Source organism: Pseudomonas fluorescens (genome assembly GCF_902497995.1).
GTDB classification, from domain to species: domain Bacteria; phylum Pseudomonadota; class Gammaproteobacteria; order Pseudomonadales; family Pseudomonadaceae; genus Aquipseudomonas; species Aquipseudomonas fluorescens_BK.
Genome location: NZ_CABVII010000005.1, coordinates 1 through 53191 on the forward strand (window position 1 = coordinate 1; position 53191 = coordinate 53191).

65 protein-coding genes and 5 pseudogenes (1 of these 70 cut by a window edge) are annotated in these 53191 nt (G+C 56.5%); 26 read left to right on the plus strand and 44 right to left on the minus strand.

The genetic code is table 11. From position 1 onward, the window contains the following. Nucleotides 1-238: 238 nt before the first annotated feature. Nucleotides 239-988, minus strand: coding sequence for a sulfite exporter TauE/SafE family protein (locus F8N80_RS07170; RefSeq protein WP_150783581.1), 750 nt, complete (start codon nt 986-988; stop codon nt 239-241). A 123-nt stretch (nt 989-1111) separates the two neighbouring features. Next, complete coding sequence (locus F8N80_RS07175; protein ID WP_150783582.1) at nt 1112-1807, minus strand: RraA family protein; 696 nt, start codon at nt 1805-1807, stop codon at nt 1112-1114. A 359-nt stretch (nt 1808-2166) separates the two neighbouring features. On the opposite strand from F8N80_RS07175, the pseudogene F8N80_RS31460 reads away from it, so the two are divergent. Then, nucleotides 2167-2271 (plus strand): annotated as a pseudogene (locus F8N80_RS31460) (transcriptional regulator); the annotation flags it as partial. A gap of 92 nt (nt 2272-2363) precedes the next feature. Here the strand turns inward: F8N80_RS31460 and F8N80_RS07185 are convergent. Continuing rightward, nucleotides 2364-3692 carry an SDR family oxidoreductase gene (locus F8N80_RS07185; protein ID WP_150783583.1) on the minus strand — a complete coding sequence of 443 codons (1329 nt, stop codon included), beginning with the start codon at nt 3690-3692 and terminating at the stop codon, nt 2364-2366. Between the two features lie 187 nt (nt 3693-3879). Here F8N80_RS07185 and F8N80_RS07190 point away from each other — a divergent pair, with 187 nt between their 5' ends. Then, the gene (locus tag F8N80_RS07190) at nt 3880-4104 is read left to right on the plus strand and encodes a DUF2188 domain-containing protein (RefSeq protein ID WP_150783584.1); all 225 of its coding nucleotides are present in this window, start codon (nt 3880-3882) and stop codon (nt 4102-4104) included. Between the two features lie 17 nt (nt 4105-4121). Here F8N80_RS07190 and F8N80_RS07195 read toward each other — a convergent pair whose 3' ends face one another. The 4 genes from F8N80_RS07195 to F8N80_RS07210 form a co-directional block, all read right to left on the minus strand. Next, nucleotides 4122-4898 carry an OBAP family protein gene (locus F8N80_RS07195; RefSeq protein WP_150783585.1) on the minus strand — a complete coding sequence of 259 codons (777 nt, stop codon included), beginning with the start codon at nt 4896-4898 and terminating at the stop codon, nt 4122-4124. A gap of 147 nt (nt 4899-5045) precedes the next feature. Next, nucleotides 5046-5441, minus strand: a complete 396-nt coding sequence (locus tag F8N80_RS07200) for a low affinity iron permease family protein (protein ID WP_150783586.1) — start codon at nt 5439-5441, stop codon at nt 5046-5048. Nucleotides 5442-5574: 133 nt separating this feature from the next. Further along, nucleotides 5575-5982 carry a GFA family protein gene (locus F8N80_RS07205; RefSeq protein WP_150783587.1) on the minus strand — a complete coding sequence of 136 codons (408 nt, stop codon included), beginning with the start codon at nt 5980-5982 and terminating at the stop codon, nt 5575-5577. Nucleotides 5983-5990: 8 nt separating this feature from the next. Then, nucleotides 5991-6242 (minus strand): DUF6555 family protein, encoded by a 252-nt coding sequence (locus tag F8N80_RS07210; RefSeq protein ID WP_150783588.1) that lies wholly within the window; start codon nt 6240-6242, stop codon nt 5991-5993. 814 nt (nt 6243-7056) lie between these two features. On the opposite strand from F8N80_RS07210, the gene F8N80_RS07215 reads away from it, so the two are divergent. Beyond that, nucleotides 7057-7323: a DUF1652 domain-containing protein gene (locus F8N80_RS07215; RefSeq protein ID WP_150783589.1), complete on the plus strand. Its 267-nt coding sequence runs from the start codon at nt 7057-7059 to the stop codon at nt 7321-7323. A 146-nt stretch (nt 7324-7469) separates the two neighbouring features. Here the strand turns inward: F8N80_RS07215 and F8N80_RS07220 are convergent, their stop codons facing one another. After that, complete coding sequence (locus F8N80_RS07220) at nt 7470-8576, minus strand: oxidoreductase (protein WP_150783590.1); 1107 nt, start codon at nt 8574-8576, stop codon at nt 7470-7472. Between the two features lie 122 nt (nt 8577-8698). Here F8N80_RS07220 and F8N80_RS07225 point away from each other — a divergent pair, with 122 nt between their 5' ends. Next, the gene (locus tag F8N80_RS07225) at nt 8699-9589 is read left to right on the plus strand and encodes a LysR family transcriptional regulator (protein WP_150783591.1); all 891 of its coding nucleotides are present in this window, start codon (nt 8699-8701) and stop codon (nt 9587-9589) included. A 214-nt stretch (nt 9590-9803) separates the two neighbouring features. On the opposite strand, the gene F8N80_RS07230 is transcribed toward F8N80_RS07225, so the two are convergent. After that, nucleotides 9804-10013 (minus strand): hypothetical protein, encoded by a 210-nt coding sequence (locus tag F8N80_RS07230; RefSeq protein ID WP_150783592.1) that lies wholly within the window; start codon nt 10011-10013, stop codon nt 9804-9806. A gap of 174 nt (nt 10014-10187) precedes the next feature. Here F8N80_RS07230 and F8N80_RS07235 point away from each other — a divergent pair, with 174 nt between their 5' ends. Beyond that, entirely contained in the window at nt 10188-10496 is a 309-nt protein-coding gene (locus F8N80_RS07235) for a DUF1652 domain-containing protein (protein ID WP_150744223.1), read from the plus strand. On the opposite strand, the gene F8N80_RS07240 is transcribed toward F8N80_RS07235, so the two are convergent. Continuing rightward, nucleotides 10483-10776 carry a response regulator gene (locus F8N80_RS07240; RefSeq protein WP_191632877.1) on the minus strand — a complete coding sequence of 98 codons (294 nt, stop codon included), beginning with the start codon at nt 10774-10776 and terminating at the stop codon, nt 10483-10485. The genes F8N80_RS07235 and F8N80_RS07240 overlap by 14 nt on opposite strands. A gap of 432 nt (nt 10777-11208) precedes the next feature. Then, nucleotides 11209-11403, minus strand: coding sequence for a hypothetical protein (locus tag F8N80_RS07245; protein WP_150783593.1), 195 nt, complete (start codon nt 11401-11403; stop codon nt 11209-11211). Nucleotides 11404-11731: 328 nt separating this feature from the next. On the opposite strand from F8N80_RS07245, the gene F8N80_RS32035 reads away from it, so the two are divergent. The 3 genes from F8N80_RS32035 (at nt 11732) to F8N80_RS07270 (ending at nt 13590) form a co-directional block, all read left to right on the plus strand. After that, entirely contained in the window at nt 11732-11974 is a 243-nt protein-coding gene (locus F8N80_RS32035; RefSeq protein WP_150783594.1) for a transposase, read from the plus strand. Between the two features lie 317 nt (nt 11975-12291). Continuing rightward, entirely contained in the window at nt 12292-12807 is a 516-nt protein-coding gene (locus F8N80_RS07260) for a histidine phosphatase family protein (protein ID WP_191632878.1), read from the plus strand. Between the two features lie 504 nt (nt 12808-13311). Then, nucleotides 13312-13590 carry a hypothetical protein gene (locus F8N80_RS07270; RefSeq protein ID WP_318185852.1) on the plus strand — a complete coding sequence of 93 codons (279 nt, stop codon included), beginning with the start codon at nt 13312-13314 and terminating at the stop codon, nt 13588-13590. Here the strand turns inward: F8N80_RS07270 and F8N80_RS07275 are convergent. Next, on the minus strand, nt 13538-13840 hold the full coding sequence (locus F8N80_RS07275) for a response regulator (protein WP_224790657.1): 303 nt from the start codon (nt 13838-13840) through the stop codon (nt 13538-13540). The two genes, F8N80_RS07270 and F8N80_RS07275, sit on opposite strands and share 53 nt — an antisense overlap. A 79-nt stretch (nt 13841-13919) precedes the next feature. Between F8N80_RS07275 and F8N80_RS07280 the strand changes: the two genes are divergently transcribed. Beyond that, complete coding sequence (locus F8N80_RS07280; RefSeq protein WP_150783596.1) at nt 13920-14171, plus strand: transposase; 252 nt, start codon at nt 13920-13922, stop codon at nt 14169-14171. Here F8N80_RS07280 and istB read toward each other — a convergent pair. Further along, on the minus strand, nt 14168-14923 hold the full coding sequence (gene istB / locus F8N80_RS07285; protein ID WP_033040947.1) for an IS21-like element ISPsy14 family helper ATPase IstB: 756 nt from the start codon (nt 14921-14923) through the stop codon (nt 14168-14170). The genes F8N80_RS07280 and istB overlap by 4 nt on opposite strands. Before the next feature lie 20 nt (nt 14924-14943). After that, a complete protein-coding gene (gene istA / locus F8N80_RS07290; protein ID WP_150744852.1) occupies nt 14944-16458 on the minus strand; it encodes an IS21 family transposase in 1515 nt (504 codons plus the stop codon). A gap of 386 nt (nt 16459-16844) precedes the next feature. On the opposite strand from istA, the gene tnpB reads away from it, so the two are divergent. Both tnpB and tnpC read left to right on the plus strand, forming a co-directional pair. Further along, nucleotides 16845-17180 carry an IS66 family insertion sequence element accessory protein TnpB gene (gene tnpB, locus F8N80_RS07295; protein WP_150783597.1) on the plus strand — a complete coding sequence of 112 codons (336 nt, stop codon included), beginning with the start codon at nt 16845-16847 and terminating at the stop codon, nt 17178-17180. Between the two features lie 61 nt (nt 17181-17241). Continuing rightward, nucleotides 17242-18777, plus strand: coding sequence for an IS66 family transposase (tnpC, locus tag F8N80_RS07300; RefSeq protein ID WP_150783598.1), 1536 nt, complete (start codon nt 17242-17244; stop codon nt 18775-18777). A 26-nt stretch (nt 18778-18803) separates the two neighbouring features. Here the strand turns inward: tnpC and F8N80_RS07305 are convergent, their stop codons facing one another. From F8N80_RS07305 to F8N80_RS07320, 4 genes are all read right to left on the minus strand, one after another. Next, nucleotides 18804-18944: a hypothetical protein gene (locus F8N80_RS07305; protein WP_191632879.1), complete on the minus strand. Its 141-nt coding sequence runs from the start codon at nt 18942-18944 to the stop codon at nt 18804-18806. Nucleotides 18945-19303: 359 nt separating this feature from the next. Then, entirely contained in the window at nt 19304-19507 is a 204-nt protein-coding gene (locus tag F8N80_RS31120) for a DUF2934 domain-containing protein (protein WP_191632880.1), read from the minus strand. A 481-nt stretch (nt 19508-19988) separates the two neighbouring features. Then, nucleotides 19989-21068: an AraC family transcriptional regulator gene (locus F8N80_RS07315; RefSeq protein ID WP_150783600.1), complete on the minus strand. Its 1080-nt coding sequence runs from the start codon at nt 21066-21068 to the stop codon at nt 19989-19991. 41 nt (nt 21069-21109) lie between these two features. After that, nucleotides 21110-21397: a hypothetical protein gene (locus F8N80_RS07320; RefSeq protein ID WP_150783601.1), complete on the minus strand. Its 288-nt coding sequence runs from the start codon at nt 21395-21397 to the stop codon at nt 21110-21112. A 566-nt stretch (nt 21398-21963) separates the two neighbouring features. Between F8N80_RS07320 and F8N80_RS07325 the strand changes: the two genes are divergently transcribed. After that, the gene (locus F8N80_RS07325; RefSeq protein ID WP_150783602.1) at nt 21964-22215 is read left to right on the plus strand and encodes a hypothetical protein; all 252 of its coding nucleotides are present in this window, start codon (nt 21964-21966) and stop codon (nt 22213-22215) included. Nucleotides 22216-22793: 578 nt separating this feature from the next. On the opposite strand, the gene F8N80_RS07335 is transcribed toward F8N80_RS07325, so the two are convergent. After that, on the minus strand, nt 22794-23063 hold the full coding sequence (locus tag F8N80_RS07335; RefSeq protein WP_150783603.1) for a hypothetical protein: 270 nt from the start codon (nt 23061-23063) through the stop codon (nt 22794-22796). A 424-nt stretch (nt 23064-23487) separates the two neighbouring features. Here F8N80_RS07335 and F8N80_RS07340 point away from each other — a divergent pair, with 424 nt between their 5' ends. Beyond that, complete coding sequence (locus F8N80_RS07340; RefSeq protein WP_191632881.1) at nt 23488-23823, plus strand: hypothetical protein; 336 nt, start codon at nt 23488-23490, stop codon at nt 23821-23823. A gap of 999 nt (nt 23824-24822) precedes the next feature. Here F8N80_RS07340 and F8N80_RS07350 read toward each other — a convergent pair. Beyond that, nucleotides 24823-24952, minus strand: a pseudogene (locus F8N80_RS07350) (hydroxymethylglutaryl-CoA lyase); the annotation flags it as partial. Between the two features lie 59 nt (nt 24953-25011). After that, nucleotides 25012-25119 (minus strand): annotated as a pseudogene (locus F8N80_RS32135) (DUF7693 family protein); the annotation flags it as partial. Nucleotides 25120-25582: 463 nt separating this feature from the next. Here F8N80_RS32135 and F8N80_RS31465 point away from each other — a divergent pair. Further along, nucleotides 25583-25789 carry a DUF2513 domain-containing protein gene (locus F8N80_RS31465; RefSeq protein ID WP_224790658.1) on the plus strand — a complete coding sequence of 69 codons (207 nt, stop codon included), beginning with the start codon at nt 25583-25585 and terminating at the stop codon, nt 25787-25789. A 236-nt stretch (nt 25790-26025) separates the two neighbouring features. Next, nucleotides 26026-26682: a hypothetical protein gene (locus tag F8N80_RS07365; RefSeq protein ID WP_150783605.1), complete on the plus strand. Its 657-nt coding sequence runs from the start codon at nt 26026-26028 to the stop codon at nt 26680-26682. 404 nt (nt 26683-27086) lie between these two features. Here the strand turns inward: F8N80_RS07365 and F8N80_RS07370 are convergent, their stop codons facing one another. The 3 genes and pseudogenes from F8N80_RS07370 to F8N80_RS31980 all read right to left on the minus strand — a co-directional run. Next, nucleotides 27087-27296, minus strand: a complete 210-nt coding sequence (locus F8N80_RS07370) for a hypothetical protein (protein ID WP_150783606.1) — start codon at nt 27294-27296, stop codon at nt 27087-27089. Between the two features lie 351 nt (nt 27297-27647). After that, nucleotides 27648-27924 (minus strand): annotated as a pseudogene (locus F8N80_RS31975) (LysR family transcriptional regulator); the annotation flags it as partial. Between the two features lie 288 nt (nt 27925-28212). Further along, nucleotides 28213-28330, minus strand: a pseudogene (locus F8N80_RS31980) (integrase); the annotation flags it as partial. Nucleotides 28331-28391: 61 nt separating this feature from the next. Here F8N80_RS31980 and F8N80_RS07385 point away from each other — a divergent pair. Together F8N80_RS07385 and F8N80_RS07390 are read left to right on the plus strand one after the other, a co-directional pair. Next, a complete protein-coding gene (locus F8N80_RS07385; protein ID WP_150744232.1) occupies nt 28392-28640 on the plus strand; it encodes a type II toxin-antitoxin system HicA family toxin in 249 nt (82 codons plus the stop codon). After that, complete coding sequence (locus F8N80_RS07390; protein WP_150744233.1) at nt 28640-28981, plus strand: type II toxin-antitoxin system HicB family antitoxin; 342 nt, start codon at nt 28640-28642, stop codon at nt 28979-28981. The genes F8N80_RS07385 and F8N80_RS07390 overlap by 1 nt, the downstream gene beginning before the upstream one ends. A 182-nt stretch (nt 28982-29163) precedes the next feature. Here F8N80_RS07390 and F8N80_RS07395 read toward each other — a convergent pair whose 3' ends face one another. The 14 genes from F8N80_RS07395 to F8N80_RS07455 all read right to left on the minus strand — a co-directional run bounded on the left by F8N80_RS07395 (nt 29164) and on the right by F8N80_RS07455 (nt 39327). Next, nucleotides 29164-29592, minus strand: coding sequence for a hypothetical protein (locus F8N80_RS07395; RefSeq protein ID WP_150744261.1), 429 nt, complete (start codon nt 29590-29592; stop codon nt 29164-29166). A 113-nt stretch (nt 29593-29705) separates the two neighbouring features. Next, entirely contained in the window at nt 29706-29915 is a 210-nt protein-coding gene (locus F8N80_RS07400) for a hypothetical protein (protein ID WP_150744234.1), read from the minus strand. A 291-nt stretch (nt 29916-30206) separates the two neighbouring features. After that, complete coding sequence (locus F8N80_RS07405; protein WP_150744235.1) at nt 30207-30632, minus strand: hypothetical protein; 426 nt, start codon at nt 30630-30632, stop codon at nt 30207-30209. Between the two features lie 157 nt (nt 30633-30789). Further along, complete coding sequence (locus F8N80_RS07410) at nt 30790-31074, minus strand: hypothetical protein (RefSeq protein ID WP_150744236.1); 285 nt, start codon at nt 31072-31074, stop codon at nt 30790-30792. Nucleotides 31075-31386: 312 nt separating this feature from the next. Next, nucleotides 31387-31617, minus strand: coding sequence for a hypothetical protein (locus F8N80_RS07415; protein WP_150744237.1), 231 nt, complete (start codon nt 31615-31617; stop codon nt 31387-31389). A gap of 232 nt (nt 31618-31849) precedes the next feature. After that, on the minus strand, nt 31850-32887 hold the full coding sequence (locus tag F8N80_RS07420; RefSeq protein WP_150744238.1) for a DNA topoisomerase IB: 1038 nt from the start codon (nt 32885-32887) through the stop codon (nt 31850-31852). A gap of 88 nt (nt 32888-32975) precedes the next feature. Beyond that, nucleotides 32976-34055, minus strand: a complete 1080-nt coding sequence (gene modC / locus F8N80_RS07425; RefSeq protein ID WP_150744239.1) for a molybdenum ABC transporter ATP-binding protein — start codon at nt 34053-34055, stop codon at nt 32976-32978. Nucleotides 34056-34058: 3 nt separating this feature from the next. Beyond that, a complete protein-coding gene (gene modB / locus F8N80_RS07430; RefSeq protein ID WP_150744240.1) occupies nt 34059-34739 on the minus strand; it encodes a molybdate ABC transporter permease subunit in 681 nt (226 codons plus the stop codon). Then, complete coding sequence (modA, locus tag F8N80_RS07435) at nt 34740-35507, minus strand: molybdate ABC transporter substrate-binding protein (protein ID WP_150744241.1); 768 nt, start codon at nt 35505-35507, stop codon at nt 34740-34742. A gap of 303 nt (nt 35508-35810) precedes the next feature. After that, entirely contained in the window at nt 35811-36875 is a 1065-nt protein-coding gene (locus F8N80_RS07440) for an NAD(P)H-dependent flavin oxidoreductase (RefSeq protein ID WP_150783607.1), read from the minus strand. 110 nt (nt 36876-36985) lie between these two features. After that, nucleotides 36986-38050: a bifunctional DNA-binding transcriptional regulator/O6-methylguanine-DNA methyltransferase Ada gene (ada, locus tag F8N80_RS07445; protein ID WP_150744243.1), complete on the minus strand. Its 1065-nt coding sequence runs from the start codon at nt 38048-38050 to the stop codon at nt 36986-36988. A gap of 87 nt (nt 38051-38137) precedes the next feature. Further along, complete coding sequence (alkB, locus tag F8N80_RS07450; RefSeq protein ID WP_150783608.1) at nt 38138-38803, minus strand: DNA oxidative demethylase AlkB; 666 nt, start codon at nt 38801-38803, stop codon at nt 38138-38140. Between the two features lie 15 nt (nt 38804-38818). Next, nucleotides 38819-38995 (minus strand): hypothetical protein, encoded by a 177-nt coding sequence (locus F8N80_RS31125; RefSeq protein WP_191632882.1) that lies wholly within the window; start codon nt 38993-38995, stop codon nt 38819-38821. 29 nt (nt 38996-39024) lie between these two features. After that, nucleotides 39025-39327 (minus strand): DUF1883 domain-containing protein, encoded by a 303-nt coding sequence (locus F8N80_RS07455; protein WP_008065357.1) that lies wholly within the window; start codon nt 39325-39327, stop codon nt 39025-39027. Between the two features lie 211 nt (nt 39328-39538). Between F8N80_RS07455 and F8N80_RS07460 the strand changes: the two genes are divergently transcribed. Together F8N80_RS07460 and F8N80_RS07465 are read left to right on the plus strand one after the other, a co-directional pair. Then, nucleotides 39539-39895, plus strand: coding sequence for a hypothetical protein (locus tag F8N80_RS07460; RefSeq protein WP_150783609.1), 357 nt, complete (start codon nt 39539-39541; stop codon nt 39893-39895). A gap of 61 nt (nt 39896-39956) precedes the next feature. Then, entirely contained in the window at nt 39957-40187 is a 231-nt protein-coding gene (locus F8N80_RS07465) for a hypothetical protein (protein WP_150744246.1), read from the plus strand. Between the two features lie 12 nt (nt 40188-40199). Here the strand turns inward: F8N80_RS07465 and F8N80_RS07470 are convergent, their stop codons facing one another. Together F8N80_RS07470 and F8N80_RS07475 are read right to left on the minus strand one after the other, a co-directional pair. Further along, on the minus strand, nt 40200-40481 hold the full coding sequence (locus tag F8N80_RS07470; protein WP_150744247.1) for a hypothetical protein: 282 nt from the start codon (nt 40479-40481) through the stop codon (nt 40200-40202). A gap of 139 nt (nt 40482-40620) precedes the next feature. Next, nucleotides 40621-40809 carry a hypothetical protein gene (locus F8N80_RS07475; protein ID WP_150744248.1) on the minus strand — a complete coding sequence of 63 codons (189 nt, stop codon included), beginning with the start codon at nt 40807-40809 and terminating at the stop codon, nt 40621-40623. A gap of 291 nt (nt 40810-41100) precedes the next feature. On the opposite strand from F8N80_RS07475, the gene galU reads away from it, so the two are divergent. Beyond that, complete coding sequence (galU, locus tag F8N80_RS07480) at nt 41101-41940, plus strand: UTP--glucose-1-phosphate uridylyltransferase GalU (RefSeq protein WP_064678069.1); 840 nt, start codon at nt 41101-41103, stop codon at nt 41938-41940. Between the two features lie 127 nt (nt 41941-42067). Further along, nucleotides 42068-43426: a glutathione-disulfide reductase gene (gorA, locus tag F8N80_RS07485; RefSeq protein WP_150783610.1), complete on the plus strand. Its 1359-nt coding sequence runs from the start codon at nt 42068-42070 to the stop codon at nt 43424-43426. On the opposite strand, the gene F8N80_RS07490 is transcribed toward gorA, so the two are convergent. Further along, nucleotides 43423-44439 carry a DNA-binding protein gene (locus tag F8N80_RS07490; protein WP_150783611.1) on the minus strand — a complete coding sequence of 339 codons (1017 nt, stop codon included), beginning with the start codon at nt 44437-44439 and terminating at the stop codon, nt 43423-43425. The two genes, gorA and F8N80_RS07490, sit on opposite strands and share 4 nt — an antisense overlap. A 391-nt stretch (nt 44440-44830) precedes the next feature. Here F8N80_RS07490 and F8N80_RS07495 point away from each other — a divergent pair, with 391 nt between their 5' ends. From F8N80_RS07495 to ahpF, 3 genes are all read left to right on the plus strand, one after another. Then, complete coding sequence (locus F8N80_RS07495) at nt 44831-45769, plus strand: site-specific integrase (protein WP_150747675.1); 939 nt, start codon at nt 44831-44833, stop codon at nt 45767-45769. 138 nt (nt 45770-45907) lie between these two features. Further along, complete coding sequence (ahpC, locus tag F8N80_RS07500; protein WP_007975937.1) at nt 45908-46471, plus strand: alkyl hydroperoxide reductase subunit C; 564 nt, start codon at nt 45908-45910, stop codon at nt 46469-46471. Nucleotides 46472-46611: 140 nt separating this feature from the next. Next, nucleotides 46612-48174 carry an alkyl hydroperoxide reductase subunit F gene (gene ahpF, locus F8N80_RS07505; protein ID WP_150747676.1) on the plus strand — a complete coding sequence of 521 codons (1563 nt, stop codon included), beginning with the start codon at nt 46612-46614 and terminating at the stop codon, nt 48172-48174. A gap of 273 nt (nt 48175-48447) precedes the next feature. Here the strand turns inward: ahpF and gloA are convergent, their stop codons facing one another. Continuing rightward, on the minus strand, nt 48448-48969 hold the full coding sequence (gene gloA / locus F8N80_RS07510) for a lactoylglutathione lyase (RefSeq protein WP_138967037.1): 522 nt from the start codon (nt 48967-48969) through the stop codon (nt 48448-48450). A 138-nt stretch (nt 48970-49107) separates the two neighbouring features. On the opposite strand from gloA, the gene F8N80_RS07515 reads away from it, so the two are divergent. After that, nucleotides 49108-49632 carry a DUF4946 domain-containing protein gene (locus F8N80_RS07515; RefSeq protein WP_150747677.1) on the plus strand — a complete coding sequence of 175 codons (525 nt, stop codon included), beginning with the start codon at nt 49108-49110 and terminating at the stop codon, nt 49630-49632. Between the two features lie 172 nt (nt 49633-49804). On the opposite strand, the gene F8N80_RS07520 is transcribed toward F8N80_RS07515, so the two are convergent. Both F8N80_RS07520 and F8N80_RS07525 read right to left on the minus strand, forming a co-directional pair. Further along, nucleotides 49805-50170 (minus strand): histone-like nucleoid-structuring protein, MvaT/MvaU family, encoded by a 366-nt coding sequence (locus F8N80_RS07520; RefSeq protein WP_150747678.1) that lies wholly within the window; start codon nt 50168-50170, stop codon nt 49805-49807. Between the two features lie 183 nt (nt 50171-50353). Then, complete coding sequence (locus F8N80_RS07525; RefSeq protein ID WP_150783612.1) at nt 50354-51940, minus strand: EAL domain-containing protein; 1587 nt, start codon at nt 51938-51940, stop codon at nt 50354-50356. Between the two features lie 548 nt (nt 51941-52488). Here F8N80_RS07525 and hppD point away from each other — a divergent pair. After that, a protein-coding gene (gene hppD / locus F8N80_RS07530; protein WP_150747680.1) for a 4-hydroxyphenylpyruvate dioxygenase crosses the window boundary here: on the plus strand, nt 52489-53191 show its 5' portion. 374 nt of this gene lie beyond the right edge of the window; only the first 703 of its 1077 coding nucleotides appear in the window; its start codon is at nt 52489-52491; the stop codon falls past the right edge of the window.

The window sequence follows — 53191 nt, forward strand, 5'->3', positions numbered from 1 at the left end:
AAGCACGTGGCCCTGGTCATCCAGAGAGCAAACGGTGTGGCTATCGATGTGTTTCTGGTAGAGCGTTCGAGGCGTATTCATGGCTGATTCTTTCTCTGTCTTATTCGAGATCACGGGTACAACATGCCTACAGCATATTGATCCCTGGTCACGCATCAAGAGCGTGAAAGTGAACGCGTTCAGCACGAATTGTGAATAATCGAATTGGCCCGTTCTCAGTATGATTGCTATATTCGTCTCAAGCTTTAGAGATCATCAAGGCAGCACACACCATAAGAAACAGACAAAACCAAGTGCGCAGTAACCTTTCGGGTAAAGCGTGGGCGAGCTTCACTCCCCAGCTGACACTTAGCAGGCCACCTACCGCCATGGGCACGCCAAGATGCCATAGGACATGGTCGTGGAGCGCATAGGTCAGCAGTGTTACACCCGTACTCGGAACGGCCAGTGCCAGCGATAACCCCTGAGCGACTACTTGGGTTGTACCGAAGACGGTGGATAAAACGGGGGTGGCCAATACCGATGATCCCAACCCGAAAATCCCGCCCAAGATCCCGGAACCCGATCCCAAGACCATTAACCATGGCCATGGATGTCGCAGCTCTTTGCTTGGCGGCGGTTTGGGTAAGTACATCTGTAAGTAGCTGTAGGCCGAAAGCAGCATCATAAAGACCGCAAAACCTATGCGCATGGCATCGGGATCCAGGCCTACAGCAATGATCGATCCTATCCAGGCGAAGACAAACCCTGCTGCCGCTAATGGCGCCGCATGACGCAGTAAAATTCGTGTTCTTTGGTGGTACCGCCACAGCGCGAGCATCACGTTGGGCACGACCATAACGAGCATTGTCCCCTGAGCCAGCTGTTGATCCATCCCGAACATCAACACCAAAGCCGGGATTGCAATGAGTCCACCACCGATCCCGAATATCCCTCCGAGCGTACCCATTGCAGCACCCAGCAGCAGGTACATAGCCCAATCGATCATTTGAGGCTGCCCGCCTTTAGCTTATGAGTTAGAGGGTTGATAGATACTCGCGCGCATTGCATCGAGCTAACAACGAAGTAAATTGAATACCGCTCGTGGGGATGAGTCGGCGAGCCTGAGAAATTAAAGCGGACAGCCCTTTGCCCGCAAAATAGCGTCGAAGCGGTTCGGGTCTAGTGTGCCGGATTCAATAGCCTTCAATGTTGCCTGCTCGCGTGCAAGTAAATCGTGGCAACGCACAAGCAATTCAGGCAGCTCAGAACGGGCGGCAGCAACTACACCATCGCCGTCGCCGATCATCAAATCCCCAGGTGTGACCAGCATTCCAGCGCAGGAGATCGGGACATTGATTTCTCCTCCACCATCGGTGCTTGGCCCTCGATGCACCCCGCCGATAGCGTAGGCTGGCAACTCGCCGGTCTGCCACTCATCGAGATCGCGCAGAGCGCCATTGATTACCACGCCAACGATCCCGGCCTTTAAGGCCATAGCTCGCATGATGCCCCCGAAGACGGCTCGCGTGAGATCTGCACTACCGTCAATCACGAGGACATCGCCAGGACGTGCCATCTGCATCGCTTTTAGGATCATCAGATTATCGCCAGGTCTGACTCTTACAGTCAGGGCGCTGCCAAGCATTGGCGCATTTCCGTGAAACGGACGTAATCCTAATCCACCGACATTGCGTCCAAGGCAATCACTGACAGCCGCAGCAGGGATTTTGCTGAATTCCTTGAGCCATTTTTGATCCAGAGGATCTACGTTTGGATTGATCAGGTAGCCAGCAGGCCATTGGCCCGAAGATACAACATTAAACATAAAACCCTCGCTGCCAGGCCGCACTAGCTATTGTTGGGGAAATTCGCGGCCACGAGCGTAATTAGGTTGCTGGCTTCAAACAATGGCGATTCAGTGATCAAACACTTCACGAATCGTGGCGTATCCATGGGCTTAAGTCTGCTTCAGCTCCGATATTCGAAGACGGGCGGCGATGGTCAATACCGATCCGAAACGGTCATTTCGATGTCCTTTGTCGACCGATGGTGCGCAGTTGATTTGGACGAGGCGGGCTTAGATTAGAAAATGGCTAAAGCGATCCACAGGCAGGGCGGCTTTTGACGCTCAATTTTTTGAGTAGGTGTTTAAAAACGCTGTCTGCGACCAGTGGTTTTTTTTAGTACACCGGCGAAGTCGTAAAAACCGAAGGCGGTAATCACCGAACGCTGAAGGAATGGAAAGCCAAATACGGTTCTGACACCGTCGAGCCCTGGCTGACCAAGTGATTTTGGTTGAGTACAAAAAGGGCCCAGTAGGCCCTTTTTTATTCTCAGCGGTGCAACGGCAAACTTCATTAATAGGCGAGTAACTGAGGTTGCTATCGGGAACGCTCTCGCCGTCCTTTACGGTTAAGCGCGTAGACGCATCCGCCAAACAACAATGCCACGCCTGCAGCGACCAGAATCGACGGTCTGTGCTTGGCTGCACGCCAGCCACCCTCAATGCGGCGATCACCGCTTGGCGGAGTAAATAGATTGCCTGACGAGGATTCAGACTGTGGGCTGAGCTCCACGCCCAAGCGAGTCAGCCATCCTGACAGGAGTGGGAACCCCGGCGCCAGGAAATGCGCCAGACGGGCCATCGTGGCCGCACCTCCCACCGTGGTGCTGGGCCTTGGACGTAACGCACAGGCAACCATCGCTTGGGCGACGAGATGCGGATCATAAAGGGGCGGCGGTGGCTTGAGCGCATGACCGGTGAAGTTACCTGCATCACGAAATCCCGGTGTGTCCATGACAGCCGGATAGATGTCGCACACATGGATATCGGGGTAGCCGATCAGCTCCCCGCGCAACGCTTCACTCAAACCGCGCAAACCGTATTTACTGGCAGAGTAAGCAGCGGCATAGGGTTGTGCGACCCAGCTCCCTAGCGACAAGGTGTTGATCAACGTGCCGCGTTTTTGCGCCTTGAAGTAAGGCCATGCCACATAGGCGCCGCGCAGGTATCCGATCAGATCCGTTTGCAGCACCTGCTCGTGTGCTTCAAGCGGTGTTTCCTCGAACCTGCCAACCGCTCCGACGCCCGCATTGTTGATCCAGATGTCGATGCGTCCATCGCCAAACGCGGCAGCTTGATCCGCCAGATCCCGCATCTGTTCGCTGTGAGTGACATCTGTGCAGACTGCCAAGGCTGTGGCACCGCGCGCGGCACATTCTTCGACGACCTCAGCGAGCGCGGCTTCGTCACGTGCCCCCAGTACCAGGCGGGCGCCCTTACTGGCGAATGCATGAGCTGCTGCGCGGCCTATGCCGCTTGATGCCCCGGTGATGACCACCAGTTTGTTGTAGAGGGCGCTTGTCGGGTCTCTGCGGTACACCTCAGGACGGTCTCTAACCGCTGATGAGGGTAAATCCACTGGGGCGTTATATCGCACCTTGTTCAGCTTCAAACGTGCGCCATCGATCAAGGTCAATGTCAGATCTTCAATGGTGCCGGCGACTCGATCAGGAAACACCGGTTCGCCTACAGGATCAAGTTCGTCGTACAAAAATCGCTGACCTTCCAGCCACCCGACGGCAGTCATTAATTCGGGGCCCAGGTAGTATTTTCCGTCGAGGAAGAATCCCGGAAAATTTCGTGTGCGTTCCAGGCTTTCGACGGCGTAACGCTCGCCAGGCTTCATACCGGTCAATGAGTCGATCATGGTGACATCCTCAGGTTCGCTGGTGTAGCGATAGAGGATGGGCTGTCTTCATTGTTCCATTGAGATGACTGAAAGGCTTAACAGGCGTCCCTTTAGATACTTGAGTATGAGTTTTTTAAACTCGTTGAGAGGATTGAGGTCAACCGATCACCACATTGCTAATGCGCGCACCGCGCTGGGAGATTGGATGGACACCTATCACATCACCAAGACCGGCAAGCTCTGGGCACTGACAAAGGAAGGCGCGCAAAGGGCGTCGAAGACGGCTTCGACTAAGACTGAAATCACTGCGCTGGCGGGCGAGTTCCTTCAGGGTAAAACTGCGTCGCTGAAGATTCACAAAGAGAACGGGACTATTCAGGAAGAAAGAACCTTTCCTCGTAGTGCTGACCCACGAAAATCCAAAGGCTAGCCAGTCATCCTGATGATTCAGTGCTGATGCGGACGGCCAGTCGGATCTTCGATTTGTATGACCTTTCCATTGCGCCAGGCGTCAGCACCTGGGTCAATAGCTGGTGCAGGGATGTCGGCTCGAGCTTTCTTTTTTTGGGTGCTATCGACGCCAAGTCTTTTGTCCCGATCGGTCACCAGTCGCTGCTCGATCTGGCCATCAGCGGTGAATCCCATCATCAGTTGCGGAATCCCTAGCGGTAGATCTTTGTTGAGGTCGGTGTGCCACGTATGCCAGGTCTTGCCATAGGTATGGATGAGCTTTTCCATAAGCGCATGTTCTGCAATGTCCGGAATGCCGGGGGCAATCAATTGGCCGGACTTCACTTCATGAACATGGCTGTGCCACAACGCTTTTTCTGCGTCGGGCAGTTTGGAAAACAGTTGCGCGCTGATGATGTATTCCACGCCCACGAGCTTCGCATCCTTGCGATTTCCGTCGTAGATCACACACTGGATTACTTCTTCATTCAGGATGGAGCAATAGTGGTGAGCCTCCATTTGAACCTCAGGGTGGCCATTGTAGAAATGAAATCCATCCAGGTAGGCATTGAGTGCATCGATGGGTGGGCGTGACTGGAGCAGGGCGGCGCCCGCATCCAGTGTGCGGGTCGTGGCTGTCTTTTCCTCGCCCGGTGCAACGACATTGGACGACGTAGTGTTACCGGCGCATGCAGTCAGCAAGCCGAGGATCGTCAGCACCAACGATGGTCTGAATGCGATGAAAAACGTGCGCTGAAGATTATTCTTTTTCATTGCAGATCCTTCTTACAAACAGGTTTCAGGCGTTGATGGCGAGCGACGACCTTGCGGGTTCCAGGTACCCACATACCTTGATAGAAAGCGCTTGAGAGCTTGCGTTCAAATTGATGGGGACAACGGCCCTCGGATGATCCAGGCCACCTATTTAGGAATAGGGGGCTCGTCGTTGGAAGCATCAAAACTGATCTCACCGGCTTCACCCATAACGCTGTACTGCTTCCGCAGTTTCCGAAGCTCCCTGGTGCTCATCTTGTCCAAGGACAATGTGGCGATTTGTGCTTCCTTGGTCGCTCGAATCAGCTCATCGATTTTCAGATGCAAAATGTCGTTGTCCCGGTTCTGGGTGTTCTGGATCAGGAAGACCATCAGGAACGTGATGATCGTCGTCGATGTATTGATGATCAGTTGCCACGTATCGTTGAAATGAAAATACGGGCCCGTCACTGCCCACACAACGATGAGGCAAACAGCGGTGAGGAACGTCTTCGAACTGCCAGCCCGGTTGGAGAGAGCTTGGCAGAATTTTGAGAATTTCATGGTTGCGCGCTCTTGGTTTGGTGACAGATAGACCACGGTGAGCCTTTGAAATTCTTTCTGACAAATGTCCTTCGTCGTTGGGAAGCTTTTGGTTTCACGTTAATGGGAGGTGAATTAGGGAAGAAAATTTTCGCTAACGAGGCTGGCCCACAGGTTCCTCCCACTCGCCACCATCCGCTACCGGAACGCTGCCCAAATCATAGGGATTAACGCCTTCCATGCAACCGATATTGAAGCCAAATTCGTTCGGATTGGTACTGCGTCGGTGGTGGGTATAAATGCCGCAGACGCCGCAAAAGAAATGTTCGGCGACCTGCCTTCCGAACTGATATTTGCGTAATGCAGCTCCGCCGCGAATCACCTTCAAATCCGTTGCTGGCACCGCAGCAACTATCGCTCCCTTGCGTTTGCAGAACGAGCAATCACAGCGATGTGGTTCAGGCAGACCTGCTGGTAAATGGATCTCGAGAACAACGGCACCGCAGTGACAGCTCGCTCGGTGAAGAGGCTGAATGGGGGTCTTACCAATGGCTTTGAGCATGTGTGTGATCACGTTGCCACCTCTGTCCAATCCAAGATTGCCGATTCACGCCACCTCACGTCACTGAGCCCGTACTTTTCAGCTTGAGGCTTGGTGACGACTTTGAGCGGCGGTCGTCCAGGTTTCGGTATAGGTGCCACTCCAGCATCACAACTTGCCCAATGCCAAGCATCGGCGTTGCTTCTTATCTTCGCCCTGATGATGAAGGACTTGGCCTTGCCGTGAAGCTTGTACTCGATGATGTAAAGATCGGTATTCATGAAGCCCCCCTCCATTTTGCTCCTAGACAAAGGAGTGGCTGTCTCATGGAAAATTCAAAGGATTTTTTGCCGGGGTAACCATCGATTTTCTCCGAGGAGGTCAGATCGATTTGGAGGCTGAAAGATTTAGCTCATCAAGATGGTTGCTATGGGGTAGCGGCGCGCTGAAATTGAATGAACGCATTCTGCGCGGGTCAACTGCGAAGACCCATTGTGGGAAAGTAAAGTCCATTGCTGCCGTGACAGTCGGCTTACTCGTTGGTACGAACGGCCAATGGATGTAGGCAATGCGTAGCGGGACGATATGAAAGTACAGGTGATCGTCACTCACCTTGTCGCAATCCAGCGCCTAGCAGCCAGTTCACACAGAGTGAGCGAAGCGAGAGCAACGAGAACAGGCACCATGAACAGCAGCGAGTTTATTTGGTTCTTGGTTGGACTCATGGCAACGTGGGTAGCTGTCGTCGTGATGGGAAGGACGGTTTTTGGCATCCATGGGTAGAGCATTTCTTGGTTGGGTGTGTGCGATATCTATCCGACTGTCATGGTCACACCGGGATTTCGCAATGCTGGGACTTCACTGGTCATGCACCCAAGCCACCACCGACCCGATAGGTACACGTGTGTAAACCATATGTGCACGAAAGAATGGGCTGTATTCGCTCCCATTCGGTATAACGCGGCTCGCAGATGGACGTAGGCTGAAATTGCCACCGCTTCGCCAGGGATTTGAAAAATGGCCCTAAGCTTGAGATTCAAGCTTCCGTTCAACCAAGCTTGAGCGCCATGGCCGGCTCAAGCCAACGGAGACATTATGTTGTCCACTCTTGAGCTATGCCACGTCATCGAATCAGCATTTCTACCGCTCTTATGCGAATTTAAAGTCGAGCCATCGGGATCAGTTCAAATACAGATTAGCGAACCAATATCCGGGCGAGTTGAGCTTCTTGTTACCGGTATTTCTGCATCTCGTCTCACTGGAGACCAGGCTATAGCCCAGCTCATAAATGAACTCAAGGAAGAGCTTAGTTTCACCCATGACAGGAGAACTGATCTCGACCAAGTGCAACAGAAATGTTGAAGCCTCGGGGACTGGAAGCTTGGCGGTTTTAGGCCGATTGCTACCTGTTTGGAAGGGCATCAATCGACCCAAAACGGTCGTTGGCCTAGAAAGCTCTGATCGTAAACGCAAATCTATAATGTCCGCTCGACGCTTTCCAGTTGGTGTCACGCCAACGTCAGTTCACTGTCCTTGATATTCGCAATCGGCCCCAGGATCGCGGCGTCGAATTTGTCTAGGGCAGCGTGGGTTGCCAGGCGGCGGGGAAGATCGGGGTTGGCCAGAGCTGCCTTGCCCAGCGCGATCATATCGGCGCCGTCTCGTAACACCTGCTCAGCGCGTTGCGATACATCCAAACCACCATTGGCGATGATCGCCACCTGCGGCGCATACCGGCGGGCCAACTCAACCAGGCTTGCATTTCCATCTACGAACGCCGGTTTCCAAGCCTCAAACTCCGTCACATGGATGAAGTCTACGCCAGCGTCCTTGAGCGAGCCAAAGATGACCTCGGCGGCTGCTTCGCCTTCAGGCCATTTATGTTCGTAGTCATTCACCTTGCTCTGGGAAATGCGTACACCGACGGGAGTAAGCGTGCCGATAGCGGCTCTGACTGCCTTGATGACTTCCAGTATTAGAGTGATCCGTCCTGCGACATTACCGCCCCAGCGGTCGTCTCTCTGATTGGTGTAATCGGTCAGGAATTGATCAAGCAGATAGCCGTTCGCCCCATGGATTTCAACACCGTCGAAGCCAGCGGCACGCGTTGCCAGCATTGCCGCTTGTGCGAATCCCGCGATGGCATCGGCGATGTCCTCATCACTCATCGCTTGGGGAAGCGGATACTGTCCCTCACCGTAGTAGAACTTCATCTGCGTTCCTTTCGGTCGGACGGATGAGGGTGCAGCGGTAGCAGTTTGAAAGCGGTTGCCCTGGTTCAGCGCTCCAGCGTGCATGAGTTGTGCGAATACCGCGCCATGGTGGGCATGTACAAGATCGGTCACACCACGCCAGGCCTGAGCCTGCTCGACATCGCTGAGCCCCGGTTGGAAGGGGTAACCTTGAGCATACCTCTGATCGCTGTACAGCCCTTCGGTAATCACCAGACCAAATCCGCCTTTGGCGAATCGCTCGTAGTAACGCGCCATCTCAGCGGTAGCCCGGCCCGCCTCGGTAGCACTGACACGCGTCATGGGTGCTACGGCAAGACGATTTCTCAATCTGAGGCGGCCAATATCATACTGAGTTAAAATCTGCTGATTGTAGTCAATCATGTGGTCTGCCCTCATTTATCCAAGATGCTGTTAGATAGCGATGTAGAGGACAATAAACTTGGCTTGAACCGCTGAGAAGCCAGCAAAAACGATAAGCCGCTTTATCAAAATTGGATGTAATGATGCAGATTCCAGATGTGGAAGTGTTCAGCGCCATTGCCGAAAGCGGCAGTCTTTCGGCAGCCGCTCGACGACTCGGCCTGTCCCCTATGACAGTATCTCGCAGGCTGGCATCGCTTGAGGGTGAGCTAGGTGTTCGGCTGTTTCATCGAACAACTCGCTCCGTGTCACTGACAGCCGAAGGCGAAACATTTCTCCCCTTTGCAACGACGCTATTGGAAGCCAGTGAGGGGGCGAAGATCAGTTTGAAATCCAATGCCGGAGCTGCCAGCGGTGTCTTGAAGGTAACTGCCCCCACAGTGTTCGGACAGGCAGTGATCATGCCGCTGATTCCCGACCTCTTGGCAGAACACCCGGCGTTGCGGGTTGATCTGACACTATCGGACAGCATTGTGGATATTGTCGGTCTTGGGATCGATGTCGCGGTTCGCATCGCAACCCTGCGAGACTCGGCTTTAATCGCGCGCCCCCTCGCACCGAACCCTAGAGTGCTGTGCGCCAGTCCGATGTATCTGGAGCGTCACGGCATACCCACTACGATCGACGCACTATTAAGCCACCGCCGCATAGCTTTGCATGGGATGCCTTTCTGGCCGTTCATGCGTGACGGTGAAGCGGTTTCCATGCGGGCGGAGGGCGTTTTTTCGGCCAACAGTGTCGAGGCGGTGCGCACGGCGAGTAGGCAAGGCTTGGGGATGGCGATGCTCACGTACTGGGACATCCGTGAGGATCTAGCTGCTGGAAGCCTTTGCTTAGTTGAATTGGAGGATGTTGACCCGGAACAGCTCTTCATCACTGCAATATTGCCCACTCGTCAGCACGTGCCGCATAGAGTAGGAGTGTTCCTTCAGCGCTTGGAGGCGTTGCTCAACCCCGCGACTAATGCTCCGTAAATGACTGTTTATGGCAGCCTGTCGCGAAGCGCTACAAGTGTCCCCAAATGGACATAATCGAATGAACGACAGCATAAGTGGGGGTGAAGCGTTACGGTGACGTTTGAGTTCAACGCAACGGCTCGACGGGTCTCAAGGCCCATGGCTTGGCGTGCATTTTCTTAGGACGATCGACTGCGCTGGCCGTAAACCAAGCCCGTGACCTATTGGCAGATCATTCAGGTGCCATCAGCACCGCAAGGCTCAGGTTGATGAACTGCTCATTCTTGCTGATTGTGTCTAGAGCACCACGGACGTTATCGGCGACATCCGAAGATCCGCGCTGCCCTACCCAGTTGGCCAGTTCCATGATGGCCGCTTCAAGGGCGAGCTGATTTTGATTGATATTGAAAAGCAGCGATGGGAGCAGGTCTGAATTTGGCATCGATTGTCCTCCATGAAAAAGCCAAGCGTAGCAGTATAAAATTGAAGGATCGGCTACGTCACCTCAATGGCAGAGCAGGCGAAACAATTGGTCGTGAATTTGCTTCCGCGTCTTCCTTGACTACTGGGTTTCCTAGACAAAACTGAGTTCAAATTTCCAGTTTGAAGGAACGTCATGATCTCCGCTCTTGAACTCCGACATATCATTGAAAGCGGTTTATTGCCTCGCTCATGCACTTGCACCGTAAACCCAAAAGGGTCGCTATTGATCAAGATGATTGAGCCTTCCTCGGGCCGTGTTGAGCTGTTTGTCCCCGGATTGTTGGCGTCAGACCTCACGTCCAGTCGGGCGATTTCGAATTTGATCAGCGAACTCAGAATTGAAATTGCGGCTCGCCAAAACGCTGTGTGCGTGAGCGCGGCGGTAAACGGTGGACTCGCAGCCTCAGAGCCCACCAGGTCACGTCGATTCAAATCTTACTGATGGGGTGATCAGGCTGCAGGAGGGACGCCACCGCGATGACCAGGTCGTCGAGTGACCAAGGCTTGTGCAGATAGATGGTTGATGCAGGTACTGTTGTGGGGTCGATCAGATACCCGGAGGTCAGAATTGCACCGATGTACGGCCATCGACCCCTGACCATTTCGATGAATTCGATACCTTGAATCTGCCCCGGTACGCTGTGGGCTGCTATCACCATTCGACACTGGTCATACGCTTCCAACAGATAGGTTAACGCCTCATTAGCTGAGTCGAACGCCACTGTTTTTGCGCCTATCTCCGCCACGATAACTATGATGACAGATGGAGTGACTTATGGATCCGCGCCTTATCAAGGCTACTCAGGCAGACATGAAGCGCCGTACCCTTCAGGCTCGTGAGGGAAAGGCTTTCAACGTGACATTAATTGGACGTTGTGAGTTGCCGTGCCGCACGGCGTCGCCTATGAGATTTGAGAAAACTTGGGCAATGCGTGACGGGTCGCACTGTCCTGTTACCGTTATGGAGGCGGTGAACATGATTTCGGCATCAGGATGGGCGACTGTTAGCTCATTCACGATCGATTGGCAAACTGGCGTAAGGTTAGTAATTTGCGGCTGTATGGGGATGCCCATGCCACGGTTACAGCGCGCTAGGTCGAGTAAGTCTTGCACCATCTGGTTGGCGTTTTGAACACTTGTAGAAATCTGCGCAATTATTTTTTTCCCCGGCTGCCCAGTTCTTCAGTCCGCCTCAACAGATCGGTGCCCAGCATTACCGCGCCCAATGGTGTGCGAAGATCATGGCCCAACACCCCGAAAACTGTTTTTCGGGTTGTCTCCACCGCTTGCCCATAAGCTGCAATTGACTCGGCAAGCGCATGATCTATCGCCTCATTGAATGGAATCATGTCCTCATCTGATGATCGTGCTTTGCATATCCTTGGGCCAGCCAAAGTCTGAGTACACTCGACCTGAGGGCGCGATATTCGGAGACTGTCTGGTCTAAAGTGAAACCAGAAGTCAGGCGCGTCAGTGCATGGCTTTTAGCCGCCGATTCGACTTCGGTTATAGGCCCGAGCCCATGGGATTTGTCGATCTGTTGCTGCTGGGTTTGGGAGGTACGCATATCGAGCGTATCCGTCCGGTCAAGTCATCTACCCAGCCCCGCAAAGCCAAGACATGGTGTGCACTTAAATTTAAGTGGGCACCAGTTCTAGCCTTTTAAGCGGGTATTTCATGCAGCCAAAACGTCGTTCCTACTCCAAGTCTTTCAAAATCCAGGTCATTCAAGAGTGTACCCAGCCCGGCGCTTCGATTGCCAGTATCGCCCTCAGCCATAACCTCAATGCAAAATCTAGTCCACAAATGGATTCGAGTGCATGCGCAGAAAAGCACGGCGCTGCAACCTGCATTCAGTCCGGGTGCCCAAAACGTTGTCTTGCGACAACTTACAGGGTGCCTTTGGGGTTCGATCTGTAACCTTAAGGCATAGCTCGACTTTCATTTTTGATTGAGCCAACCTGATCGACTCTCAATGAGAAGCCGTTAACCCGAATTCTTAATTTTCAGTGGCCGAACAATGGTTTTTTCACGTTACCTCGGGCAAGCTCTAGGCAGAATCAGCCACGCTTTGAATGGGGTCTAGCTCTATGTCGTTGTCTTTCACTAGATTGAATTGGCGCAGCAAAAAAGCGCTTTTTTCCGCGCTCGTCATCGTGCTTTGTATACTTTGTATAATAGCAGCCTACTTTCTGTTCAGAGCGCCTCGACTACCCAACCTTGCTCACAGTACCCCCTTGGAAATTACCAATCTAAAATCGGCATGGACAAATGGGAATATTATTGTTCTCATTCGCCACGCGGAGCGCTGCGATCGATCGAGCGCTCCCTGCCTGAATGCCCCAGATGGCATTACTACAAGGGGTAAGGATGTTGCAGTGGGGTTGGGCGAGCAATATCAAAAGCTCGGTCTTGATAAGACAGATATTCTTACCAGCCCACGGGCGAGGGCCAAGCAGACAGCCACCTTCATGTTTAATCGTGAAATTGAAGATCAGGAGTGGCTTGCGTCTTGCCGAGGTATCATGCTTCAAAAGTCGGTTGAAACTAAGCGTAAAGGACACAACCTGATCCTGGTTACGCACAGCAGCTGCATTAGGGAAATCGAAAAAAATTTGAATGTGCATGCACCTGAAAAGCCACCCTATACCTCTTCGCTTTTCTTGTTATTTGGCGAGAATGATAAAATACCACAAGCGTTCGGTTTTGTGAGTACACAAGACTTTAGCGCTGACTTTATGAGTCGGAAATAATCATGTCCCTCCAGGCCTTCAAGATACCGTTGACTGGATAGCGCGGCCACGGGCTTCGAAAGTCCCGACTGATCGTGATTTCGAGGGGGCGTCTTGGCCGGACGCTTACTATCGAGCGAAACAGCCCTTAAAATATACTCGGCATGGTTTCTCAGGCCTTGGGAATCCATAGCTGGCATCGGGGTATCGATAGATCTGGCAAATTCCCCCCACGCTTGCAGAATAGGCTCGAGATTTTGAGGATGAATTTGAAAATCTCATGGTTATCCAAATTAGCCTCTTGTTTACTAGGAGGATATAAGTCAGGCGAATTTTGTACGCTGCAATTAGCCTAGCGGAATGACGGCAACCAGCGTTTCTGCGCGCAATGCCGCTTGTCATTTGGTCAAACCAGTGATCATCCGCGCCACACTCAAAGCAGGGAAAGCTTTCCCCGGGATACCCGCTTTAGAGCTCCGATAGATCATTAAAAGGGGTTTGTTACCGCGCACCTGCACCTGCACCATGAACGCCAAAGGAGCGCTGTTGATCAAGATGATTGAGCCATCCTCGGGCCGTGTAGAGCTATTTGTTCCAGGCGTTTTGGCAGCGGAGCTCACGTCCAGTCGGGCGATTTCAAACTTGATCAGCGAACTCAGAATTGAAATTGCGACTCGCCAAAAACGCTGTGTGCGAGAGCGCGACGGTAAATGGTTGCGTTGCAGCTTCAGAGCCCACCAGGTCACGTCGATTAAATCTTACGAATGGGTTGATCAGGCTGCAGGAGTGACGCCACAGCGATGACCAGGTCGTCCAGTGACCAAGGCTTGTGAAGATAGATGGTTGATGCAGGTACTGTGGCGGGGTCGATCAGATACCCGGACGTCAGAATTGCAGCGATGTACGGCCATCGACCCCTGACCATTTCGATGAATTCAATGCCTTGAATCTGCCCAGGAACACCGTGGTCTGCGATCACCAGCCGGCACTGATCGTGTGCTTCCAGCAGATAGGTTAACGCGTCGTCAGCGGTGTAAGCGTCCAGCGAAGTCACCTATCCGATCCCAGCGATAAGGGCGATGTTCTCCACCTAAAAATACGTGGACACCATCACCCTTATTGTCAGGATTACCATGCGCCAAAGAACTTCTTATCCCAAACCCTTTAAAGCCCAAGTCGTCCAGGAATGCCTGCAACCCGGTGTATCGATGGCCAGCGTAGCGTTGCGCCACGGCATCAACGCCAACCTAGTTCGAAAGTGGATACCTGCTTATCGTTGCGGATTCCACGCCATCCGGACACCCAGCCCACCAACATCCGGACACCCATTCCACGCTCATCCGGACAGGCAGTCGGAGCGCAGCGACGCAGGTTTGCATTGTTAGTCTGAAGTCCCTGGTGCCGTCAATTTCGTCGCGCGCCTGCGCATCGATTCGCCCTTGAGTTCGATGCGGTAAGCGTTGTGCACCAGCCGGTCGAGGATCGCATCACCCAAGGTCGGATCGCCGATCAGTGCATGCCATTTGTCTACCGGCATCTGGCTGGTCACCAGCGTCGAGCGGTTTCCGTAGCGGTCGTCCAGCAGTTCCAGCATGTCGCGCCGTTGCACAGCGGTAAACGGTGCCAAGCCCCAGTCGTCCAGGATCAGCAAGTCAGTCTTGGCATAACCTGCCATCAGTTTCGCGAAGCGGCCGTCGCCGTGGGCCAGGCCCAGTTCCTCCATCAAGCGCGGCAGGCGCAGATAGCGCACGCTGTAACCGTCGCGGCAAGCTTTGTGAGCCAGGGCGCATGCGAGCCAGGTTTTGCCCACGCCAGTCGGGCCGCCGATGATCAGATTCAGGCCGTCGCGCAGCCATTGGCCGCTGCCCAGTTGCAGGATCAGCGACTTGTCCAGGCCTCGCGGGCTGCGGTAGTCGATGTCTTCCAGGCACGCATTGTGGCGCAGTCGTGCGGCTTTGAGACGAGTAGTCAGGCGTGCGTCTTCGCGCTCGGTCAGCTCGCGATCGACCATCAGGCCGAGGCGTTCGTCGAAGCTCAGATCGTTGATGTCCGGTGTTGCATGTTGTTCGCCAAGCGCCTTGATCATGCCGTGCAGGCGCAGGGTTTGCAGCTTGTCGAGTGTCGGATTGGGCAGCATGTTCGTGCTCCTTTTTCAGGTCAGTGGTAGTAGCCGGGGCCGCGCAAGTTAATGTGTTCGTCGGGCAGTAACGGCAGGTTTTGCTGGGCCAGCGGCAGGCGTTCCAACCCTTGGCGCAGGATCGATTCGAGGCTTTTGTAACTGCACGCGCCCAGTGCCAGCGCACGCTGGCAAGCGGCTTCCAGCCGCTCTTCGCCGTGCTGTTTGCCCAGGCGCAGGATGCCCAGGCAGGCGCGGAAGCCGTGCTGCGGATGGATTCGGCGCTCGAGGATGTGGGCGATGACGCCCGCGGTGTTCGGCCCGGTTTGCTCGGCCCAGTGGATCAGCCGCTGGGGCGTCCACTCGGCGTGTTCGCGGTGGCTCTTGGGCATATGATCGGTTTGGGTGGTATGGCGGCCTTTGTGTGGCGAGCGTAGATGGCTGGCCACGCGCTGGCTGGCGTGGAAGCACTCCACCGTTTGCGCGGTCAGCCGCACTTCGAGTTGGTGCTTCACCAGCTGGTACGGCACCGAGTAGTAATGGCCGTCGACCTCGACGTGGTAGTCGATGTGCACTCGCACCTTTTTCCACTCTGCGTAGACGTAAGGATGCTCCGGCAGCGCTTGCAGCGCCGGCCGGTCGATGGTCTCGAAGGCTGAGCGGCGTGAGCCGGGCAGCTTTTTGAAGGGCTTCTGATTGAGCCGATCCAGCAGCAGTCCGATGGCCGTGTTGAGTTCTCCCAGCGAGAAAAACTGGCGGTTGCGTAGCACCGCCAGGATCCAGCGCTCGACCACTTGCACGCCGACTTCGACCTTGGCTTTGTCCCGAGGCTTGCGGGATCTGGCAGGCAGCACGGCCACGCTGTAATGCTCGGCCAGGTCGCGGTAGCTGGGGTTGATGTCGGGCTCATAACGATGCGCTTTGGTGACGCCGCTGCGCAGATTATCCGGTATCAGGATCTGCGATGTACCGCCGAGAAAGGCGAAGCAGCGCACGTGTGAGCCCAGCCAGTCGGGCAGTTTCTGCGACCAGGTGGCCTCGGCGAAGGTGTAGCTGGACGCGCCGAGGACGGCGACGAAGATCTGCGTCTGGCGGATCTCGCCGGTCTGCCGGTCGATGACCGGCACGGTTTGGCCGGCGTAGTCGACGAACAGCTTTTCGCCGGCACGATGTTCCTGGCGCATGACCACATCGACCTTGGCCGCCCAGAGCCGGTAGTGCTCGCAGAACCAGCTGTACTGGAAGCCTTGCGGATGGGCGAGTCGGTACTCTTGCCAGAGCAGGGCCAAGGTGACGCCGGGACGGCGTAACTCGGCGTGGACATGAGCCCAGTCCGGCGTCGGACGTTGGTCGCTTGACGCGGGTACTGCCGGCGGAAAAAGACGTCGATTCAGCTCGGCATCTGAGAGATCGATGGGCCACTGAAGCCCGCTGGCAGCGAACCGGCAAAGGTAGTCTCCCGCACTCGAATGGCCAATGGATAAACTTTTGGCGATCTTGCGCACGGACAGGCCGGCGTCGAACTTTAGGCGTAGTACCTCTCGGATTTTACGCATGGATAAACGCTCCACGACGACCTCTTCGCTTCGATAAAAGAGGCCGATGGTAGTGAATATTCCTGCGTCGCTGCCTGCCTGAAAGTGTCCGGATGGCCGTGGAATCGGTGTCCGGATGCTCGTGGAATGAGTGTCCGGATCAGCGTGGAATCAGTGTCCGGATTTCGGTGGAATGGCTGTCCGGATGGTCATGGAATCCGCACTTATCGTGATCATCAGCCGCCGGCGTTGCCCGCTTTCGTCCCGATGAAACTAGAGCCCAGAACTCAGGCCGATCAGCAAACAGCTATCAGGATCGAGGTGCCTTTCGGACAGCAAAAACTCACCGTAAAGTGGCCATCCTCAGATCCTGAAGGATGCGCTCGTTTTATCCGTGAGCTTGCCCAGTGATCCGCATCGACGCCATCTGGCTTGCCACCGAGCCCATGGATATGCGCGCCGGTACCGAGACCGCGCTGGCTAGGGTGATCGCAGTGTTCGGTGCGGCGAAGCCGCACTGTGCTTATCTGTTCGCCAATCGCCGCGCAAACCGGATGAAAGTTCTGGTGCATGACGGCGTAGGTATCTGGCTTGCAGCGCGGCGATTGAACCAAGGTAAGTTTCACTGGCCCGGTATCCGTCACGGATCGGAAGTCGAACTCGATAACGAGCAACTTCAAGCCTTGGTGTTGGGTTTGCCATGGCAGCGGGTCGGCGCGGGCGGCTCGATCACAGTGCTTTAGCACCGGCTATTAGCCTATCGGTTTATCGCCGCTGACGGCCTGCTCTGGCACAATCAGCGGCATGACTTCCTCGCCCAATCTCGACCAAATGACACCGGAACAGCTACGCGCCTTGGCCGAACAGGCCTTGCAGTTGCTGTCCCAGGTCGACTCGATGGGCCAGAAAATCCACCGCCTTGAAACGGTTAACGAGCAACTCGCTCATGAGATCGCCATCCTCAAGCGGCACAAGTTTGCCAAGCGCAGCGAGCAGCTAAGTCCTGACCAAGGCAGCTTGCTCGACGACCTACTCGACACTGATATTGCGGCTATCGAAGCTGAGCTGAAGGCGGTCAATCCGCCAACGGCACCCGCCGAGCCACGTCAGAAGCCCAAGCGTGCGCCACTGCCGCCGCAATTCCCACGCACTGTCATCCATCACGAGCCAGAAAACACTCAATGCGCTTGCGGCTGCCAACTTCAGCGCATCGGCGAAGACGTCAGCGAGAAGCTCGATTACACGCCCGGTGTGTTCACGGTCGAGCAACATGTGCGTGGAAAATGGGCCTGTCGCCAGTGTGAAACACTGATCCAGGCGCCGGTACCGGCTCAAGTAATCGACAAGGGCATCCCGACCGCAGGCCTGCTGGCTCATGTGATGGTGGCGAAGTTCGCTGACCACTTGCCGCTGTACCGGCAGGAGAAAATCTTTGGCCGAGCTGGGCTGATGATCGCCCGCTCAACGCTGGCACAATGGGTTGGACAAACCGGCGTGCAGCTTCAGCCTTTGGTCGATGCGCTGCGTGAAGCGGTGCTGGCCGAAGGCGTAATTCACGCCGATGAGACCCCGGTTCAAATGCTCGCGCCGGGGGAGAAGAAAACCCACCGAGCGTATGTCTGGGCCTACAGCACCACGCCGTTTTCGACACTGAAGGCTGTGGTTTACGACTTCAGTCCGAGCCGAGCGGGCGAGCATGCGCGTAACTTCCTCGGCGCCTGGAATGGCAAGTTGGTGTGCGACGATTTTGCTGGCTACAAAGCCGGTTTCGAGAAAGGAATGACCGAAATTGGCTGCATGGCTCACGCCCGCAGGAAGTTTTTCGATCTGCACGTGGCGAATAAAAGCCAGCTGGCCGAACAGGCGCTGCTCTCGATTGGCGGCTTGTACGAAGTTGAACGGCAAGCACGAGACATGAGCAATGAGGATCGCTGGCGAATACGGCAGGAAAAGGCAGCGCCGATCATCAAAACGCTGCATGACTGGATGTTGGCCCAGCGAGATCTTGTGCCCAACGGATCAGCAACGGCCAAGGCCTTGGATTACAGCCTTAAACGCTGGGTAGCGCTGACGCGCTACCTAGATGATGGGGCCGTGCCCATAGACAACAATCAGGTCGAGAACCAGATCCGGCCGTGGGCACTTGGACGCTCGAACTGGTTGTTTGCTGGATCGTTACGTAGCGGAAAACGGGCGGCAGCGATCATGAGCTTGATCCAGTCGGCACGCATGAACGGGCACGATCCATATGTCTATCTGAAGGACGTTTTGACTCGCCTGCCGACGCAGCGGGCGAGTGAGATTACGGCGTTGCTACCGCATAAGTGGGCGCCCGTTTAGCTACGCAAGGCGTGTTCCCCGGACGCTTACTCAGCGGTGTCGAACGCTGCTGCTTTTGCGCCTATTTCCGCCACGATATCCACCATCAGCAAACGCAGTGTTGGGTCGTCTTCGATGACGATAATCTCTCCTTGAATGGGTAGTAGGCCTTGCCAATTTACGTTCACTCATCGATTCCTTAGCCGGGCAGAACGTGCCGACATCACTCTGGTGAGGCTCTGAGTCTATGCCCAATTTCTGGATGCGCGATCCTGGAAACAATTCGTTTAATGTCTTAGGTTAAAGGTTCGGCTGTGTACCGGTAAAGCAAGGGTTATTAAGTGGCCGTCTCCATTGAGCACCAGGTTGCTCAATATGCAAAGATCACGCGATGTAACCTGGAGCCACCTTAACGATTGAAAGCGCCAGGGGATTATAGAGATAAGTGCTCACTAACGACGATAGCGCGCATTCGACGGTGCGCGCTATCGATACGTATCTGCCAGTCGTTGATCTTCATCTTCAACTGAAGCTTTACCGCACATCTTTATTTCGATCTTCGGCCTCGGCTAGAGTCAGCTTGAGACGGGTTAGCTTCGCTGATTGGCGTTGAGCTAGAGTTTGAACTGTCAAAATCCTCTTCGCCGGCTGATTTTTCAGCAGTGAACCAGTGTTCCAGGTCTTGTCCTTGCGGCTTCCCTTCTTTTTCCCAAAGCAGGTAGGCAGCTTCTCGAATTTTTTGCTTATCCATCTTCGAATTCCTCCCATTTTTCACTGAGTGATTTCGGGTGAAACGGGAGAAGTAGGGTCGCCTCCCGATCCATATATCAGCGTCAATGGTAGTCGTTATAAAAAGCTTCGCCATCGCAGTTGATCGCATGTCTCGACGTGTACACGCTGATGAGGGCGGTCGTGCCCGCTGCTGTTCTGGCTCAACCCGCCGGGTGAAGCGGGCTTGCTGATGATATCGCCCGATCTCTGTGGTTCGTCGCCTTGATCTCGCTCGCCCTGTACAAAAGCTCAGCGACGGCAGTGGTAGAGAGCTACTTTTTATGGGTGGTCGCTCCTTCGGCTCAGTAAGGCGCGGCTGAGGACTTGCTTTTCGAAGCCTTTACCCGAAACCTGAGTGAATGTGTATTAAGCCCTGACATGCACAGGGGAAGGACTGGCCGGGAATTTTCCGACCAGTTAGGGGCTCCTCGGGGGGTTAACCAAACTGAGCAGGAAGGCGCTCAATCCAAGGGGTAACGCGTACCCAAGCGGACTCGGGGACTCTTAGTTTCCTTGGCTTCTTGCGATGATTGAATCACTCGGTACTCACCGGGCGTCATGCCGAACCAGCGCAAGCAAGCTTTGTGGAAACTGCTGTGGTCATGAAAGCCGAGCAGGTGAGTCACATGCTGCACATTGAAATGGGAATGACGCAGGTAGAAGTCGGCCAGCTGCTGACGCACATAGTTCAGGATATCCGTGAACTGCGTACCTGCTCTTTCCAGTGTCCGTTGCAGTGTGCGCTTGCTGACGCTCAGCGCGGCCGCAATCGATTCCATATCACACGCGACTTGGGTTTTTCCCAGACTCAGGCGTTCGGTGATCAGCGCACGGATTCTGCAGACCACGGTGGAGTCATTCAACAGGTCAAGCTGAGCATTGGCAAAGCTGTAATGCAGCTTGGCCAACCCTTCGTTGGCTGTGCTCAACGGACGCAAGATCTCCTCGCCATCGAACAAGATGCTGTCATAAGCCGCCCCAAAATGCAGTTCACAGCCAAACAGCTGTTGATGTTCGTGGATGTCTTTTGGTTGGGGATAGCTGAATTCCACACTCAGCGGTCTCAGCGATTGGTCACCACTCAGCCAGCGGTAGGCACCTAGCAGGGTTGCGAGATTGGCATCGGTGTACTGGCGGGGCTTGATCGAGCCGCGCTGATGGTGATCGAGCGTAACCAGGCGGTAATGCTGGTTTTCTTGGACAACAAAGAGGGTGAAACCCGTACCGAGCAACGGGTTGAAATGAATCAGTCGTTCGAATGCCTGTTTCAGGTTCGAACTGGACATCATGGTATAGCCGACGACTTGAAAAATGTCCGGATGGAAGTTCTTGGCGGACTTCAAACCAATGTTCGTATCACCGGAGGCCCGAGCTGCCAGATCCCATAAACGGTAGAGTATGCTTCGTTCGCAGAAGGATCTCGGTGTAGTGGTGAGTTTTACATCAAGCCCAGCCTCCTGGCACAGACGGTCGACATCCAAACCTTGCGCCGAAAGCATTTTCATCAGCACGCAGACATAACCTGCACTCATTTTATACATGACGATCCCTTCTCCCTGTTGAATTCGACATCCATGGCCGCTCAAGCGAATATCGGCGTGCTTATGCTAGCGGAAATGTTGGGTGTGCTGGAGTGGTGGTAGTGCGCCATGAGCGATCGTAGGTGCTCCATGGCATCCTCATATTTTAGATCGGCCTGTCGTCGCTGTTCTTGGTACTGGCTGAAAGCTGCCGGATTCAGGTAGGGCCGATCCAGAATATTCAGGGCCGCGCAGCGCAAACGCTGGGCTTCGCTGAACAGCTGATGGTTACGCTCAAAAGCTTGTTTGAGGCAGGCTTTGGTTTGATGGGACACACGTGTGTCGTTCATGCGGTAACCTTTTGACTGATCTATTTTTATTTTTTTGGCTTAACCTGCTCTGTGGTGTCGGCAGGCCAGCTACGGTCAGAAATGTCAGTGTACAGTTTCAATATTTCAAAATGACGCCATGCAGCAGGTCTCCTTGATCCGCCTCTACCATTTACCGCTCGATATCGTCTGAGTATTGAGCGCTCCCAATGGGCATCTAGGTATGTGCCGTCGCCACCTTTTGATCCGACAACTCACAACTGGTACAGGACTTTACTGGACGAGGTTGGCGCGTTGACAGCTGAAGTGACGCATTGTAGTAAAAATGGGCGAATCAGGTCTGACATTGGCATCGAGTTCCTCCATCAAAGAGGACAGCATAGCAGTTGAAATTCATAGGGGGCGTCAAGGCACGCTGGGTACGCGAAAAGCAATTTTCACCTCTGTGTTTTTCAAGTTTGTCGAGGCTCATGGGCGCAAGGCAGAGCTATTCATCGGATTCGCAGGAACGTTCCTTGCCGTAGCTGTCAGTAGCCGCTAATAGTTAGTAGCGAGATGGCCAACGATAAATTCGAAGAGGACGTGAAATGGCCCTGAGATTCGATGTTGTACCTGCCTTACCCATGGATACGGACTCCATGCGCAACGGAACGCGCTCCTTCTGTAAAAACGAGACCATAGGTTTTAATCTCTACGACAACGAAAAAAAGCTGCGGCTACAGACCATCTATCAGACCCGTGCAGAGGCGGAGTATGTGTGCCAGCGGCGCAACCTGAAAGGGCTTCAATCGTCCATTCAGGACGGCAGGCGCAACTCGATCGATAGGCGCTCAATCTGATAGATTCTGAGAGCTGGCGAAATGCTGCCGGAGATATCCAGTCTGTCGATTAGATCTGTAGATCTCTGGCTCATTTACCGAAGCAAACTACAATTTTGATTTCGCCAGTCGGCCGATGACACGGCTATTTTTTTGGAGCTTCTGATTTACTGTTACTGGAGTAATAAATTGCTAAATCGTCCAGATAAAGATGCGCTTCGTGCGATGCTGGAATCTCAAGTTAAAGAAAAGCTGCAGCGTGACCCTGATGCGGTAACGACGTATGCCGCCTAACCCGAGCCTGAACGGAAGCGATATACCACTAAGCCCACGGTTCAGGATAAAGCGTTCATTAGAGAACTCGACCAGATGCGCGCAGATGCTGAAGCGGGGGTGATTCATAGGCCTGAATGCGGGCACTAGAGCGATGTTGATGCTGGGCTTGCGCTCGATGATTTTCCTGGCTTAGAAGACGCAGACAACCCATCAGATCACTGGTGAATTTAGCCACTGGTGGACTGAGATCGGTAGCCAGCAATTCGATGGGTCACGTTTACCAGCAAGGTCGACCCCCAGATCAAGCGATGTCAGGTAATTTTTCAATGACGTGCCGATCTGTTCTGCTGCGCCTCTATCTCTGCTTCTAGCAATTGGCGCCGGCTATATTCGTGCTTTTGGACGAGTGAGAGATACTCGTCGACGTGTTCCTGAGCGCGATGCTCCTGCCCCAAAAGCGACTCACTTAAAAAATTGAATCGCAAGGATTCCTCGAGCGTCAGGCCAACAAAGACTTCCTTTCCCCGTAGGTCTTTACTGAGGGCTCGTATTTTCTTGAGGTACGCCCGCTGCATGTCCGTGAGTACAAGCATCTCAATCTCCCGTTTACTGCCACTGCGAGGGTGCCGCAGTGCGCAGAGTCCATCCCCAACATTTTAAGGGCTGATGGTATGGGGTCAGCGGCGCTCGAAAGTTCCACCCAATTTCATTGGCCAACGAGTATATATCCCATCGTGATTTGCTACGGCGAATGGCTGGTTTCTGTCTGCTTCTGCCGGGCATCCGAGCACAATCGTAGTCAACTATTGGGAACGATGCTGAGCGCTGGTAGATAATGCGACATGGCTTACCGCCCCCCCGGTTGGCACTTGTGTGGGGGGCTGAAGGCGTGCACGAACCGCCAATTCGAAAGTCGCGCCGTGAAACCGCCCGATTGCTGCACCAACCTTCTGCAAACGCTATTCTACAAGCCGGTACGTCAAGCTTTTTAATCACCAGAGCAACCCACGGATGGATATGTCTACGTCGGATAAAAAAATGGAATGGGGCCGTGTCGGTGCAGCACATGCTGGTCAGTTCGACAGCTTAGTGAAGCTTTGCAAGGAACACCCTGGATATGGATTCCTGGCTTGTAGCATCGCGGAGCGCTTTGATCCACGCGCGATTACAGATAGCGAACAGGCCACCCACTTGATCACGATGCTATGCAGACGTTTTGCAGAGAACGAGAGCGAGGCGCTAGCTGCAATCCTCCACCAACTGTCGAAATTTCGAGGAATGGGCGCGCTATCTGAGTTCGATACCGCTGCGCTTATATCGAATGCCTACGCACTCGGAGGTGTGAAGTCGTGAACGCCTGAGGTGTGGCGAAGGCGCTTGACGAAACAGCAGTGGCGGCGGAGAAATTTCGGAGCCTTCTGGTGCCTTCGAACGAAGTGGGTGTCGACAATACCTTTCGAGCTGTCCGGAATTAGTTGACCATTACATTCGGGGTAGTTTAGTCGGGGGAGCGCAGAATCAGGACGAAAAAAGCCCGCACGGGGCGGGCTTCTTTTTCACACTGGGCGCTGATCCTTCAGCTGAATTTAGCGTAGATGGCGCCTTCCGGAATGCAAACCGGAAATAAAAAATCCCGGCCCGGTGGCCCGGCTCTTGATGCACGTAGCCGAATCCGTTTGACTGGCTTCATTGTGCTTGGAGGATGTGACGAAGGTGCGACAGGGGTATGCGCTACCGCTTTCGCGAGCAGGCTCGCACACAGGGATAGGGGGTGGAATACAGGGTTAGTCGGTGGCAAACACAAATGCCAGACAGCACAAAGGGGAGCCGAGGCTCCCCTTTAATTTGTCGTTGCGCGTGCTCTTTTTTATTTTTGAGGGCCGGTCTGTTTTTGTTTTTGGAAACCGTTTCCCTTTACCACTGTATTTGTCGATCCCCATCCGGGATCAAGAGCAAACGTATTTTTTTGAGCGCTGATCTGCTTTTTCGCTAAGCGATCCAACCAGTTCGGGAGCTACCTGAGGGTAGTTTTATTGTTCTCTGCCCGGCTGCGGGTTACTCCGAAAAGCACCCTGTAAAGCACATCTTCTCCAAAAAAATCTGTTCGCTGCGTCTCTGCCGTGTTGTTTTTGTTATGTCAGAGTCGTTACGTCTTGTTTTTATTAGGTTTGCCGCTTTATTTGTTCTTGTTATGCAATAGAGAAAGCAGGCTCCGTGCCAACTTTTTAAAACCCTTTAAAATCAATGCATTGATGAATTGAAGGGTTTTCCAGTCGGCCAAAGCCTGACAGCTTGTTTCCGTGTTACACGCTTTTGCCCGCGTTTTCGGCGAAGCGGTAACACCCGCAGGCCTCACTGTGCGCTGCTAGCCTTGGCCACGCGCGAACGGGTCGGACGCCCCAGTACCGTACAAATCTGCTGACCCGCCACAATCAATGCGTCCAGGTTGATGCGTCTCGATACGCAGGCCGTCGAGCAGATACCATCAGGTGACCTGGAGTATTCGTAGTAGTCCAGGCTGTCACAGTCATTGAAAAGCGTGAGCTGCCAGCCATCAATCTCCACAGGCAGGAGGCCGCAATAGATCTCATTCCATGATTGGATGGAGCTTCGAATCATGATGCGTTTGCCGAGCGCGACGTCCGTCATAACCTGGCAGACCTCGAGAGCAGTGAGAGGGTGTTGTGTTCAAATCATTCTGAGCTCGGGTCATCGCGTGCCATCGCTAAGCTGCGGTATGAAGTGGCGTCAACAGGGTGGTCGATCCTTCGGGCCTTAAGGCCCGGCTCATCAATTAGCCAAGCATTTCCTTCACGATGGAAGCCACATTTCTCGCGTCGTCTATCCCTTGGTGATAGGTATTCGCTCCACTTTTGAGTTTTGCACGAACAGCCTTTCCCAGCGTGAGAATGTCCTCATCACATCCAGGACGGACACTTCGATGAAACTCGACAAAGACTTAGTACGCGAGATCCTGTTGGCCATTGAGGCCAGCGACAAAACCCCTGATGCCTGGACGATCTCACCATCGAAAGTCATAGCGAGGATGAAGTCTCCTATCACGTCATGCTGCTGCACGAGGCTGGGCTCGTAGTGGCGCAAGACCTTCTCAATGAATGATTTTGATTGGCGGCCAAAACGCATAACCATCAAGGGGCACGAGTTTCTCGACACCATTCGAGATCGTGAAGTTTGGCGTTTAACGAAAGCAGGCGCTGAAAAAGCTGGAGGGGTGAGCCTGGCTGTGATGTTAGAAATTGGCAAAGCATACGGTAAGCAGGTGCACAAGGATCGGTTGGAAATGAGCTGCCATGAGTGACATGGACATCAATTACAACGGCAACGACATCCTCAAAAAGCTTGTCGAAGACGAAGGACGAGCTGGGTAATTGAAGCGACTGGGCGGTTTTCTCATCGCATCGAACGCCTGTTTTTTCCTGGTCTTATTTCTAGTGCTATGCACCAGTCATGTTCCTTCATGGGTGTTGTCCACTCTTTCTGCCGTGGCTGTCTTCCCCCTGTACGCTATCGTATACGGCTGCCAGCAATTGGCTCATGCCAGTTGGAGCTTGTGTCGAGAGTACAAGGGAGCGTAATGGAGACATTATCAATTTTGTCCGGGCTTTAAGGAGGCAACGCGTCTACGTCCACTTACGATACGGCACCGAAGGCCAACCAAAAGGGATTAGCTTTGAATTTGAGGATCGTGTCACCTCAGGTAAGACTTTGAAGAAAGCGCGTTTCACCTTTCAAAAACTGACGACACAGGAAGGAATTAGATATGAACCGAGCATGCTTCCGCAGTTACAAGCAGAGCTTTCTAAGCGAAATCCAGCGAGTAAAGGCAAGCCTAAGCCAACCGAGCAACGCTACTGGGTCAACCGTGGCTGGGTCTACATGTACTTCATCCCGGCCAACACTGCCCATGCGCCCTTCATCAGGCTCAAGGTGAAAAAAACCGGAGCTCAAGTTAGACAGGAGATCGCTCACGAGGAGGCGATGGCACTGGTAAAAGCCATCCTACAGATCCTAGCCGCGCTTTTCGGTGTTGGTGCTAGGTACAGGGCAAAGCCCGGCAATTGCAGAGTCAAAGGCTATACGGAGTACGATCAGGATGAGGCGTTCCCACTTCTTACCCCTGAGTTTGTCCCAATGTTACCGGGAACGACAGAGGCGGTAGGCTTCAAGCCATCGGATCGCTGTCGTGTGTGACACGATGATTTTGCTCGAATGTACGTGTTGCATAAGGAGGTGGGCAGGATGGTCAGCATGACGTCACTTTACGGGCTGGTACGGTCAATGTGCCAGTACAAATAGCACGAAAAGCTCGAGATCTCACTCAACGGGTAGATTGAGCAGAATGGGTGGTGCAAGTCGGTAGTGCCAAGGCTGGAGCCATCGATTCTCAGAGTCGAGTCCAATCGATCAGTCCAATAAATTGAGTGAAGGGTACAGAGCGGGAAGAATTGGTTGAACATAAATTGCACACGAAGTTCATTTTGACCAATGAATTCAGGCTTGGTAAGACCAATCCATCATTGGCAAGCTTCACTCCGCTTGTAACAGGTTTCGCTCAGCAGGTACGACGTCGGTGCCAAAAGCTGGAGATGGGGAAATCATTCAGGTGTCATGAGTACCGCGAGTGTCATCCTGATGAACTCCTCATTCCGGTCGATCGTGTCCAGGGCGCCGCGCACATTGTCGGCAACGTCGGCCGATCCGCGCATCTTTACCCAATTCGAAAGCTCCAGGATGGCAGCCTCAAGGGCGAGTTGTTTTTCGTTGATCTTGAAGAGCAGGGAAGGGAGCAGATCTGAGTTTGGCATAGCGAATCCTCCGTGGAGTTTTCAGCGTAGCAGCAGGATTTCTCGGATGCTAATCGGGGGTGTTGGCAGCAGGATGCCGGAAGGCGGTGAAAACGGGATAGTTTTGTAACACCACCTGAAAAGTTTTGTAACGCTTCGGGTGTGGTCGGATTTTCGCCAAACCCCAGAAACAAAAAAGCCCTGAAAAATCAGGGCTTTTTCGTATAAAGATGGCGGAGGCGATGACATCTCTTATTGTGTCCCAAGTCCCTCCAAATCATCCTGGCCTATCAAGATATTGATGAGTTTGTCGCTGAAATCCTCAGAAGTCATAGCAAGGGCTCGCGGAGGCTTTTTTACACACTCCGGGTCGGCGGCAATGTCCTCACGCACTTGGAAGACTGCCTGACGCGCCAAGCCCGGCCCAAGCCAGTGCCAGGTGACGCAAGGCCTCGCCGTCGCTGGCCTGCGCGTTGCCAGTCACAGGAAGCACGATGTCCTCACCGGCGTATCGCAGCGGCCAGCCAGGTTGGCCCCCCATAGTTCGCACCCAGGCGGTTGTGCAACAGCGGCTCCTGCGGTGTCGCCGGCATGCCGCTACGCACTAGATGTCGGGCGCCCCCACGATTACCATGCGCGTGCCGCCTAACCACCATCCCTAAACGGGGAGAGCAATGATGATCACAAGCGCCACCCGGCGACGGCAAAACGGGGGAGGGCATCTGCACGATAGGCGACCGGCTGGAGACGAAGAAGACCAGGGTACTTCCCGTTTTAGGTATACGTTTAGGTATATGTGACGAATCTGATATTAGAGAAAACCAGTAATATAGAGGTCTTTAGGTGGTTTGTTCGACCTCGGCTTCGGCACCATCTAAAATCAAGGGTTTGCGGGCGAAAGCTGATGCAAACCCTTGTTTGTTTCTGGTCCGCAATTTTACTTCCCCTTCCGGTTGCGGATGTACTGCTCGGTCATTACGGCTGTCGTATGCCCAAGTTGATCTCTGGCCTGCAAAAATGTCGTCGCTTGATTCGGCCTTGTCCGTACCGGCTTGGCACGATTGGTTGACCTGTCACGGCAGTGCAACTAAAATTAGTCGCAAATAGGGAGTCCAAATGTCCAAGCAGGAAAAGCTGCTCGCGAAGCTGCTGAACAAGCAAGCAGGATTCACGTGGTCGGAACTGGTCACGCTGCTGGGCGGGCTTGGATACCGCCAGATCGAGGGTAACGGTAGTCGGGTGAAATTCGACAACGGCAACCCGCGGGTGATGATCAACCTGCACAAGCCACATCCGGGGAACGAACTGAAGGCCTACGTCAAACGACAGGTAATAGAGCACCTGAAAGCAGGAGGATTGATCTGATGAGCACTATGTTGCAGCACCGTGGCTACTATGGCTCCATCGAGGCCAGCCCTGAGGATAATTGCCTGTTCGGCAAGCTTCAGTTCATTCGCGCACTGGTTAGCTATGAAGGCGAGACTGTTGCCGAGCTGACCCAGGCGTTTCGCGATGCAGTGGACGACTACCTCGAGACCTGTGCATCACTCGGGCAGGAGCCAGAGATTCCTTGCAAGGGCTCGTTCAACGTAAGGGTAGGGCATGACCTGCACCTGGCTGCCAGCGTGGCTGCTACCCAGCTAAGCATTTCCTTGAATGATCTGACGCGAAAGGCTTTGCGCGAATACCTGGAGCATCGCGCGTAGCAAAGCCTGTCATCGGCAGCCTGCGCTATTACTTGCGCATGAGGCGGTCGGTCGCGGCCGCATCGCTACACCAGTGCTTACCATCCTGCTGCAGATAACATTGGAAAAATCGACGACAAAATCCTGCTGGGCAGCGGACGAGCGGTGGGTATCTGTCGTGCGCAGGAATGGAATGCCAAGGGCTAATTACAGGCCGTAGCGACGGCCTTTTCGGCGCGCTTGAGTTCCTGTTTGATGTCAGGAGGTATTCGCTGCTCTTTGAGCCGTTGCTCGAGAAACAACTGATCGCCCCGGGACTTCACCTCGGCATCCGAAGCGGCAACCTGGGCTTCGAGCATGGCAGCGTGTGCGTCGATGACCGCCTCTACCTCTTGCTCGTTTTTGGCGGTGTCGAGCGCGCGAACCAGCTTGCCGACCTCTGCCTTCTCGGCCTCGGCGTAATCGTCGACCGACAGCCCTGCGGCCAGCGCTCGCGCCTGAATTTCCAGGGCTTTCACACGCTGCTGGGCAATCTTGCACTGTTCATCGCGCTGGGGATTCTCGTTGGCTTCCCAAGTGCTTAACCCGTAAGTCACGGCACCAATAATCGCCAAGGTGGCGGCGGCACCCAGTAATTTGCCTTTCAAATAGCGCAACCTCTTTCCAATCGCCAGGCCAAGAGCGTTGCAAGCGATAGCTAATGCAAACCCTCTTTTTTTCACTCCGTTATTTTCGTTTTACAACGCTATGGTCGACCTTTACCTGGCGTCGGATCTGGTTTGCGACGATCACTGCCTGAAGGGTTGCCGGTGTCCAGCAGCCTTCTCTCCACCAAGACATTTTGCAGGGCCTGTCGGGCATCCGGATCCAGTTGATGCTCTCGCTCCTTGAGTTCGAGCAGGATCGGGCTGGACCAGGCACGATAGGTTTTTTCGGTGGCGCGAATGGATGTCATCTATCTCTCCTTGATGGGACGCCTGTTAAAAAAAGACGCTTGATGAGCCAGGAATCCTAGTTGAGGAAAGTCATTGTTGCCAACAATTTGACATGATGGCGCCACCATCGCTGACGGGGACGCTATAGCGTTAATAATCAAATAATATAGTTCGCTCATCCAGGCGTCGGAACCTGCCCTGGGTCGAACATATTCGCTTGAATCCGTGTCGTCCGTTCCTTGCGGACAAGCGTTCGGTCATTCGTACCTTGGCCGAGCGCTTACACGCCAAATGCGCTGCAGCCTGCAGCGCTATTTCTGTTTCCAGTTGCCACCGCCGGTTTCGCAGTCGACCTTCGATTGCCCGAGATTTTCAGCCGCATAGTAATAGGTAATGATCCGGGCATCTTTCGGGATGTTCAGTGACTTGCTGTTCTTGTCCTTGCTGACGGACTGAGGGTTGGCCAGGGACTCGGGGGTCAAGGTGCCCAGGCACGTGGCCAGGTAATGGTCGGCGCATTGTTCGACTTTTTTCTTGGTGCTGGTCAGCATTTCCTTGCTCTCGTTGCTGCAGGACCAGTCGATGGCGTCCACCGGCATGCCTTCGTATTCATAGCAGGTGTGGGTCTCGATCACAGGTACGGAAGGGCTCTGGGATCGGGTCAGGACGTCGCACCCCTGGGCCATCGTCAGGGTAGGGCTCAGGCAGGCAAGCAGAAGCACAAGTCTACTGTTCATCAGGATTTCCTCTCCAAAAGCGCCCTGCCTGCAAGGTCAGGGACTTATAACTTTCGAAACATAACCGACAGCCTTGTTCCATCCGATTTTCTGATTGAGTACTGTGCAACTGGGCGGCCGGGCCGAATGCACGCGACCCGGCCGCCTGACCGCTCAACTAAACGAACGGCTGGCTGGTAAAACCCCGAGGCAAGCGTTGCCGTCCGGGCAGGGCGGTGAGCCGCTCGGTCCAGGCCGTGCGCCAGTCGTTGGCCGTGGGGGCGACTCTGGTTTTACGTGAGGCGCGGCGTGCAGCGTTGCGCTGGTCTTTGCGCGCTTCCTTGAAGGCGTCGGTGTTGCGACAGCTTCTGCATTTCACGCGGTTCAGTTCGCGGGTCGAGGTGAGATTGCTGCCTTTGTGACCGCAGGCCAGATGCCCGCCGATCTTGAAGTGGGTGACCATCAGACGTCTCCTTCGTGACGTGTGATCGTTTGACCTCCCGCCGGTGATGACGTTCGTCGACCGGGCCACGGGCAAAAAAAAAGGCTCGCATGCGGGCGGGCCAAGGGGATGCTTCAAAAGGAGTGAAGCCACTGTAGGGCTTGAACTGTGAAAACGGTGTGAAAGGAAATTCAAGGTAAAAAAATCCCGACGCCAGGTCGGGTTGACGGGTGTAGCGGGAAGCGCTCAGGCAAGGACGCATCCGGTAACTGATTGTTGCCGTTCATGCGTCCTGAATCAGGCCGTGCTCTCGAATCCGTTGACCAGATCGAATCATCTGAACCGCGGCAGGGGCGGGTCGACAGGCTTGAGCGAAGACAGCGTGTTGCGGATCAGCGGCGTGTCCTTCTCGATGTCATTCAGACGATCACGAATTCTGAGTGCGGTCGGGTGCCCGCCTTGATTATCGACCCAATCGGCGATTTCCTTGCACGCCGCAGCCAAGCGAGCCTGGCGAGAGTCAAGCAGGGTGAGCAGGGTGGTGATGGACTCTTTTTCGGACATGGCAAACACCTCCGGTGAAGAAACCTTGTCAGTGGCAGCAAAAAGCCCGCTGGGAGCGAGCTTTCTACCGATTGGGTCGCTGATCCTTCAGCTTTTTTCAGTATAGACCCGCTCCTCAGCCTTGTCGGGCGGTGATCTGCTGATACATATCCAGAACAAGGATAGAAGCCATTTGCGATCATGCAAATAATCAACGTTCAGTTCGTCGGTTGAATCTGCGGCGTGTCGCCAGTCAGGGTTTGTCAGCGGCGGCGATCATTTTCTCGAGAAAAATCGCCAACCCGACTTCCTCGGCCCTGAGTCCTTTGCGTGTTCTCGGGCGCGGCAACTCGGCCAGGGCCCCCAGCAGAAACCCATCGAGCACTGCCGGGTGGATGTAGCACTTGCGGCAGACCGCCGGGGTGTTGCCCAGTTGCCTGGCGACGTTCTTGACCATCTCCACCACATGGCGCCTGGCGTCCGACTCCGGTTCCCATTGCAATCGGCGCAATACCGACAGCGCCAGGACGCTGCCAGCCCAGGTGCGGTAGTCCTTGGCGGTGAAGTCGGCGCCGGTCAGGGTTTGCAGGTAGGCGTTGACGTCGGAGGAGCTGATGCTATGCCGCTCGCCGTTCTCATCGAGATACTGAAACAGGTTTTGCCCGGGAATGTCCTGGCAGCGCTTGACGATCCGCGCCAGGCGCCGGTCTTTCACGGTGATCTGATGTTCGACGCCGCTTTTGCCGCGGAACTGGAACAGGATCGCACTGCCATTGACCTCGACGTGACGGCTGCGCAGGGTGGTCAGGCCGTAGGAGCGGTTATCCCGTGCGTACTGCGTATTACCGACCCGGATCAATGTCGCATCGAGCAAGGTAATGACCGTGGCCATGACCTTGTCCCGGCTGAAACCCGGCGCCGCCAGCAATGTTTCCAGTTGCAGGCGCAGCTTGGGCAAGGCGCGTCCGAAGTCCCGCAGGCGCGCGTATTTGTCGGCATCGCGCACTTCCCGCCAGCGCGGGTGATAACGGTATTGCTTGCGACCCCGGGCATCGCGTCCGGTGGCTTGCAGGTGGCCGCGCGGGTCGGCGCAGATCCACACATCGGTATAGGCCGGGGGCACGGCGAGGGCGTTGATGCGCTGGATTTGGTCCGGGTCGGTGATGCGCCGGCCCGTTGGATCGAAGTAACAGAACTTGCCGCGCAGCTTCCTGCGGGCGATCCCGGGCAGGGTGTCATCGACGTAATGCAAATCAGGCGGCAGCACGTCGGGCGATAGGGTATCGGGCATGGCGATTGTCCTTGCGACGAATCAGGGACCGTTATTGCCATTGACCGCATGCCGTTGCAGGGGTGCCAACCAAGTTATTCCAACCAGGTCATGCCAGCACGGCGACCGCCTTGATCTGGGCCCAGAGTTGCTGGCCGGGGTGCACGCTCAGCTGATCCCGGGAGTAGCGGGTGATTCGCGCCAGCAATGGCGTGCCGGCGGCGTCCAGGCGGATCAGCACGTGAGCGGCATTGTCGGCGCCCATCTCACTGATCACGGTGACCGGCAGGCGATTGAGGATGCTGCTTTGCTCTACGCTGTGCAGGCTCAGGCTGACATCCCGTGCCTGAACCTTGCAACGCAGTGCCTGGCCGGCGTCCATTGGCGTGTGCGCGACGCGAATGTTCAGGGCGGTGCCTGGCAGCTGCAAGGTCAGCAGTTGATAGTCGGGGTCATAGGCACTGACATGCCCCTCGATCACCACGCCCGCGTCATCGCCCAGCGCCAGGGGCAGATCGAGCCGCGCCAGGGTTTCGCCGATCGGCCCGCTGGCCAGGGCCTTGCCGTTGCTGAGCAGGACGATGTGGTCGGCCAGGCGCGCGACTTCGTCCTGGGAGTGGCTGACATACAGCACCGGGATATCCAGTTCATCGTGCAGCCGTTGCAGGTAGGGCAGGATTTCGCCTTTGCGTTGGCTGTCCAGCGCCGCCAGCGGTTCGTCCATCAGCAGCAATTTCGGGCTGGTAAGGAGGGCGCGCGCGATGCCGACCCGTTGCCGTTCACCGCCCGAAAGGTGCTGCGGATGGCGATCCAGCAGATGGCCGATCCCGAGCAGTTCGGTCGCGTGAGTCATATCGACCCGGCGTTGTTGTTTCGGGATTCGCTTCAGGCCGAATTCCAGGTTGGCCAGCACCGACAGGTGGGGAAACAGGCTGGCTTCCTGAAAGACATAACCCAGTGCGCGTTTGTGCGGCGGGACGAAAACCTGCTGGTCGCTGTCCTGCCAGACTTCATCGTTGACCTGGACAAACCCCAGATCGGCCCGTTCCAGGCCGGCAATGCAGCGCAGGCAAGTGGTCTTGCCCGAGCCGGAGTGACCGTAAAGCGCGGTGACGCCACGACCGGGCAACTGCAAATCCACATCCAGGGCAAACCCCGAATACTTCAGTTTCAGACGCGTATGAATCATCGATCAGCTCCAGCCCGCTTTGGTTTTGCGGCTGGAATAGAGCGCCAGCAACACGGCAAACGAGAACACCAGCATCGCCCCGGCCAGCCAATGGGCCTGGGCGTATTCCATGGCCTCGACGTGGTCATAGATCTGCACCGACACCACCCGGGTCTTGTCGGGAATGTTGCCACCGATCATCAGCACTACGCCGAACTCGCCGACGGTGTGGGCGAAACCGAGAATCGCCGCGGTGATAAACCCCGGCCGGGCCAGGGGCAGGATCACGCTGAAAAAAGTGTCCCAGGGATTGGCGCGCAAGGTCGCGGCCACTTCCACAGGGCGGGTGCCGATGGCGGAAAAAGCGTTTTGCAGCGGCTGGACCACGAATGGCATCGAGTACAGCACCGAGCCGATCACCAACCCGGCAAAACTGAAGGTGAGGGTGCCGAGCCCCAGGGATTGGGTGAACTGGCCGACAAACCCGTGAGGCCCGAGCGCAAGCAACAAATAAAAGCCAATGACTGTAGGCGGCAGCACCAGGGGCAGGGCGACGATCGCCCCGACCGGGCCGCGCAGCCAGGATTGGGTACGCGACAGCCATAACGCTATCGGAGTGCCGATGATCAGCAGGATGACCGTGGTCAGCGACGCCAGTTTCAGGGTCAGCCAGATGGCGGAAAAGTCGGCACTCGATAGGGTCATTTAGAGTTGGTAACCGTAGGACTGGATGACGGCGGCGGCTTTCGGACCTTTGAGGTAGTCAACCAGCGCCTTGGCGGCCGGGTTGTCCTTGCCTTTGTTGAGGATCACCGCATCTTGTTTGATCGGGTCGTGCATCTCGGCCGGAACGATCCAGGCCGAACCGCCGGTGACTTTGCCGTCTTTATAGATCTGCGACAAGGCCACGAAGCCCAGTTCGGCATTGCCGGTGGAGACGAACTGATAGGCCTGGGTGATGTTCTGGCCTTCGACGATCTTGGCTTTGACCTTGTCGGTCAGGCCCAGCCTGGCCAGCACCTGGGTGGCGGCCAGACCGTAGGGCGCGGCTTTCGGGTTGGCGATGGACAGATGCTGATACTGGTTGTCGCTGAGCACTTTGCCCTTGGCGTCGACGTAGCCGTCTTTGGCCGACCACAGCGCCAGGGTGCCGATGGCGTAGGTGAAGCGCGAACCCTTGACCGTGTCGCCTTCGGTTTCGAGTTTTTGCGGGGTGCTGTCGTCGGCCGAGAGGAACACTTCGAACGGTGCGCCATTCTTGATCTGGGTGTAGAACTGGCCGGTTGCACCAAAGGAGGTAACCAGTTTGTGCCCGGTGTCTTTCTCGAAATCAGCCGCGAGGGCCTGGATCGGCGCCGTGAAGTTGGCCGCGACGGCGACCTGGACTTCGTCCGCCTGGGCAGAACCCAAGGCAAATAGAGCGATCAGGCTTGCAAGGCAGGTGGGGGCAAGACGTGAGGCACGAATGGTCATGAAACGGCTCCGTGGTAGGCAAGTACGGCGAGGGGTGAACGCTATATAGGTGAATATATAGCGATTTGCCTGCAAACGGAACGTTGTAGAAATGGCTTGTCGGATCGCCGCACCGCAGCGAAGGCGGCCTCATGCCTTGCAGCGCCCATGAAGACGCCTTCGCCTGTAGGAGCGAGGCTTGCCCGCGAAGGCGGCCTCGAGCCTTGCACTACCCATGAAGACGCCTTCGCCGGCACGCCTGGCTCCTACGGGGTTTGGCGTCTTTCGCAATCCATTTGTACACAGGTGATCGAGGGCAGGTTTTTAGCGGTTAATCAATCTTGCCAACCCTTCCTCCGCCAGCTTGCGGGTCAACTCTGCCGTGCTCATTTCAACGCCCAGGGTAAACGCCTGCCCGGCCCACAGGTTGCTGAAGTCCGCTTCGCCCTTGACCCGCAACGGCATCAGCGCCCCCCCTGCCAGCGGGAAGGCCGGCGCTTTATCGCTCATCGGTCCGAGTTCGCGCATGACCCGATTGAGAATGCCCCGTGCCGGGCGGCCGGTAAAAATGTTGGTCACGGCGGTCTCGCTCTCCCTGGCCGTGCGCAGGGCCTTGTGGTGAGAGGCACTGACCCTGGCCTCTGGCGTGAACAAATACGCCGTGCCCACTTGCACCGCCGATGCCCCCAGCACAAACGCCGCCGCGACGCCTCGCGCATCGGTTATGCCGCCAGCGGCGATGACCGGCACTTTCACTGCGTCGACGATCTGCGGCACCAGGGCGAAGAGGCCGACCTGGCTGCTCAGGTCGTCGCTGAGGAACATCCCGCGATGACCGCCCGCTTCATAACCCATGGCGATGATCGCATCGCAACCCTGTTGCTCGAGCCAGAGGGCTTCTTCGACGGTGGTGGCCGAAGACAACACTTTGGCCCCGGTCGCTTTCACCCGATCCAGCAAGGATTTTTCCGGCAGGCCGAAGTGAAAACTCACGACCTCGGGACGCAGGGCTTCGATCACTTCGCAGGCCGCGTTATCGAACGGCGCGCGGTTGGACACCGGTGTGGGCGCGTCGAAGTCGACGCCCAGTTCGCGGTAGTAGGGCGCCAGCAAATTTTTCCAGTCCCGGGCGCGTTGCTCATCGGCCGCTGGAGGCTGATGACAGAAGAAGTTGACGTTGATCGGTCGCTGGCTGTGCTGGCGAATCGTCTTCAGTTCTTCGCGCAACTGCTCGACGCTGAGCATGGCGGCGGGCATCGAGCCCAGTCCGCCGGCGTTGCTCGCCGCGATCACCATGGCCGAGGTCGTGGCGCCGGCCATGGGCGCCTGGATGATCGGCAGTTCGATCCCGAGCAGATCAAGAATACGAGTATCTGGCCATTGGCTCATTGCAGAATTCTCCGATGTGAATACAGGGCAGGGGCGGTAGAACCGGTTGCAAGTCGACCTCAATCCCGTAGGCGCTGTCGAGCGAAGCTGCGATCTTTTGTTCTTTTAATCTACTGGCTTTCACGCTCCAGCAACTGCCGCTTGCGTTCCACCCCCCAGCGATACCCCGACAAATTACCATCGCTGCGCACCACGCGGTGGCACGGAATCGCCACCGCCAGGCTGTTCGCGCCACAGGCTTGAGCCACGGCGCGCACGGCTTTCGGCGCGCCGATGCGCTGGGCAATATCCGCGTAGCTGGCGGTGCTGCCGGCCGGAATTTCCCGCAGCGCTTGCCAGACCCGCTCCTGAAACGCGGTGCCGCGCACGTCCAGGGGCAAGTCCAGGCCGATGGCCGGGGCTTCGATAAAACCGACGACCTTGGCAATCAGCTGCTCGAACTCGTGATCGGCACCGATCAGGTTGGCCCGGCGAAACCTGTCCTGCAGGTCGCAGACCAGTTGGTGCGGATCATCGCCGAGCAGGATCGCGCACACCCCGCGTGCACTTTGCGCCACCAGAATCGCGCCCAGGGAGCACTGGCCGACGGCAAAACGAATGTCGTTGTTCTGACCGGCAGCGCGGTAATCGCCGGGCTTCATGCCCAGCAACTGATCAGCCGCCTCGTAAAAACGACTGTTGGAGTTGAAGCCGGCGTCATACAGCGCGTCGGTCACCGAACCGCCATCGGTCAAACGCTCACGGACCTTGCGTGAACGATGGGCCGTCGCATAGCCCCTGGGGGTCAGCCCGGTCACGGTCTTGAATACCCGATGGAAGTGAAAGCTGCTGAGGCCCGCAGCCAGGGCCAGTTCGCTCAGCGTGGGCAGGTGTTCGGCGGTTTCGATCTGGCGGCAAGCGGCGGCCACGGTCAGGGCATGTTGCGCGGCGACCTCGCTCTGATCCCTGGTCGCCCGTTTGCTCGGACGATAACCCGCCGCCTCGGCTTGGGCGGCGGAGTCGAAGAATTCGACATTCTGCGGTTTCGGCAAGCGCGCCAGGCTGCTGGGGCGACAATAGATACCGGTGGTTTTCACGGCATAGACAAACTGGCCGTCGGCGCGAGGATCACGCGCGACGACAGCGGCCCAGCGTGGGTCATGCTCGGTGGCGATTATGGGCGAGTGACTGGTCATGGCGTCATATCCGTTGCTGCGTTCGATCCAGATTAACCAGCCGCCGGGGCGGCTGCACTCCGGGTCTTGCGGTCGAACTCGAGGTTGTCACTTGGCGGTGCGAAAAGTGAAGTTGATGCGTTGTTCACCCAGGCGCGAATGCTGGCCGTCCTTGATCGGCAACACCCCGTGATAACGCAGGCGATCGACGCCGCCCCAGACCACGATGTCGCCATGCAACAACGGCACTCGCTGGCTTTTGTCGCTGCGCTCAAAGCCGCCGAACAGGAACATCGCCGGCAATCCCAGCGACACCGAAACAATCGGCGCTGCCAGGCAGGCTTCGTCCTTGTCCTGGTGCAATGACATCTTCGCTCCGGGGACGTAGCGGTTGATCAGGCAGGCATCAGGCACGAAATCGGCAAATCCTGCTTCACGCGCCGCCGCTTGGGCCAGCTCGAAAAACACCGCGGGCATCGCGGGCCAGGGTTGACCGGTCCGCGGGTCATGGCGGGTGTAGCGGTAGCCGCTGCGGTCGGTGGTCCAGCCCCAAGTGCCGCAACTGCTCATGGCCGCCGACATGGTGAAGCCGCCCGGCGTGACCATCTGGCGCAACGGCGCAGCGGCCAGCACTGTTTCCAGTGCGGGCAGCAACCGGTCCAGCCAGGGCAAGGCAAAGCCCCTCAGGACGAAAGACTGTTCGCCGATCTGTTCGCGCCGGGGCTGCTGCTCGGGTTCAGCGTCGGCAAACAGGTCGAAAGGGCTCGGGGACATGGGCTTATGTTGTTCTTACAGTGCCTTGCTGACGCTGATGTCGCTGATGACATCCTCACCCTGGCCATGAATGGCGTCCAGCGCGACTTTGGCTTCTTCTTCAGTGCCGTTTTCAAGTTGGGCAAATTCGAAGCGGCGCTCGCCGTTGAGTTTGTATTTGATGACGTACTTGGTCGTTTGAGCCACGGTCATACCTGCTTGTCTGCGTGTGGGCGCGCTATTCAGCTCAGTTTCGAGCTGGAGCGGCGGATGATCTTGATCGAGTGAGTCAGGGTCGGTTTGCGGGTCACGCTGATCGGCCGGCGATTGACCGTGTCGATGGTGATGTTCCAGAAACCGGTGCTCGGTGCAGTAATACGCGCCGGAAAGGTGTCGAACGCACCGCCGTGGTAAGTGTGACGACCGCCATTTTTGAAACTGCGGAAATTGGCGTCGTTCATCAAGCGGATGTTGCAGGTTTGCGAGCATTGAATGACGACGATGTCGTCTTCGTTGAGGTGCTCGCGCTGGTGGATAAATTTCATGGGCGCCTCCAGAAGGGCTTTTTCTACAAAATCAAAACGATAGCATGGGCGATTGGCGCAGTTTATCAGCCCGAACAGGTTATTATCCGGTCGTCGGGGTGCGCTTTGGCAATTAAAAACAGTTATTCGCGATTCCATTCGCGATAAACGCAACGAGCCTCGGAGAAAAACGGCTTTTATGCTGTCGGAGGCTCTTTATCGGAGATTTAACATGAAATGGGGTATATGGAGCCTGCCGTTGGTAGTGGCGATGAGTGGTTGTGCGAGTGTCTCGGATATCCATCAGACGCTGCCTACCATGAGTGTGATTTCAGGCAAGAAACCCCATGAATACGCGCAGTGCCTGACCGAAAAGCTGGCCAGCAGCCGTGGCGCCCTGCAAGTCGAACCGCAGAAGGATGGCGTGCGGGTGATCGTGCCACAGAAGCTCTCCTCGGGCCCGGCGGCGGTATTCGATATCGAAGACCGCTCCAGTGGCAGCAGCATCAAGCTGCACGAACGCATCTCCAATGTGCCGTTGCGCCCCCAGGACGTACGCGATGCCGCCACCGCGTGCATTTCCGGCTGATGGACGGGAGCAAACTCGCTCTTACAGCGGCGGGACCGCATTGTCATTTCTGGAGTCGAGCATGAAGCGAGAACAGGTACGGGCGTGCCATGCAGAGGGTGATATCTTTGCCACCCACGTGATCCAGAACCCTGCGAACCCGGGTGAATGGATCGTGTTTTTCAAGAAAAGCGCCGGACGCAGTTACTTCCTGGTGGATGACAACGATGAAGTCGAATCCTTCAGTGGTCTCGATGACTTGATCGAAACCGTTCGTGGCCTGGGGATCAAGTTCGCCGAGATTCACATGTAGGGCCGGGGTGCCCTACTTGCAGACCACCACCACGCTGCGATTCTTGTAATTGCCGACATCCACGCCCAGGGTCTTGTCGCTTTCCTTGGGCGAAGGTGTGCCGTCCGTCCCGACGATGTTGTAACCGGTGCCCGCGCAGGAGGCGTCAGCCTTTTCGTAGCAGTTAGCCCAGGAATTGGCCTCCCCGGAGCAATCGATCGTCAGACCCTGTTCTCCGTTGTGCAGGTAAGTCGTTTCCGACGTGGCGCAACCGGTAAGGGCCAGAAGCGCAATCATTGGCAAAAATCTATTCATGGGGTGTGGTCGTCGTCAGGATGATGGGGCTAAGCCCGTGACAGCGCTGGCTGCAAAAAGGTTATAGCGATTGGCCACTTCGCCGCGGGCAATCACAAAAAACCCTGCGTAAAGCAGGGCTGTGTGCGAAAGAGGCGGATCAGCTCTTGTCCTTGCCACGGCGTTTTGGGGCTGCAGGCTGGTCCTGCAACACCGATGCCACTTCAATCGCCAACGCTTCGCTGGGGAACGGCCCGGCGATATTCTCGCCGCTGACGCTGTCGACCCACCACTGGCCGTCTTTCGCCTGGTTGATCAGGTACCCGTTGACGCTCTTTGCTACCGACATCTATCTGCCTCGTTGGCTGGTTCAATCGCGCAATGATAGCGCCAAATGCACCCAACGGGTGCTGATGGGGTAGGGTGGTGCGGTTGCCTGTCCGATTGATGGGCGTGCAGGTCTGCCAATCTCTGCTATGTATAGAGGGCTGCGCAAAATCTGCAGGACGCTATGCGGAACTATCCGCGTGAATATTTCTCTATGATGGCATCGGTTAGCCAGCGCGGAGGCATTGTAAGGTGCGCGCCGCCTGATTAGACTGCGCCGATACTCGAACACACAGCCCTTTCAAGGACTTATATGATCAAGAAATGCTTGTTCCCAGCAGCCGGTTACGGCACTCGCTTCCTCCCAGCGACCAAAGCCATGCCCAAGGAAATGCTGCCGGTGGTAAACAAGCCACTGATCCAGTACGGCGTTGAAGAAGCACTGGACGCCGGGCTGACCGAGATTTCCATCGTTACCGGTCGTGGTAAACGCGCCCTGGAAGACCATTTCGACATCAGCTACGAGCTGGAAAACCAGATCAAGGGCACCGACAAGGAAAAATACCTGGTCGGCATCCGCAAGCTGCTCGACAACTGCTCGTTCTCCTACACGCGCCAGACCGAAATGAAAGGCCTGGGCCACGCGATCCTGACCGGCCGTCCACTGATCGGCGACGAACCTTTCGCCGTGGTCCTGGCGGATGACTTGTGCGTCAACCTCGACGGTGACGGCGTACTGACCCAGATGGTCAAGCTGTACAAGCAGTTCCGCTGCTCGATCGTCGCCATCCAGGAAGTCGATCCGCAGGAAACCCACAAGTACGGCGTCATCGCCGGCGAAATGATCCGCGACGACATCTACCGCGTGCACAGCATGGTCGAGAAGCCAAAGCCGGAAGATGCCCCATCGAACCTGGCGATCATCGGTCGCTACATCCTGACCCCGGACATCTTCGACCTGATCGAACAGACCGAGCCAGGCAAGGGCGGCGAAATCCAGATCACCGACGCCCTGATGAAGCAGGCGCAAAACGGCTGCGTCATGGCCTACAAGTTCAAGGGCAAGCGTTTTGACTGCGGTGGCGCCGAAGGCTACATCGACGCGACCAACTTCTGCTTCGAGAACTTCTACAAGACTGGCAAGGCTTACTGATAGCCTGGCTCGCTTGTAGTGAAAAGCCACCTTCGGGTGGCTTTTTCGTTTGTGCGCCCCAAATTGTGCGCGGCGCTTGCCCAGCAAACGTCTACAGGTATGCTGGTAGCCTGCCGAGGAGAAAGCAATGGCCTACGATTTTGACCTTTATGTGATTGGTGCCGGTTCCGGCGGTGTGCGGGCTGCGCGGTTTGCGGCCGGTTTTGGCGCTAAAGTGGCCGTGGCCGAGAGCCGTTACCTGGGGGGTACCTGTGTGAACGTCGGCTGCGTGCCGAAGAAATTGCTGGTCTACGGCGCGCACTTCGCCGAAGACTTCGAGCAGTCATCCGGTTTCGGCTGGACCCCGGGCGAGGCGAAGTTCGATTGGGCGACGCTGATCGCCAACAAGGATCGCGAGATCAATCGCCTCAATGGCATCTATCGCAACCTGCTGGTCAACAGCGGCGTGACCTTGCATGAAGGTCACGCCAAGATCGTCGACCCGCATGCGGTCGAGATCAATGGCGAACGCTACACCGCCAGGAACATCCTGATTGCCACCGGCGGCTGGCCGCAGATTCCAGAGATTCCGGGGCACGAACACGCGATCAGTTCCAACCAGGCGTTTTTCCTCAAGGAGCTGCCCAAGCGCGTGCTGGTGGTGGGCGGCGGTTACATTGCCGTCGAGTTCGCCGGGATCTTCCACGGCCTGGGCGCCGACACCACCTTGCTCTATCGCGGTGAACTGTTCCTGCGTGGCTTCGACGGTGCGGTGCGCAAGCACCTGCAGGAAGAGCTGAGCAAGCGTGGCATGGACCTGCAGTTCAATGCCGACATCGAACGTATCGACAAGCAAGCCGATGGCAGCCTGAAAGTCACCCTCAAGGACGGTCGCGAGCTGGAGGCTGATTGTGTGTTTTATGCCACCGGCCGGCGTCCGATGCTGGACAATCTCGGGCTGGAGAACACCGGGGTCAAACTCGACAGGAAAGGCTTCGTCGAGGTCGACGGGCAGTATCAGACCGCCGAGCCGTCGATCCTGGCCCTTGGCGATGTCATCGGCCGGGTGCAGCTGACGCCGGTCGCGCTGGCCGAAGGCATGGCGGTGGCGCGGCGCTTGTTCAAGCCCGAGCAGTATCGCCCGGTGGACTACAAGATGATCCCGACGGCGGTGTTCAGCCTGCCGAACATCGGCACGGTCGGCTTGACCGAGGAAGAGGCCCGGGAAGCCGGGCACGAGGTGGTGATTTTCGAAAGCCGTTTCCGGCCGATGAAGCTGACCCTGACCGAATGCCAGGAACGCACGCTGATGAAGCTGGTGGTGGATGGCAAGACCGACAAGGTGCTGGGTTGCCACATGGTCGGCCCGGAAGCCGGTGAAATCGTCCAGGGCCTGGCCGTCGCCTTGAAGGCCGGCGCCACCAAGCGTGACTTCGACGAAACCATCGGTGTGCACCCGACGGCCGCCGAAGAGTTCGTCACTATGCGGTCGCCGGTCGCCGGTTAATTGTCCATCTGCTGTTCTGCTGCGTCGGGCGCTGTCGCAACGACGGCCGCCAGGCGCAGTTGCTCCAGGTGCGACTGGGCCTGCATCAATTCAGCTTCCAGTGACTTATTGGCCTGGGCGTGTTCCTCGACACTCTGTTTGAGTGACTGACTCTCCAGCAGGGCGGTGCGCAAGCGTTCCTGGAGGAGAGTGCGCTCGCTGTCGATGCGGTTGACCTGCTCCAGCAGCTGATCCTGGCGATGGTGGGTGTGCTTGAGCTGTTCCTGCAGCAGGCTCAATTCGCGTAGCGTCCCACGGTTCTCGGTCAGCAAACGCTCATTGTCGCGGTGCAACTGGGTGATTTCATCCTGGCGCACCAGGGCACTCTGCTGGGCCTGGCGCAATTCCATCTGAATCTGCTGCACCTGGCCTTCATGGCGGCTTTGTTCCTGTTCGCGCTGCTCTTTGACGGCGTTGCGGTAGTGCTCCAGGGCATCGCGGGTGTGCAGGTGTTTCTCTTCAAGGGAGCGGATCTGCTCGTCCTTGTCTTGCAAGCGTAATTCGTAATCGGCCAGCGCCTGGTTCAACCCGGCGTTGCGGGTTTGCTCGGTCTGCAATAGGGTGCGGGTGTTTTCCAGGGCGTCGGATTCCTGGGTGAAGGCCAGGCTTTGAATTTCGTATTGCTGCTGCAGTTGGGTGTTGGTTTGCCGGGCTTCGGTCAGCTGCTTATCCAGCTCTGTTCGTTGTTGCTCGAACTGCGCGCGTGCCTGATCGATCGGTTCCTGGGCCTGCTCCTTAAGGCGCTGCGCCAGGCGCGAGACCAGCCCTGCCAGCTCGTCGTCGAGGGGCTCGGAAGAGGGCGCGGCCGGTTCAGTGCCGTCATCCAGTTCTTTCAGGTAACGGTGAATGGTGGTTTTCGAGCCGGTATTGCCCATTTCGATCCGTACCGCGTCGATGCTCGGGTTTTCGCCGCGGGCGAGAATTGCCAAACGTGCGGTCTGGACCACTGCTTTGTTGATGCCGCCACGGGCCATGTGCTCTCCTACGATTTCGTAATGTGGTACGTACCACTAAATACACATTGTACCATGCCATTGTAAAAGTTAAATATGTCTGGGTTAATGACACGGGATATACTGGTATTACCCCGTGTGAGAGCGTTTCTGAAGCATTCGTCGATAGATTTCCGTACGCAAACCCCTGTAGGAGCCGGCTTGCTGGCGAAGGCGTCCGTCCAGTTAAAAATATGTTGGCTGACACACCGCCTTCGCTGGCAAGCCAGCTCCTACAGGGGGGCGGTGTCAATTTCGGGATTGGCGCACAAAACCCGAGAGCGCCGGGGGCATTCAGGCAGCACGCGTTATCGTTCACGTCCATCGTCGGAACGCCGCCCGGAGCAAGCTCGTTCCTATAGAGGTCATTTTCATGAGCGAGCTGGATCGTTATCTTCAAGCCGCCACCCGCGACAACACCCGTCGCAGCTATCGGGCGGCCATCGAGCACTTTGAGGTCAGTTGGGGCGGGTTTCTGCCTGCAACGGCGGACAGTGTCGCGCGCTATCTGGTGGCGTATGCCGGCGAGCTGTCGATCAACACCTTGAAGCTGCGACTGTCGGCACTGGCGCAATGGCACAACAGCCAGGGTTTTGCCGATCCCACCAAGGCGCCGGTGGTGCGCAAGGTGTTCAAGGGCATTCGCGCGCTGCATCCGGCCCAGGAGAAACAGGCCGAGCCGTTGCAGCTGCAGCATCTCGAACACGTAGCAGCCTGGCTGGAGCAGGAGGCGCAGGTGGCGAAATCTGCAGGCGATCAACCGGCGCTCTTGCGGGCAAGGCGCGACACAGCGCTGATCCTGCTGGGCTTCTGGCGTGGCTTTCGCAGCGATGAGTTGTGTCGCCTGCAGATCGAGCACGTTCAAGCGAGCGCCGGCTCCGGCATCACGCTCTACCTGCCGCGAAGCAAGAGCGACCGCGAAAACCTTGGCAAGACCTACCAGACCCCTGCGCTGCAGCGTTTGTGTCCAGTGCAGGCGTACATCGCCTGGATCAGCGCGGCGGCGTTGGTCCGCGGCCCGGTGTTCCGCGCAATCGACCGCTGGGGCAACTTGAGCGAGGAGGGGTTGCACGCCAACAGCGTGATCCCGTTATTGCGCCAGGCGCTGGAGCGCGCGGGGATTCCCGCGGAACATTACACCAGCCACTCCTTGCGGCGCGGCTTCGCTACCTGGGCACACCAGAGCGGATGGGATTTGAAATCGTTGATGAGTTACGTGGGCTGGAAGGATATGAAGTCGGCCATGCGCTACGTTGACGCCAACCCGTTTCCGGTGATGCCCCGGATCGTTGAAAAGCCCGTGATCCCCTAGATACCGTTTTCTTCTATTAATACTGTCTGCTAATAGCGAAAACCAATCAGCAGCATGAGGTTTGCCAATGAGCCATTCGTCCGTCGAGTCGGTAGAGTTCACTCCATCAACTTCTCAACCCCTGACGGAGAGTCATCGATGCCTATCATCAACAGCCAAGTTAAACCGTTCAAAGCTGACGCCTTTAAAAATGGTGACTTCGTAAAAGTGTCGGACGCCGACCTGAAAGGCAAATGGTCTGTGGTGTTCTTCTACCCAGCCGACTTCACCTTCGTTTGCCCGACCGAACTGGAAGACCTGGCTGACAACTACGACGCGTTCCAGAAGCTGGGCGTCGAGATCTACAGCGTTTCCACCGATACCCACTTTGCCCACGCTGCCTGGCACAACACGTCGCCAGCCATCGGCAAAATCCAGTACACCATGATCGGTGACCCGACCCACGCGATCTCCCGCAACTTCGACGTGCTGATCGAAGAAGCCGGTCTGGCTGACCGTGGCACCTTCGTGATCAACCCTGAAGGCCAGATCAAAATCGTCGAACTGAACGACGGTGGTGTGGGTCGTGACGCTTCGGAACTGCTGCGCAAAATCAAGGCGGCCCAGTACGTCGCTGCTCACCCGGGCCAGGTTTGCCCAGCCAAGTGGAAAGAAGGCGAGGCCACGCTGGCTCCGTCCCTGGACCTGGTCGGCAAGATCTAAGTCTGTGACACGCTTGATCAGGGCGGAACGCCGCACCTCCTAAGTACGCTGCACCGCCCTTAAAAAACGCCCGGGCGAGATTCGCTCGGGCGTTTTTTTATGTCCCAGTCTCTTCACCAAACAGCATGGAAATCGCCCGTATGTTGGACGCCAATCTTAAAGCCCAGTTGAAGTCATACCTGGAACGGGTCACCCAGCCGATCGAGATCGTTGCCTCCCTCGACGACGGTGCGAAATCCCGGGAAATGCTCGAACTGCTGAAAGACGTTGCCAGTCTTTCCAGCCAGATTACCTTGCTCGACAACGGTGGCGACGCACGCAAACCATCGTTTTCGATCAACCGCCCGGGTGCCGATATCAGCCTGCGTTTCGCCGGCATCCCCATGGGCCACGAATTCACCTCCCTGGTGCTGGCTCTGCTGCAAGTCGGCGGCCACCCCTCCAAAGCCAGTAGTGAGGTGATCGAACAGATCCGCTCGCTCAAGGGCGAATTCAACTTCGAGACCTACTTCTCGCTGTCCTGCCAGAACTGCCCGGACGTGATCCAGGCGCTGAATCTGATGGCCGTGTTGAACCCCGGCATCCGCCACGTTGCCATCGACGGCGCGCTGTTCCAGGCCGAAGTCGAGGAGCGCCAGATCATGGCCGTGCCCAGCATCTACCTCAACGGCGTGAACTTCGGCCAGGGGCGCATGGGCCTGGAAGAAATCCTCGCCAAGATCGATACCAGCGGCATCGAGCGCCAGGCCGAGAAGATCAGCGCCAAGCAAGCCTTTGATGTATTGGTCGTTGGCGGTGGCCCGGCCGGTGCATCGGCGGCGATCTACGCCGCCCGTAAAGGCATTCGCACCGGTGTCGCGGCCGAGCGTTTTGGGGGGCAGGTGCTGGACACCATGGCCATCGAGAACTTCATCTCGGTGCAGGAAACCGAAGGGCCGAAACTGGCCGTGGCCCTGGAAGAGCACGTCAAGCAGTACGACGTCGACATCATGAACCTGCAACGCGCCGACAAGCTGGTGCCGGGCAAGCGTGGCGAGTTGCACGAAGTCCACTTCGCCAGCGGCGCTACATTGAAAGCCAAAACCGTGATCCTCGCGACCGGTGCGCGCTGGCGTGAAATGAACGTCCCCGGTGAGCAGCAATACCGCAACAAGGGCGTGGCGTACTGCCCGCACTGTGACGGTCCGCTGTTCAAAGGCAAGCGGGTGGCGGTGATTGGCGGCGGTAACTCCGGCGTCGAAGCGGCTATCGACCTGGCCGGCATCGTGTCCCATGTGACACTGCTCGAATTCGACGTGCAATTGCGCGCCGATGCGGTCTTGCAGCGCAAGTTGCACAGCCTGCCGAACGTCACCGTGATCACCCATGCGCAGACCACTGAAGTGACCGGCGACGGTCAGAAGGTCAACGGCCTGCGTTACAAGGATCGTCAGTCGGACGAACTGCGGACTGTGGAACTGGAAGGTATTTTCGTGCAGATCGGTCTGCTGCCCAATACCGATTGGCTCAAGGGCACCCTCGAGTTGTCGCCGCGTGGCGAGATCATCGTCGACGCCCGTGGCGAGACGTCGGTGCCGGGGGTGTTTGCTGCCGGTGATGTGACCACGGTGCCGTACAAGCAGATCGTGATTGCGGTGGGCGAGGGGGCCAAGGCTTCCCTGAGCGCGTTCGATCATTTGATCCGGACGTCGGCCCCGGCGTAAACGCCGACGTTGAAAACACAAAAAACCCATGAGCGATCATGGGTTTTTTTGTGCGCGCCGTTGCAAGCTTTTTGTAGGAGCCGGCGCGCTATGAGGTCAGTCCAGCCAACATCACTGTTGAATGTCAGTCCGCCATCGTCGGAACGCCGCCCGGAGCAAGCTCGCTCCGGGCGGCGTTCCGACGATAGCGGTCCCACGGCTGACCCGGTTGGATGGCCGCCGCGTTGCGACGGTTCGCTGGCAAGCCGGCTCCTACAGGGGGTGTGTCGTACGTCAGAGCGGGGCGGGCTGGATGATCTCGACCCAATAGGCATCCGGATCCTTGATGAACGCCAGGCTCTTCATGCGCCCATCGTTCAGGCGTTTCTGGAAATCGCAGCCCAGCGCCTCGAAGCGCTCGCAGGCGGCGACGATGTCCGGCACCGAGATGCAGATGTGGCCGAAACCGCGCGGGTCGGTGTTGCCGTTGTGGTAGGCGAAATCCGCGTCGTTTTCGGTGCCGTGGTTGTGGGTCAGTTCAAGAATGCCGGGGATCGACTTCATCCACTCGGTGCGCGCCGCGGCGTCGGCCGGGATCTGGTCTTTATCGACCAGCGCCAGAAAGTACAGGCTGAATTCGGCTTCCGGGAAGTCGCGTTTTTCCACCAGCGAGAAACCCAGGATCCGGGTGTAGAAATCCAGGGATCTGGTGATGTCCTTGACCCGCAGCATGGTGTGGTTGAAGACGAACTTGTGGGTCGCGGTATCAGGCTGGGCGGTCACGCCGGGGAAGGTGTTCAATTCGTGCAGGCTCATGGGCCCTCCGGACAATAAGTGGGGCTGGCGAATGGTGACCATGATACGCAAGGGCACGGGCATCACCAAACTTCGGCTATTGCCTGGCCGACGGGCGAGGCTCAGACTTTACGGATCAAACCCTGAGAATTAATTGCAATGATTCGTTTCTGTCCATCGATCTTCGTCCTGCTGAGCGTGTTTTGGGCGGCGACCACTGCTCACGCCGATGAGCCAGTCGTGACCTGGCCTGACGGCTGGGAAGTCGAAGCCGTCCCGCAAGAGCCAGCCAATGCCCAGGTATCGCGCCAGCGCGCGGTGAAAACCGATCAGGGCGGCACGCCGGTGATGGTGATGGAATTGACCATGACCCAAGTACAAAGCGGCCACCAGGTGAATCTGCAGGGTGTATTGCTGGAGATGCGCAAGTCGGTGCAGAAAGACTTCTTTCAAGGCGGCTATCAAAGTGTCTGCAACAAGATTCACCCCACTCGCTTGAGCCGCCTGGCAGCGCTGGAAACTACCTGCACCATCACCCAGAACGGTCGTCATGTGCTGTCTCAAACATTGGTGGCGGCTGTGGATGCCGATAAGGCCTATGTTTTTTCTTGTGCGGGGCAGGCTGAGATTTATAAGGCAAGTCAGGGCGAAATAGACGCTACCCGTAACAGCTTGAAACTTTAGTTGAAGATTTCAATGTCTGCAGACTATGGCCCCTGTGCACATATTTAGATACCAAAAGGGATTAAGCCTAAAGTAGTCGGCAAGTAGCGAATGATCGGCGCCAATCGTTGCAGTTAGACGGTGTCCATGAAAAAGCCCTGCATTGACAGGGCTTTTTCATTACCGCGCGTACTTAACCACGCAGCCAGGAATCCACGGTGTCGACACCGTATTGTTCCTTCCAGGCTTTCAGGCCGCGGTGATTGCCGCCCTTGGTTTCAATCAGTTCACCGGTGTGCGGATTCTGATAGACCTTGACCACCCGAGCGCGGCGGGTTTTAGGCGCTGCGGCCTGTTGCAGGCCGGATTTTGCCGGGTTTGGATCGAGAATGGCGATGATGTCGCGCAGGCTCTTGCCGTAGGTTTTCATCAACCCCTGGAGCTTTTCTTCGAATTCGATTTCTTTCTTGAGCCCGGCATCGTTCTTCAGGGTTTCCAGAGCCTTGAGCTGTTCCTGAAGGGCCTTTTCAGCTGCACGAAATTCAGCGAGTCTGGACAATATCTTTACTCCAATAGTGTATTTGGCTGATACCAACCGCAAACAAGGCTATAAGCCAAGCGCCTTGTAGCGACTCGGTGATAATGGCTCACCTGCCAATCCTGTGCAGGTATGAAAAATTGTAGTAGTTAATGGGCCAAGAGTAAATCCTGTCGTTGTCTTCATGTAACTACACTAGTCATTTTACTCAATCGGATGCGCCGTCGCGTTGTCTTGTCGCTTCAAGCCGTTAGTTAATGATGACTTAATGGCGTTAATGAACTCTGCGCCGGGCATTGGCCGGCCGAACAGATAACCTTGCAGGAAGTTCACGCCGTGGGCAGTCAGGTAATCACTTTGCTCCGCGGTTTCCACACCTTCGGCGACGATGGCCAGATCAAGCTTGGCCGAGAGTTCGATGATGGTGTCCAGAATGTGCCGGGAGAGGGCGTCGACTCCGATCATGGCGACAAAACTCTGGTCGATTTTCAGGAAGTCCACATTGAATTGACGCAGATAACCCAGGCTCGAGTGGCCGGTGCCAAAGTCGTCGATCGCGATCATCACGCCAAGCCCGTGCAGTTGTTCGAACAATTGGTGGGTCATGGCCGTGGGCTCGATCAGTTCGCGCTCGGTCAACTCCAGCACCAGGCTGATCGAGCCCGGTGCGAAGGCCTCGAGGAACGCGCGACAATCCTCGACCAGATCCAGGTCCTTGCAATGGCTGGCGGTGATGTTGATGCCAATGTGAAACGGCTCTTTGAACGACGAGGACAGGGGCGCCAGCAACGCGGCGGTCTGTTGCATCAATGAGCGGGTCATCGGCACGATCAGCCCAGAGTACTCCGCAAACGGAATGAACAGATCCGGGCGCACCAGGCCTTCCTTCGGGTGATTCCAGCGCATCAGCACTTCGCAGCCGGACCACTGCTTGCTGCCGCCATGGACCACCGGCTGAAAGTAGGGAATGAACTCCGCGGCTTCCATCGCGCGCTGCATTTCATGGCTGGGTGACATGGCGCGCTTTTGCAGAAAATGCCCGATCGAGCCGGACACCGCGCCGAAAAAGATCAGCAAGCTGAACAGTGGCGGATACTCGCTTTTCATGTAACGCCAGGTTTCGCCCTCGGGGAAACCGGCTGCCACGGTAAAAGCGTATCGCGAGGAGGTCAGTTCGCTGTGCGCCACCGCAAAGAGGGGCAGGGCACCGTCGTGGTACCGGCCATCGGCGGACAACCAATTGGGGCCCACTTGCAGTACCAGCAAAGTCTTGCGGTCGATCAGGCGCAATACATTACTCAGGTGATAGCCGTCCAGGTTGCTCATGGCCCCCTGTTTGCCTGCGCTGAGTCGATACATCAACACCGCGGTATCGGGCGTGACCGGGTTGCCCTTCATCAACTCCAACCGGCCTTTGCTGTAGTCGCCGGCAGCGACCTTTTGCTGATAGTCGCCGAACAGGGAGCTGCAATAAAGAGTGTCGTCCCACACCAGGCTGGTCGAGCGCACGAAGGGGCGGCGGGTGACCTGTTCGCGCAGGGCCAGATTGACATCGAGGCAGCTTTGGCCCGCCAGCGGCAGCAACTCGCGCGCGGCCTCGGCGGTATTGTCGAACATCAGTTCGAACTGGCGCACGGCTTCTTGCGCCGTCAGCCGGGTGCTTTGTTGCAGTGTGCGTTCGGCCTGCATATAGAGAATGGCGCCCCCCAGCAGTACCGGGAGTAAACCGCTCAAGACGGTCACAGCAATCCTGATCCCGCGTTTGCGGCGGCTTTTGACGTTCAGTGGCATTCGTGGAACCTGTAACGGTGAAAGAGGGCTCTGAAATGCTGGCAGGACGACAACAGGCCTCCCAAAAAGAGTTCAGGTGACGGGCATGATAGATGGACTCGGGGCGTTTGCCGATCAGCGGTAGTCCAGAGCCTTGGCCAATTTGATAGAGACCAGTGCTGCCGATGAGGATTGGCACGGGTCCAGCACCACCCGTCAGACCTGCCGGGCGACCGCTGGCAACAGTGGATTTTTCACCTGGCAGTGGATTTTCCAATGCAACAAACCCCTTGCACGAGCAGAGAAAAAGGGGATTTGATACAGAAGGCGGACAAAACGATTTACGCTGTGTAGAATCGGGTTACGCATATAAGAATAATCGTCTTCTGGCAGCAGAAGCCTCGCCCGTCATAGCCTTGGGTCGACCATGAAGATATTTGGGTTTCAATTGATCTACGGTGACTTCCTCGCCCGCAGCGTACGGGGCATCTCCTGCGCGCCACCCGCCGGTCTCAGCATTGCCAGCAATTAACGATCCGTTACTTGATAAAAATGATGAGGCACCAACCATGGCAGATTTATACGAAAACCCAATGGGCCTGATGGGCTTTGAATTCATTGAATTCGCATCGCCAACCCCCAACGTTCTGGAGCCGATCTTCCAGATCATGGGCTTTACCAAGGTCGCGACCCACCGCTCCAAAGACGTGCACCTGTATCGCCAGGGCGCGATCAACCTGATCCTCAACAATGAACCCAACAGCGTCGCCTCGTACTTTGCGGCCGAACACGGCCCGTCGGTGTGCGGCATGGCCTTCCGGGTCAAGGATTCGCAAAAGGCCTACAAGCGTGCCCTGGAACTCGGCGCCCAGCCGATTCACATCGAGACTGGCCCGATGGAGCTGCACCTGCCGGCAATCAAAGGCATCGGCGGTGCGCCGCTGTACCTGATCGACCGTTTTGGCGAAGGCAGTTCGATCTACGACATCGACTTCGTGTTCATCGAAGGCGTTGACCGCAACCCGGTCGGGGCCGGCCTGAAGATCATCGATCACCTGACCCACAACGTGTATCGCGGGCGCATGGCCTACTGGGCCAACTTCTACGAGAAACTGTTCAACTTCCGCGAGATCCGCTACTTCGACATCAAGGGCGAATACACCGGCCTGACCTCCAAGGCCATGACCGCGCCGGACGGCATGATCCGCATCCCGTTGAACGAAGAGTCGTCCAAGGGCGCCGGGCAGATCGAAGAGTTCCTGATGCAGTTCA

Excerpts from the sequence above, each read along its gene's own strand:
- F8N80_RS07245 (WP_150783593.1), bottom strand. The coding sequence starts at position 11,403 with ATGATTCCATTCAATGAGGCGATAGATCATGCGCTTGCCGAGTCAATT.
- F8N80_RS07340 (WP_191632881.1), top strand. The coding sequence starts at position 23,488 with ATGTCTACGTCGGATAAAAAAATGGAATGGGGCCGTGTCGGTGCAGCA.
- F8N80_RS07490 (WP_150783611.1), bottom strand. The coding sequence starts at position 44,439 with ATGGCCCGTGGCGGCATCAACAAAGCAGTGGTCCAGACCGCACGTTTG.
- ada (WP_150744243.1), bottom strand. The coding sequence starts at position 38,050 with ATGACCAGTCACTCGCCCATAATCGCCACCGAGCATGACCCACGCTGG.
- F8N80_RS07465 (WP_150744246.1), top strand. The coding sequence starts at position 39,957 with ATGAAGCGAGAACAGGTACGGGCGTGCCATGCAGAGGGTGATATCTTT.
- F8N80_RS07315 (WP_150783600.1), bottom strand. The coding sequence starts at position 21,068 with ATGTATAAAATGAGTGCAGGTTATGTCTGCGTGCTGATGAAAATGCTT.
- F8N80_RS31120 (WP_191632880.1), bottom strand. The coding sequence starts at position 19,507 with ATGGATAAGCAAAAAATTCGAGAAGCTGCCTACCTGCTTTGGGAAAAA.
- F8N80_RS07440 (WP_150783607.1), bottom strand. The coding sequence starts at position 36,875 with ATGAGCCAATGGCCAGATACTCGTATTCTTGATCTGCTCGGGATCGAA.
- F8N80_RS07215 (WP_150783589.1), top strand. The coding sequence starts at position 7,057 with ATGTTGTCCACTCTTGAGCTATGCCACGTCATCGAATCAGCATTTCTA.
- F8N80_RS07195 (WP_150783585.1), bottom strand. The coding sequence starts at position 4,898 with ATGAAAAAGAATAATCTTCAGCGCACGTTTTTCATCGCATTCAGACCA.
- F8N80_RS07225 (WP_150783591.1), top strand. The coding sequence starts at position 8,699 with ATGCAGATTCCAGATGTGGAAGTGTTCAGCGCCATTGCCGAAAGCGGC.
- F8N80_RS07170 (WP_150783581.1), bottom strand. The coding sequence starts at position 988 with ATGATCGATTGGGCTATGTACCTGCTGCTGGGTGCTGCAATGGGTACG.
- modC (WP_150744239.1), bottom strand. The coding sequence starts at position 34,055 with ATGATTCATACGCGTCTGAAACTGAAGTATTCGGGGTTTGCCCTGGAT.
- F8N80_RS07420 (WP_150744238.1), bottom strand. The coding sequence starts at position 32,887 with ATGCCCGATACCCTATCGCCCGACGTGCTGCCGCCTGATTTGCATTAC.
- F8N80_RS32035 (WP_150783594.1), top strand. The coding sequence starts at position 11,732 with ATGCAGCCAAAACGTCGTTCCTACTCCAAGTCTTTCAAAATCCAGGTC.
- F8N80_RS07325 (WP_150783602.1), top strand. The coding sequence starts at position 21,964 with ATGGCCCTGAGATTCGATGTTGTACCTGCCTTACCCATGGATACGGAC.
- F8N80_RS07515 (WP_150747677.1), top strand. The coding sequence starts at position 49,108 with ATGATTCGTTTCTGTCCATCGATCTTCGTCCTGCTGAGCGTGTTTTGG.
- F8N80_RS07205 (WP_150783587.1), bottom strand. The coding sequence starts at position 5,982 with ATGCTCAAAGCCATTGGTAAGACCCCCATTCAGCCTCTTCACCGAGCG.
- alkB (WP_150783608.1), bottom strand. The coding sequence starts at position 38,803 with ATGTCCCCGAGCCCTTTCGACCTGTTTGCCGACGCTGAACCCGAGCAG.
- F8N80_RS07210 (WP_150783588.1), bottom strand. The coding sequence starts at position 6,242 with ATGAATACCGATCTTTACATCATCGAGTACAAGCTTCACGGCAAGGCC.
- F8N80_RS07190 (WP_150783584.1), top strand. The coding sequence starts at position 3,880 with ATGGACACCTATCACATCACCAAGACCGGCAAGCTCTGGGCACTGACA.
- F8N80_RS07230 (WP_150783592.1), bottom strand. The coding sequence starts at position 10,013 with ATGCCAAATTCAGACCTGCTCCCATCGCTGCTTTTCAATATCAATCAA.
- gloA (WP_138967037.1), bottom strand. The coding sequence starts at position 48,969 with ATGAGCCTGCACGAATTGAACACCTTCCCCGGCGTGACCGCCCAGCCT.
- ahpC (WP_007975937.1), top strand. The coding sequence starts at position 45,908 with ATGCCTATCATCAACAGCCAAGTTAAACCGTTCAAAGCTGACGCCTTT.
- F8N80_RS07495 (WP_150747675.1), top strand. The coding sequence starts at position 44,831 with ATGAGCGAGCTGGATCGTTATCTTCAAGCCGCCACCCGCGACAACACC.
- istA (WP_150744852.1), bottom strand. The coding sequence starts at position 16,458 with ATGCGTAAAATCCGAGAGGTACTACGCCTAAAGTTCGACGCCGGCCTG.
- F8N80_RS31465 (WP_224790658.1), top strand. The coding sequence starts at position 25,583 with ATGAATGATTTTGATTGGCGGCCAAAACGCATAACCATCAAGGGGCAC.
- F8N80_RS31125 (WP_191632882.1), bottom strand. The coding sequence starts at position 38,995 with ATGACCGTGGCTCAAACGACCAAGTACGTCATCAAATACAAACTCAAC.
- modB (WP_150744240.1), bottom strand. The coding sequence starts at position 34,739 with ATGACCCTATCGAGTGCCGACTTTTCCGCCATCTGGCTGACCCTGAAA.
- F8N80_RS07400 (WP_150744234.1), bottom strand. The coding sequence starts at position 29,915 with ATGACATCCATTCGCGCCACCGAAAAAACCTATCGTGCCTGGTCCAGC.
- ahpF (WP_150747676.1), top strand. The coding sequence starts at position 46,612 with ATGTTGGACGCCAATCTTAAAGCCCAGTTGAAGTCATACCTGGAACGG.
- modA (WP_150744241.1), bottom strand. The coding sequence starts at position 35,507 with ATGACCATTCGTGCCTCACGTCTTGCCCCCACCTGCCTTGCAAGCCTG.
- F8N80_RS07200 (WP_150783586.1), bottom strand. The coding sequence starts at position 5,441 with ATGAAATTCTCAAAATTCTGCCAAGCTCTCTCCAACCGGGCTGGCAGT.
- F8N80_RS07470 (WP_150744247.1), bottom strand. The coding sequence starts at position 40,481 with ATGAATAGATTTTTGCCAATGATTGCGCTTCTGGCCCTTACCGGTTGC.
- F8N80_RS07270 (WP_318185852.1), top strand. The coding sequence starts at position 13,312 with ATGAACGCCAAAGGAGCGCTGTTGATCAAGATGATTGAGCCATCCTCG.
- F8N80_RS07415 (WP_150744237.1), bottom strand. The coding sequence starts at position 31,617 with ATGTCCGAAAAAGAGTCCATCACCACCCTGCTCACCCTGCTTGACTCT.
- galU (WP_064678069.1), top strand. The coding sequence starts at position 41,101 with ATGATCAAGAAATGCTTGTTCCCAGCAGCCGGTTACGGCACTCGCTTC.
- F8N80_RS07175 (WP_150783582.1), bottom strand. The coding sequence starts at position 1,807 with ATGTTTAATGTTGTATCTTCGGGCCAATGGCCTGCTGGCTACCTGATC.
- tnpC (WP_150783598.1), top strand. The coding sequence starts at position 17,242 with ATGACTTCCTCGCCCAATCTCGACCAAATGACACCGGAACAGCTACGC.
- gorA (WP_150783610.1), top strand. The coding sequence starts at position 42,068 with ATGGCCTACGATTTTGACCTTTATGTGATTGGTGCCGGTTCCGGCGGT.
- F8N80_RS07335 (WP_150783603.1), bottom strand. The coding sequence starts at position 23,063 with ATGCTTGTACTCACGGACATGCAGCGGGCGTACCTCAAGAAAATACGA.
- F8N80_RS07460 (WP_150783609.1), top strand. The coding sequence starts at position 39,539 with ATGAAATGGGGTATATGGAGCCTGCCGTTGGTAGTGGCGATGAGTGGT.
- F8N80_RS07525 (WP_150783612.1), bottom strand. The coding sequence starts at position 51,940 with ATGCCACTGAACGTCAAAAGCCGCCGCAAACGCGGGATCAGGATTGCT.
- F8N80_RS07370 (WP_150783606.1), bottom strand. The coding sequence starts at position 27,296 with ATGCCAAACTCAGATCTGCTCCCTTCCCTGCTCTTCAAGATCAACGAA.
- F8N80_RS07390 (WP_150744233.1), top strand. The coding sequence starts at position 28,640 with ATGAGCACTATGTTGCAGCACCGTGGCTACTATGGCTCCATCGAGGCC.
- F8N80_RS07220 (WP_150783590.1), bottom strand. The coding sequence starts at position 8,576 with ATGATTGACTACAATCAGCAGATTTTAACTCAGTATGATATTGGCCGC.
- F8N80_RS07365 (WP_150783605.1), top strand. The coding sequence starts at position 26,026 with ATGCCAGTTGGAGCTTGTGTCGAGAGTACAAGGGAGCGTAATGGAGAC.
- istB (WP_033040947.1), bottom strand. The coding sequence starts at position 14,923 with ATGCTGCCCAATCCGACACTCGACAAGCTGCAAACCCTGCGCCTGCAC.
- F8N80_RS07185 (WP_150783583.1), bottom strand. The coding sequence starts at position 3,692 with ATGATCGACTCATTGACCGGTATGAAGCCTGGCGAGCGTTACGCCGTC.
- F8N80_RS07405 (WP_150744235.1), bottom strand. The coding sequence starts at position 30,632 with ATGAACAGTAGACTTGTGCTTCTGCTTGCCTGCCTGAGCCCTACCCTG.
- F8N80_RS07385 (WP_150744232.1), top strand. The coding sequence starts at position 28,392 with ATGTCCAAGCAGGAAAAGCTGCTCGCGAAGCTGCTGAACAAGCAAGCA.
- F8N80_RS07235 (WP_150744223.1), top strand. The coding sequence starts at position 10,188 with ATGATCTCCGCTCTTGAACTCCGACATATCATTGAAAGCGGTTTATTG.
- F8N80_RS07475 (WP_150744248.1), bottom strand. The coding sequence starts at position 40,809 with ATGTCGGTAGCAAAGAGCGTCAACGGGTACCTGATCAACCAGGCGAAA.
- F8N80_RS07280 (WP_150783596.1), top strand. The coding sequence starts at position 13,920 with ATGCGCCAAAGAACTTCTTATCCCAAACCCTTTAAAGCCCAAGTCGTC.
- F8N80_RS07410 (WP_150744236.1), bottom strand. The coding sequence starts at position 31,074 with ATGGTCACCCACTTCAAGATCGGCGGGCATCTGGCCTGCGGTCACAAA.
- F8N80_RS07455 (WP_008065357.1), bottom strand. The coding sequence starts at position 39,327 with ATGAAATTTATCCACCAGCGCGAGCACCTCAACGAAGACGACATCGTC.
- F8N80_RS07320 (WP_150783601.1), bottom strand. The coding sequence starts at position 21,397 with ATGAACGACACACGTGTGTCCCATCAAACCAAAGCCTGCCTCAAACAA.